Origin of the sequence: Micromonospora sp. NPDC048986, from assembly GCF_040649335.1 — a bacterium.
Classification (GTDB): domain Bacteria; phylum Actinomycetota; class Actinomycetes; order Mycobacteriales; family Micromonosporaceae; genus Micromonospora; species Micromonospora alfalfae.
Map to the genome: position 1 here is coordinate 1 of NZ_JBEZFJ010000024.1, position 54,537 is coordinate 54,537.

General features: G+C 70.1%; 45 protein-coding genes and 1 pseudogene. 28 read left to right on the plus strand and 18 right to left on the minus strand.

From position 1 onward, the window contains the following. Positions 1 to 556: 556 nt before the first annotated feature. Positions 557 to 940, minus strand: coding sequence for a WhiB family transcriptional regulator (locus tag AB0B94_RS32350; RefSeq protein WP_091406539.1), 384 nt, complete (start codon positions 938 to 940; stop codon positions 557 to 559). A gap of 253 nt (positions 941 to 1,193) precedes the next feature. On the opposite strand from AB0B94_RS32350, the gene AB0B94_RS32355 reads away from it, so the two are divergent. After that, on the plus strand, positions 1,194 to 2,009 hold the full coding sequence (locus AB0B94_RS32355) for a response regulator transcription factor (protein ID WP_357289526.1): 816 nt from the start codon (positions 1,194 to 1,196) through the stop codon (positions 2,007 to 2,009). 155 nt (positions 2,010 to 2,164) lie between these two features. Here AB0B94_RS32355 and AB0B94_RS32360 read toward each other — a convergent pair whose 3' ends face one another. Beyond that, positions 2,165 to 2,584, minus strand: a complete 420-nt coding sequence (locus tag AB0B94_RS32360; RefSeq protein ID WP_238667602.1) for a DUF5319 domain-containing protein — start codon at positions 2,582 to 2,584, stop codon at positions 2,165 to 2,167. Positions 2,585 to 2,770: 186 nt separating this feature from the next. Between AB0B94_RS32360 and guaB the strand changes: the two genes are divergently transcribed. Both guaB and AB0B94_RS32370 read left to right on the plus strand, forming a co-directional pair. Continuing rightward, positions 2,771 to 4,333, plus strand: coding sequence for an IMP dehydrogenase (gene guaB, locus AB0B94_RS32365; RefSeq protein WP_238667604.1), 1,563 nt, complete (start codon positions 2,771 to 2,773; stop codon positions 4,331 to 4,333). Between the two features lie 30 nt (positions 4,334 to 4,363). Then, on the plus strand, positions 4,364 to 5,482 hold the full coding sequence (locus AB0B94_RS32370) for a GuaB3 family IMP dehydrogenase-related protein (protein WP_112589254.1): 1,119 nt from the start codon (positions 4,364 to 4,366) through the stop codon (positions 5,480 to 5,482). Positions 5,483 to 5,552: 70 nt separating this feature from the next. Here the strand turns inward: AB0B94_RS32370 and AB0B94_RS32375 are convergent, their stop codons facing one another. Next, positions 5,553 to 6,668, minus strand: a complete 1,116-nt coding sequence (locus AB0B94_RS32375) for a sugar phosphate isomerase/epimerase (protein ID WP_357289533.1) — start codon at positions 6,666 to 6,668, stop codon at positions 5,553 to 5,555. A gap of 202 nt (positions 6,669 to 6,870) precedes the next feature. Here AB0B94_RS32375 and AB0B94_RS32380 point away from each other — a divergent pair, with 202 nt between their 5' ends. Both AB0B94_RS32380 and AB0B94_RS32385 read left to right on the plus strand, forming a co-directional pair. Then, positions 6,871 to 8,274, plus strand: a complete 1,404-nt coding sequence (locus AB0B94_RS32380) for a M1 family metallopeptidase (protein WP_357289536.1) — start codon at positions 6,871 to 6,873, stop codon at positions 8,272 to 8,274. Between the two features lie 110 nt (positions 8,275 to 8,384). After that, positions 8,385 to 9,842, plus strand: a complete 1,458-nt coding sequence (locus AB0B94_RS32385) for a M1 family metallopeptidase (RefSeq protein ID WP_357289540.1) — start codon at positions 8,385 to 8,387, stop codon at positions 9,840 to 9,842. Positions 9,843 to 9,849: 7 nt separating this feature from the next. Here AB0B94_RS32385 and AB0B94_RS32390 read toward each other — a convergent pair whose 3' ends face one another. Then, entirely contained in the window at positions 9,850 to 10,968 is a 1,119-nt protein-coding gene (locus tag AB0B94_RS32390) for an LCP family protein (RefSeq protein WP_357289543.1), read from the minus strand. A 145-nt stretch (positions 10,969 to 11,113) separates the two neighbouring features. On the opposite strand from AB0B94_RS32390, the gene AB0B94_RS32395 reads away from it, so the two are divergent. Beyond that, the gene (locus AB0B94_RS32395) at positions 11,114 to 12,811 is read left to right on the plus strand and encodes a GMC family oxidoreductase (protein WP_357289546.1); all 1,698 of its coding nucleotides are present in this window, start codon (positions 11,114 to 11,116) and stop codon (positions 12,809 to 12,811) included. Positions 12,812 to 12,960: 149 nt separating this feature from the next. Then, a complete protein-coding gene (guaA, locus tag AB0B94_RS32400; protein WP_357289549.1) occupies positions 12,961 to 14,517 on the plus strand; it encodes a glutamine-hydrolyzing GMP synthase in 1,557 nt (518 codons plus the stop codon). Positions 14,518 to 14,524: 7 nt separating this feature from the next. Here guaA and AB0B94_RS32405 read toward each other — a convergent pair whose 3' ends face one another. Further along, positions 14,525 to 14,893 (minus strand): PspC domain-containing protein, encoded by a 369-nt coding sequence (locus AB0B94_RS32405; protein ID WP_357289553.1) that lies wholly within the window; start codon positions 14,891 to 14,893, stop codon positions 14,525 to 14,527. Between the two features lie 143 nt (positions 14,894 to 15,036). On the opposite strand from AB0B94_RS32405, the gene AB0B94_RS32410 reads away from it, so the two are divergent. From AB0B94_RS32410 to AB0B94_RS32420, 3 genes are all read left to right on the plus strand, one after another. Beyond that, positions 15,037 to 15,987 (plus strand): NUDIX domain-containing protein, encoded by a 951-nt coding sequence (locus tag AB0B94_RS32410; RefSeq protein WP_210783350.1) that lies wholly within the window; start codon positions 15,037 to 15,039, stop codon positions 15,985 to 15,987. Between the two features lie 921 nt (positions 15,988 to 16,908). Continuing rightward, the gene (locus tag AB0B94_RS32415) at positions 16,909 to 17,934 is read left to right on the plus strand and encodes an NUDIX domain-containing protein (RefSeq protein ID WP_357289558.1); all 1,026 of its coding nucleotides are present in this window, start codon (positions 16,909 to 16,911) and stop codon (positions 17,932 to 17,934) included. Between the two features lie 345 nt (positions 17,935 to 18,279). Next, entirely contained in the window at positions 18,280 to 19,230 is a 951-nt protein-coding gene (locus tag AB0B94_RS32420; protein ID WP_357289562.1) for a CDP-alcohol phosphatidyltransferase family protein, read from the plus strand. A gap of 59 nt (positions 19,231 to 19,289) precedes the next feature. On the opposite strand, the gene AB0B94_RS32425 is transcribed toward AB0B94_RS32420, so the two are convergent. From AB0B94_RS32425 to AB0B94_RS32435, 3 genes and pseudogenes are all read right to left on the minus strand, one after another. Beyond that, the gene (locus AB0B94_RS32425; protein ID WP_357289565.1) at positions 19,290 to 20,543 is read right to left on the minus strand and encodes a phosphatidylserine decarboxylase; all 1,254 of its coding nucleotides are present in this window, start codon (positions 20,541 to 20,543) and stop codon (positions 19,290 to 19,292) included. A 649-nt stretch (positions 20,544 to 21,192) separates the two neighbouring features. Continuing rightward, positions 21,193 to 21,375: pseudogene (locus tag AB0B94_RS32430) on the minus strand (hypothetical protein); the annotation flags it as partial. Further along, positions 21,372 to 23,165: a PspC domain-containing protein gene (locus AB0B94_RS32435; RefSeq protein WP_357289568.1), complete on the minus strand. Its 1,794-nt coding sequence runs from the start codon at positions 23,163 to 23,165 to the stop codon at positions 21,372 to 21,374. The gene AB0B94_RS32435 and the pseudogene AB0B94_RS32430, both read right to left, overlap by 4 nt. 155 nt (positions 23,166 to 23,320) lie before the next feature. Here AB0B94_RS32435 and AB0B94_RS32440 point away from each other — a divergent pair, with 155 nt between their 5' ends. The 7 genes from AB0B94_RS32440 (at position 23,321) to AB0B94_RS32470 (ending at position 31,592) form a co-directional block, all read left to right on the plus strand. Then, positions 23,321 to 24,586, plus strand: a complete 1,266-nt coding sequence (locus AB0B94_RS32440) for an ATP-binding protein (RefSeq protein WP_238687763.1) — start codon at positions 23,321 to 23,323, stop codon at positions 24,584 to 24,586. Positions 24,587 to 24,588: 2 nt separating this feature from the next. Then, positions 24,589 to 25,275 (plus strand): response regulator transcription factor, encoded by a 687-nt coding sequence (locus AB0B94_RS32445; RefSeq protein ID WP_238668355.1) that lies wholly within the window; start codon positions 24,589 to 24,591, stop codon positions 25,273 to 25,275. Between the two features lie 579 nt (positions 25,276 to 25,854). Beyond that, the gene (locus AB0B94_RS32450; protein WP_357289572.1) at positions 25,855 to 27,495 is read left to right on the plus strand and encodes an ABC transporter substrate-binding protein; all 1,641 of its coding nucleotides are present in this window, start codon (positions 25,855 to 25,857) and stop codon (positions 27,493 to 27,495) included. Positions 27,496 to 27,643: 148 nt separating this feature from the next. Further along, positions 27,644 to 28,570 carry an ABC transporter permease gene (locus tag AB0B94_RS32455; RefSeq protein ID WP_091406376.1) on the plus strand — a complete coding sequence of 309 codons (927 nt, stop codon included), beginning with the start codon at positions 27,644 to 27,646 and terminating at the stop codon, positions 28,568 to 28,570. Beyond that, a complete protein-coding gene (locus AB0B94_RS32460) occupies positions 28,563 to 29,531 on the plus strand; it encodes an ABC transporter permease (protein WP_357289577.1) in 969 nt (322 codons plus the stop codon). The genes AB0B94_RS32455 and AB0B94_RS32460 overlap by 8 nt, the downstream gene beginning before the upstream one ends. A gap of 26 nt (positions 29,532 to 29,557) precedes the next feature. After that, a complete protein-coding gene (locus AB0B94_RS32465; protein WP_091406372.1) occupies positions 29,558 to 30,586 on the plus strand; it encodes an ABC transporter ATP-binding protein in 1,029 nt (342 codons plus the stop codon). After that, complete coding sequence (locus tag AB0B94_RS32470) at positions 30,579 to 31,592, plus strand: dipeptide ABC transporter ATP-binding protein (RefSeq protein WP_357289580.1); 1,014 nt, start codon at positions 30,579 to 30,581, stop codon at positions 31,590 to 31,592. Before AB0B94_RS32465 ends, AB0B94_RS32470 begins: the two co-directional genes overlap by 8 nt. A 178-nt stretch (positions 31,593 to 31,770) precedes the next feature. Here AB0B94_RS32470 and AB0B94_RS32475 read toward each other — a convergent pair whose 3' ends face one another. Beyond that, positions 31,771 to 32,157, minus strand: coding sequence for a chorismate mutase (locus AB0B94_RS32475; RefSeq protein ID WP_357289583.1), 387 nt, complete (start codon positions 32,155 to 32,157; stop codon positions 31,771 to 31,773). 327 nt (positions 32,158 to 32,484) lie between these two features. Here AB0B94_RS32475 and pcrA point away from each other — a divergent pair, with 327 nt between their 5' ends. Further along, positions 32,485 to 34,890 carry a DNA helicase PcrA gene (gene pcrA / locus AB0B94_RS32480; RefSeq protein ID WP_357289587.1) on the plus strand — a complete coding sequence of 802 codons (2,406 nt, stop codon included), beginning with the start codon at positions 32,485 to 32,487 and terminating at the stop codon, positions 34,888 to 34,890. 105 nt (positions 34,891 to 34,995) lie between these two features. On the opposite strand, the gene AB0B94_RS32485 is transcribed toward pcrA, so the two are convergent. Then, positions 34,996 to 35,766 (minus strand): M23 family metallopeptidase, encoded by a 771-nt coding sequence (locus tag AB0B94_RS32485; RefSeq protein WP_357289591.1) that lies wholly within the window; start codon positions 35,764 to 35,766, stop codon positions 34,996 to 34,998. 273 nt (positions 35,767 to 36,039) lie between these two features. Beyond that, positions 36,040 to 36,747 carry a M23 family metallopeptidase gene (locus tag AB0B94_RS32490; protein WP_238668334.1) on the minus strand — a complete coding sequence of 236 codons (708 nt, stop codon included), beginning with the start codon at positions 36,745 to 36,747 and terminating at the stop codon, positions 36,040 to 36,042. 486 nt (positions 36,748 to 37,233) lie between these two features. Between AB0B94_RS32490 and AB0B94_RS32495 the strand changes: the two genes are divergently transcribed. From AB0B94_RS32495 to AB0B94_RS32510, 4 genes are all read left to right on the plus strand, one after another. Further along, the gene (locus AB0B94_RS32495; protein WP_030491849.1) at positions 37,234 to 37,638 is read left to right on the plus strand and encodes a cobalamin B12-binding domain-containing protein; all 405 of its coding nucleotides are present in this window, start codon (positions 37,234 to 37,236) and stop codon (positions 37,636 to 37,638) included. A gap of 431 nt (positions 37,639 to 38,069) precedes the next feature. Further along, positions 38,070 to 39,248 carry an ADP-forming succinate--CoA ligase subunit beta gene (gene sucC / locus AB0B94_RS32500; protein WP_091406357.1) on the plus strand — a complete coding sequence of 393 codons (1,179 nt, stop codon included), beginning with the start codon at positions 38,070 to 38,072 and terminating at the stop codon, positions 39,246 to 39,248. A 2-nt stretch (positions 39,249 to 39,250) separates the two neighbouring features. Further along, the gene (sucD, locus tag AB0B94_RS32505; protein WP_357289596.1) at positions 39,251 to 40,138 is read left to right on the plus strand and encodes a succinate--CoA ligase subunit alpha; all 888 of its coding nucleotides are present in this window, start codon (positions 39,251 to 39,253) and stop codon (positions 40,136 to 40,138) included. A 392-nt stretch (positions 40,139 to 40,530) separates the two neighbouring features. Beyond that, entirely contained in the window at positions 40,531 to 40,983 is a 453-nt protein-coding gene (locus AB0B94_RS32510) for a hypothetical protein (protein WP_357289600.1), read from the plus strand. Between the two features lie 191 nt (positions 40,984 to 41,174). Here the strand turns inward: AB0B94_RS32510 and AB0B94_RS32515 are convergent, their stop codons facing one another. Then, positions 41,175 to 41,441: a DUF4190 domain-containing protein gene (locus tag AB0B94_RS32515; protein ID WP_196919730.1), complete on the minus strand. Its 267-nt coding sequence runs from the start codon at positions 41,439 to 41,441 to the stop codon at positions 41,175 to 41,177. Between the two features lie 200 nt (positions 41,442 to 41,641). Between AB0B94_RS32515 and AB0B94_RS32520 the strand changes: the two genes are divergently transcribed. Further along, a complete protein-coding gene (locus AB0B94_RS32520) occupies positions 41,642 to 42,931 on the plus strand; it encodes a DUF6350 family protein (RefSeq protein ID WP_238668330.1) in 1,290 nt (429 codons plus the stop codon). A 130-nt stretch (positions 42,932 to 43,061) separates the two neighbouring features. On the opposite strand, the gene AB0B94_RS32525 is transcribed toward AB0B94_RS32520, so the two are convergent. Continuing rightward, positions 43,062 to 43,616 carry a hypothetical protein gene (locus tag AB0B94_RS32525; protein ID WP_357289604.1) on the minus strand — a complete coding sequence of 185 codons (555 nt, stop codon included), beginning with the start codon at positions 43,614 to 43,616 and terminating at the stop codon, positions 43,062 to 43,064. A gap of 12 nt (positions 43,617 to 43,628) precedes the next feature. On the opposite strand from AB0B94_RS32525, the gene AB0B94_RS32530 reads away from it, so the two are divergent. The 3 genes from AB0B94_RS32530 to purH are packed head-to-tail and all read left to right on the plus strand — an operon-like array spanning position 43,629 to position 46,095. After that, positions 43,629 to 43,910, plus strand: a complete 282-nt coding sequence (locus AB0B94_RS32530; protein ID WP_357289607.1) for a hypothetical protein — start codon at positions 43,629 to 43,631, stop codon at positions 43,908 to 43,910. Continuing rightward, positions 43,907 to 44,527 (plus strand): phosphoribosylglycinamide formyltransferase, encoded by a 621-nt coding sequence (gene purN / locus AB0B94_RS32535; RefSeq protein WP_091406347.1) that lies wholly within the window; start codon positions 43,907 to 43,909, stop codon positions 44,525 to 44,527. Before AB0B94_RS32530 ends, purN begins: the two co-directional genes overlap by 4 nt. Then, complete coding sequence (purH, locus tag AB0B94_RS32540) at positions 44,524 to 46,095, plus strand: bifunctional phosphoribosylaminoimidazolecarboxamide formyltransferase/IMP cyclohydrolase (RefSeq protein ID WP_357289611.1); 1,572 nt, start codon at positions 44,524 to 44,526, stop codon at positions 46,093 to 46,095. The genes purN and purH overlap by 4 nt, the downstream gene beginning before the upstream one ends. A gap of 125 nt (positions 46,096 to 46,220) precedes the next feature. On the opposite strand, the gene AB0B94_RS32545 is transcribed toward purH, so the two are convergent. From AB0B94_RS32545 to AB0B94_RS32565, 5 genes are all read right to left on the minus strand, one after another. Further along, positions 46,221 to 47,258, minus strand: a complete 1,038-nt coding sequence (locus AB0B94_RS32545; protein WP_357289614.1) for a dipeptide ABC transporter ATP-binding protein — start codon at positions 47,256 to 47,258, stop codon at positions 46,221 to 46,223. Next, positions 47,239 to 48,270: an ABC transporter ATP-binding protein gene (locus tag AB0B94_RS32550; RefSeq protein ID WP_357289618.1), complete on the minus strand. Its 1,032-nt coding sequence runs from the start codon at positions 48,268 to 48,270 to the stop codon at positions 47,239 to 47,241. Before AB0B94_RS32550 ends, AB0B94_RS32545 begins: the two co-directional genes overlap by 20 nt. A gap of 7 nt (positions 48,271 to 48,277) precedes the next feature. Further along, positions 48,278 to 49,234, minus strand: coding sequence for an ABC transporter permease (locus AB0B94_RS32555; RefSeq protein WP_357289622.1), 957 nt, complete (start codon positions 49,232 to 49,234; stop codon positions 48,278 to 48,280). A 72-nt stretch (positions 49,235 to 49,306) separates the two neighbouring features. Then, positions 49,307 to 50,245, minus strand: a complete 939-nt coding sequence (locus tag AB0B94_RS32560; RefSeq protein ID WP_238658631.1) for an ABC transporter permease — start codon at positions 50,243 to 50,245, stop codon at positions 49,307 to 49,309. Between the two features lie 196 nt (positions 50,246 to 50,441). Continuing rightward, positions 50,442 to 52,043: an ABC transporter substrate-binding protein gene (locus tag AB0B94_RS32565; RefSeq protein ID WP_357289627.1), complete on the minus strand. Its 1,602-nt coding sequence runs from the start codon at positions 52,041 to 52,043 to the stop codon at positions 50,442 to 50,444. A gap of 482 nt (positions 52,044 to 52,525) precedes the next feature. On the opposite strand from AB0B94_RS32565, the gene AB0B94_RS32570 reads away from it, so the two are divergent. Both AB0B94_RS32570 and AB0B94_RS32575 read left to right on the plus strand, forming a co-directional pair. Then, positions 52,526 to 53,386, plus strand: a complete 861-nt coding sequence (locus AB0B94_RS32570; RefSeq protein ID WP_238668323.1) for a bifunctional methylenetetrahydrofolate dehydrogenase/methenyltetrahydrofolate cyclohydrolase — start codon at positions 52,526 to 52,528, stop codon at positions 53,384 to 53,386. Positions 53,387 to 53,524: 138 nt separating this feature from the next. After that, a complete protein-coding gene (locus AB0B94_RS32575; RefSeq protein ID WP_357289631.1) occupies positions 53,525 to 54,475 on the plus strand; it encodes a malate dehydrogenase in 951 nt (316 codons plus the stop codon). Positions 54,476 to 54,537: the final 62 nt, after the last annotated feature.

A 54,537-nucleotide genomic window follows, 5' to 3' on the forward strand; every position in this document is an offset into this window, starting at 1 on the left:
TGGCGCCGGGACCCTGTGTAACGACCCGGGGGCCGGGGTCATTCCGGGATCGGCCCACCCGTCGGCACCCTCATCGTGGCGGTGCCGGTTGGTCGGTCGTGGGGACTGTAACGACCGGGTGGAGGCTGGCATTCCAGCCTGCGCGACCAGCCCTCAAAAGCGGGGCGGCGGGTCGGTGGTGCTGCGATCGTCAGGGTATGTAACGACCCCGGCCCCGCCATGATTCCAGCCCACGAGTGCACCCGGTCACCGGACAAAGGCCGCGTACCTCGCAGCAGCCTAAGCTCTGCATCTGGCTCGAATACCCCATGCCGGACAAAGCTCCCCAGCGCGATGTCTCTGTACGCCCGCGAGACCTGACACTCGGCTTGATTCACTCGGGATCGTTGAAATCGGGGTGTACGGGCCGGCGGGATGCCCCGACATCAAGGAACCCGTGTTGATCAAGGCTGTATGGGAGGTGGCGCGGGTCATGGCCGTGGGGAACCGCCTGAACGGCACGAAACCGCGCCCTCGCTGGGAGGGCGCGGTTCGCGGATGTTGGGGACGTCGTTGGTCAGGCGACGTTGCGTTGGGCCGGGACGGTCGACTTGTGCGGGCGGCCCAGACGGGCCTCCAGCCGCGCGACGTCGACCCGGGCGTGCCGGCGGTCTGCCAGGTCCTCCCAGCCGACGGCGAGTAGTCGCAGGCGCTCCGACTCGCTGAAGCCGCCCCACACGCCGTAGGGCTCCCGTACCGACAGGGCGTGGGCGGCGCACTCGGCGCGAACCGGGCAGGCGCGGCAGACCGACTTGGCAGCGGACTCGCGGCGCAACCGGGAGGAACCACGCTCACCGTCGGGGTGGAAGAACTGGGCGCTGTCGCGCCCCCGGCAGGCACCGAGTCGCTGCCAGTCCCAGAGATCGACGATGGGTCCGGGCAGTCTACGTACGTTCGACATCAGCACCCCTCCTCCCGCGCGGCTCCGCGAGAATCCTTATGGCCGGCATCCGGGCGGCGGGCCGCGCAGGCGCACCGTTCCCGGCCTGGATCTCCCGGTACCCGGGCTGTCGCCAACTCACACGTCTGTGATCGAAAACGTCCGAGAAATTGCGGCTTTTGCCCTATCTGTCGGAAAAGTTCGAAGGATTGCCGGGAACCCCCTCCCCAGCCGACCTCGTCATGGTCTGCTCGTTGGCGGAGAGGAGACCACAGTGCGTACCGTTCTTGTGTGCGTTAGGACACCACTCGCGGCCCAGCACCTTACTTCTGCTGCCGCGCGGCTGGGGTTGTCCGCGATCGTTCGTACCGCCGTCTCTGATCCAGAGGTGATGCTGCGGCTGGCCGAGCGGCCGGCCGACGTGGTCCTGGCCGACACGGCCCTCACCCGGCCGGACAGCGCCGGTTTCGTCCGCCGGGTGTTGGCGCGTGCGCCCCAGGCGGCGGTGCTGCTGCTCGGCACCGAGGAGTCCGAGGCCGCGGCGGCCACCATCAGCGCCGGCGCGCGAGGGCTCATCCAGAATGTCGACCATGACCTGACCAGCGCGGTGGCGAAGGCGCTCCTGCTGCTCACCGCGCCTGGCCGAGCCTCCCGGCAGCGGATCACCGATCCGGCCCGCGACGCGGCGGCGGTGGGTGGTTCCGGCCGCTCCGGGCCGTCGCCGCGCGGTTCCGGTGAACCCGGCTGGGCGGCCACAGCAGCCGACGGGCCGGCCGGGGTGGCGTCGGTGCCGGTGCAGCGGGGCGACGACGAAGCGGAGGCGGGGACCGGCGACTCGCCGACCCAGACCGACCCGGGCCGTCCCGCACCGAACGCCCGACCCAGTCGGGCGTCGATCGGCCTCACCGAGCGTGAGCTTCAGGTGCTGCTCGGCATGGCCGAGGGCAAGAGCAACGCGGAGATCGGCCGGGAGCTGTTCGTCTCGGAGGACACCGTCAAGACGCACGCCCGCCGGTTGTTCCGCAAGCTTGGCGCCCGGGACCGGGCCCACGCGGTGGCAGCGGGTTTCCGCGCCGGTCTGGTGGCCTGACCTACGCACGCCGCGCGACCGCTGGGCGGCCGGGGCGCGCGACTGGGGCAGACAGCGCGGCTGCTGGGTTTTCGGGGCTCGCGGCAGCGGGACGCCGTGCGGCAGCGGAGCATCCGGGGCGCGGGGCAGCGGGGGTGCCCGCCGCCCGGCAAGCGTTACTTGGTGGCGGTCGGGGCGTCCGGCTCGTCCTCGGTGCCCTCGGACAGGGTGTCGTGCACCCCGTCCGCGTACCCCCGGGCGTAGTCCCAGGTCACGTAGTGGTCCGGGTCCGGGTCGTAGGCGGGTTCGTGCACCCGGGGCCGGCCCGAGTTGAGCAGGTGCCGTAGGTTGCCGCGGAGCAGGTCCCAGTCGAAGTAGTGCGGCTCGCGGCAGTCCTCGCATTCGATCACCAACCCGCGGACCCCGATCGGGGCCAGCAGAGCCTGGTAGATCTCCAGGTCAGCGAGGTCTTCCAGCACATCCTGCCGCTCGACGTCGGTCAGCGGATCCGGCGTCGCGTCATCGCCCGGGTCTTCCAGACCCGCTGTCGGATCGGCCGGGTCGCCATTGAACGGGTCGATGGGCTCGTCGTGCACCCCCTCACCGTAGACCCAACGCGGCGCGAACGTCCGCCCCCCGGCCTCCGCGCCGGCCCGGCCTGCCACGGACGGGTCGCCCAGCTCACTGGGTACGATGAGGCGACGTGCCGGCACCGTGGCGCGCTCCGGTGCCCGCCCGCGCCACCTCGCTGAAGCCCATCCGAGCAGCTCAGGGGAGCAATCGTGGAAAATTCGCCCAGCACCGATCTTCCGGCCGGCGTGGAGCACGCCGACCTGGGCGGCCACCTGCCCGAGCTGCCGGCCGGCTCCGCCCGGGTGGTTCCGCTCGGCCTCACCTTCGATGACGTGCTGCTTCAGCCGGGCGAGTCGGACGTGGTGCCCAGCCGGGTCAACACCCGGACCAAGCTCACCCGCAACATCGAGTTGTCCATTCCGCTGTTGTCCAGCGCGATGGACACGGTGACCGAGGCCCGGATGGCGATCGCCATGGCCCGCCAGGGCGGCATCGGCGTCCTGCACCGCAACCTCTCCCTGGAGGACCAGGCCCTTCAGGTCGATCTGGTGAAGCGCTCCGAGTCCGGCATGATCACCAACCCGGTGACCGCCAGCCCGGATGACACCCTGCGCGAGGTCGACGAGTTGTGCGGGCGTTACCGCATCTCCGGCGTTCCGGTGGTGGACGGCGACGGCCAGCTTGTCGGCATCGTCACCAACCGGGACATGCGTTTCGTCTCCGAGCCGGACACCCCGGTTCGGGAGATCATGACCCACACGCCGCTGGTCACCGCGCGGGTCGGGGTGAGCAAGGACGACGCCCTGGCGCTGCTGCGTCAGCACAAGGTCGAGAAGCTGCCGATCGTCGACGACTCGGGTCGGCTGCGTGGCCTGATCACCGTCAAGGACTTCACCAAGAGCGAGCAGTACCCGGACGCCAGCAAGGACGACGCCGGCCGGCTGCGGGTCGCCGCCGCCATCGGTGTGGGCGAGGACGCGTACAAGCGGGCCCGTGCCCTGGTCGACGCGGGTGTCGACGTGCTCATCGTGGACACCGCGCACGGTCACCAGCGGGCCGTGCTGGACATGGTCCGCCGGCTCAAGGCCGATGTGGCTGTCGACGTCATGGGCGGCAACGTGGCCACGTACGCCGGCGCGAAGGCGCTTGTCGACGCCGGCGCCGACGGCGTCAAGGTGGGCGTGGGGCCGGGCGCGATCTGCACCACCCGGATCGTCGCCGGGGTCGGCGTGCCGCAGGTGACCGCGATCATGGAGGCGGCTCGGGCCGCCCGCCCGGCCGGTGTGCCGGTGATCGGCGACGGCGGCATCCAATATTCTGGCGACATCGCCAAGGCCCTGGTGGCCGGCGCCGACACGGTGATGCTGGGCAGCCTGCTGGCCGGCTGCGAGGAGAGCCCCGGCGAGCTGATCTTCGTCAACGGCAAGCAGTTCAAGACGTACCGCGGGATGGGCTCGCTCGGCGCGATGCAGTCCCGGGGCCAGGCCAAGTCGTACAGCAAGGACCGTTACTTCCAGCAGGACGTGCTCAGCGACGACAAGCTGGTCCCCGAGGGCGTGGAGGGTCAGGTGCCCTACCGGGGGCCGCTGTCCCGGGTCGCCCACCAGCTGGTCGGCGGGCTGCGGCTGGCCATGGGGTACGCCGGTGCGGAGAACATCCCCGATCTGCACCGCCGGGGCCAGCTCATCCGGATCACCGCGGCTGGTCTGAAGGAGAGCCACCCGCACGACATCCAGATGACCGTCGAGGCGCCCAACTACCACACCCGCTGATCCAACACCCCCAACCACCTGGAGTCCCCCATGCGTGACGTGGTCGAGATCGGGCTGGGCAAGACCGCGCAGCGCGGCTACCACCTGGACGACATCGCCATCGTGCCGAGCCGCCGCACCCGCGACGTCGACGACGTCTCGACGTCGTGGCAGCTCGACGCGTACCCGTTCGGTATTCCGTGCGTCGGCCACCCCTCCGACGCCACCATGAGCCCGGCCTCGGCGGTGCGGCTCGGTCAGCTCGGCGGCCTCGGCGTGCTCAACGTCGAGGGGCTCTGGACCCGCTACGAGAACCCGACCAAGGTGCTGGACGAGCTGGCCGGCCTCGACGAGGAGGCCCGCGCCACCAAGCGGCTCCAGGAGGTGTACGCCGAGCCGATCCGCCCGGACCTGATCGCGGAGCGGGTGCGCGAGCTGCGCGCCGGTGGCAGCACGGTGGCGGTGCGGGTCTCTCCGCAGCACACCCTCGCGCTGGCGCCGGTGATCCTGGACGCCGGGGTGGACATCCTGGTTATCCAGGGCACCATCGTCTCGGCCGAGCACGTGTCGACCACCGATGAGCCGCTGAACCTCAAGGAGTTCATCGCCGACCTGGACCTGCCGGTGATCGTCGGCGGCTGCACTGACTACAAGACGGCGCTGCACCTGATGCGTACCGGCGCGGCCGGCGTGATCGTGGGTATCGGTGGCGACGAGTGGTCGACCACCGAGTCGGTGCTGGGCATCCGGGTGCCGATGGCCACCGCGATCGCCGACGCCGCGGCGGCCCGCCGTGACTACCTGGATGAGACCGGCGGTCGGTACGTGCACCTGATCGCCGACGGTGACATCCAGACCTCGGGCGACATCGCCAAGGCGCTCGGCTGCGGTGCGGATGCGGTGATGCTCGGTGAGCCGTTGTCGCTCTGCGACGAGGCCCCGGCCGGTGGTGCCTGGTGGCACTCGGCGGCGAGTCACCCGTCGCTGCCCCGGGGTGCGTTCGAGGTCTCCGGTGAGCCGCTCGGGTCGATGGAGCAGTTGCTCTTCGGGCCTGCGGACGAGGCCGACGGCCAGCTCAACCTGTTCGGTGGGCTGCGTCGGGCGATGGCCAAGTGCGGTTACCGCGACCTGAAGGAGTTCCAGAAGGTCGGACTGGTCCTCGACCGCTGACCGATCGTCAGACGCCGAAAGGCCGGCCCCGCCTGGTGCGGGGCCGGCCTTCGTCGCGTTCAGCGGGGAGTCACTTCTCCAGGTAGATGGTCAGGTCGGACATGTTGCGGTAGCTGGTCGCCGCGAAGTCGAGCGACTGGCCCCTGTTGTCCGCGCCGCCTGGGGCGGTGTCCATCTCCCAGTTGGCGTGGTGGAAGTTGCGCTCGCCGATGGTCTGGAAGAACTGCTGGAAGTTGAGGTCGCCGTCACCGAGCGGGGTCATCTGGTACCCGTTGGGCACGCTGGTGTCCCGGTCGCCGTCCTTGGCGTGGAAGAGCGGGAACCGGGTGGTCCGGTCGGCCACTGTGAGGATCGGGTCGAACAGGTCGGTCACTTCCTGACCGGCCGGGTTGACGTACTTCTGGTGCTTGTAGCGGGCCACGTAGGCCCAGTAGATGTCCAACTCGAAGAAGACGTACCGCGGGTCGGTGATCTCGAAGAAGTACTCCAGTCGGCGGATGCCCGAGGACCGGGTCTGCCGGCCCTGCGCGTCGCGCGGGCCCCGGTCGATCAGGAAGCTGTACGCGGCGTCGTGGTTGTGCGTGTAGAGCCGCATGCCCCGGGCCCTGGCCTGCCGGCCCAGCTCGTTCCAGATGTCCGCGGCGGCGTCCCACTCGGCCTTGTAGGCGCTGCTGGTCGGGTCGCTGCCGGTGCCGATGTTCTTCATGCCGAGTTCCTCGGCGATGTCCAGCTGTTGCTGGAAGGTGGCCGGCTGGATCGTGGCGTGGGTGCCGTTGGCCACCAGACCGTTGTCGTCGAGGATCTTGCGGATCTCGGCGGGGGTGATCTGCCGGCCCAGGATCTCGGTGCTCTGGGTGTAGCCGGCGAACTCGATCTCCTTGTAGCCGATCTCGGCGAGTCGGGCGAGGACGCGCTCGAAGCCGTACGGCACTCCGCTGTCGTCGGGCGCGGCGGTGATCCGGTCGCGGACGCTGTAGAGGATGATGCCGCGGTTGCGGGCCGGGATTAGCGGCTCCACCCGCAGCTTGCTCGCGTTGCCGGGATCGGCGAGCGCGGGGGTGCCGGTGGCGAGGACGGGTAGGCCCGCCGCGCCGATCGCTGCGGCGGCGCCGGCGGAGGCGGCGAGCAGGGATCGGCGGCTGAGCCGGCCGGTGGGGGTGGCGTCGGGGGCGGTGTGGTCTGGCATGGTTCCACCTTTCGCGACGGTGGTCGGAGACAGACACTAACGTCGGTCTAAGTCGAAAGAAAGGTTCGATCGACGGCAGCTTTTGTTGGATTCGACGAAAGTCACTGATGATCGTCGATACCGGCCGCGCGGCCCGCGATCCTGACTACGCTCGTCCTCACCGCAACGCCGCAGGAGGTCGGGCGCGGCAGGAGGGGTGGGCATGGTCCTGACCGGACGGAGATTGCGCGTCGCCGCGCTGACCTGCGCGATCGGGCTGGCCGCCACCGGTTGCACCGGCGACGACCACGACGGCTTCCGGCCCGGTGCCGCCGACGTCGGCGACCCGTACGTGCCGGGGCACGGCAACGGCGGTTACGACGTCGGGCACTACGGCCTCGACGTCCGCTACGACCCGTCGGCCGACCGGCTGACCGGTCGAGCCGTCATCACGGCCACCGCCACGCAGGACCTGTCCCGGTTCAACCTGGACCTGGTCGGCCTGAAGGTCAGCGCGGTCAGCGTGGGTGACGCGGCGGCCGAGCACCGGCGCGGCGACGGCGAGCTGGTGGTGACCCCCCGCGACGGACTGCCGCGCGGCCGGCAGTTCACAGTGACCGTCGAGTACGCGGGCGTCCCCACTGCTGTCGACGACGGGGTGTTGGGCAGCGGTGGTTTCCTGCACACCGCCGACGGCGCGGTGGCGCTCGGCCAACCCGATTCGGCAGCCACCTGGTTCCCGGTCAACGACCACCCGTCGGACAAGGCCACCTACGACCTGGCGGTGACCGTCCCGGACGGCCTGGCCGCGCTGGGCAACGGCGTACCCGGGCCGAAGAGCAGCGCCGACGGCTGGACCACCTGGCGCTGGTCGGAGCGCGCCCCGATGGCCAGCTACCTGAGCACGCTCGTGATCGGTGACTACCGGGTGGTGACCGGCACGCACGCCGGCCGACCGATGGTCACGGCGGTGGCCGCGAGCCTTCCGGCGACCGGCGGCGCGGCCGCCTCGCTGGCCCGCACCGGCGCGATCGTCGACTTCCTGGCCAGCCGCTTCGGCCCGTACCCGTTCGACTCCTACGGGGGGATCGTGATCGCCGACGAGCGGATCGGGTACGCGCTGGAGACCCAGTCCCGGCCGGTCTACGGGCCTGGCTTCTTCGCTGACGACCGGCCGAACCCGAGCGTCGTCGCGCACGAACTGGCGCACCAGTGGTTCGGCGACAGCGTGTCGCTGACCAGGTGGAGCGACATCTGGCTCAACGAGGGCTTCGCCAGCTACGCCGAGTGGTTGTGGGAGGAGCACGACGGCGGCCGGACCGCCCAGCGCAACTTCGAGATCCAGTACGCGGCGACCGACTGGACGCAGCCGTCGGTCGAGCCGGGCCGGGAGCAGATGTTCGGCAGTGCCGTCTACAAGCGCGGGGCGCTCGCCGTGCACGCGTTGCGCCGGACCGTCGGTGACGACCTCTTCTTCCGCATCCTGCGTGCCTGGACCACCGAGCGGGCGGCGGGCAACGCGACCACCGCGGACCTCGTCGCGCTGGCCGAGCGGGTCGCCGGGCGGCAACTGCGGCCGCTCTTCGACGCCTGGTTGGTGGGTGGTTCGGCCCCCACACTGCCGTGACCCGGCCCCGCTGCCCGGTCGATATGCTGCCGCCTGCGAACGGCGGGTAGGCGCCCGTTCGCGCGGGACGGCGGAGGCCGTGACCGGCCACCGTGCGGAAAGGGTGTGGGATGCGCGGGACGCGGCACAGACTGCGAGTGGCTGTCGGCCTGCTGGTGACCGGTGCGCTCGCACTGTCCGGATGTGGCTCGGCGGGCCCGGAGACGGCCCCAGCACCGAGCGCGTCCCCCACTCCGGCGCGGACGTTCGCCGCGGGCGCCGACGGGGTCGGCGACGCCTACTTCCCGACCTACGGCAACGGCGGCTACGACGTCGGGCGGTACACGGTGAAGGTGCGCTACGACCCGGCCAAGGACCAGTTGACGGGTACGACAACGGTGCGGGCCACCGCGACCACGGACCTGTCGACGTTCAACCTCGACCTGGCGGGCCTGACCGTCAGCGCGGTCACAGTGGACGGCGCGCCGGCGACCCACAGCCGCAAGCGGAACGAGCTGGTGATCAAGCCGGCTTCCGGCCTCATCAACGGCAACGGGTTCGTCGCCGAAGTCACCTACGCGGGCAAGCCGAAGCCGCTGAAGAACGAGACGCTCGGTGACGGTGGCTTCCGGCACACCGCCGACGGTGCCATCGCGCTGGGTCAACCCGAGTCGGCCAGCACCTGGTTCCCGGTCAACGACCACCCGTCGGACAAGGCTGCCTACGACTTCGAGGTCACCGTTCCGGACGGCCTGACCGCGATCAGCAACGGCGTTCCCGGCGGGAAGACCAGCACCGGCGGTTGGACCACCTGGAAGTGGTCGGAGAAGTCGCCAATGGCCAGCTATCTGAGCACGCTGGTGATCGGCAAGTTCCGGATCACCACCGGCGAGCACAAGGGCCGCCCGGTCTACAACGCGGTCACCACCACAGTGGCCAAGGGGAACGCCGACGCGTCCATCGCGCAGACCGTCGCGGTGGCCGACTACCTGGAGAGTGTGTTCGGGCCGTACCCGTTCGACGCGTACGGCGGGGTGGTGATCTCCGACAGCCGGATCTCCTATGCCCTGGAGACGCAGAGCCGACCGGTCTACGCGGCGAGTTTCTTCCGCCAGGGCGAGAACACCGAGGTCGTCGCCCACGAGTTGGCCCACCAGTGGTTCGGCGACAGTGTCGCGTTGGCCAAGTGGGAGGACATCTGGCTCAACGAGGGCTTCGCGACGTACGCGGAGTGGCTCTGGGCCGAGCACACCGAGGCGTACACCGCCAAGGAGGCGTTCGACACCCGGTACGCCGAGATGTCCGCGCAGGTGTGGAGGACGCCGCCGGGCAAGCCGGGCGTGGACAAGCTGTTCAGCGAGTCGGTCTACCAGCGCGGTGGGATGACACTGCACGCCCTGCGGGTGGCCGTCGGCGACAAGGCGTTCTTCGAGATCGTCAGGACGTGGGCGGCGGAGAAGCGCGACGGCACCGCCACCACCGCCGAGTTCGTGGCGCTGGCCGAGCGGATCTCCGGCAAGCGGCTCGACGCGATCTTCGACGCCTGGCTCTACGGCACCGAGAAGCCCGACCTGCCAAAGCGACTCTGATTGGCGGTCAATTCTTCACGACCAGGGCGGGATGGGCGGTCAGGTACGCGTCGGCGCGGCCGGCGCGGAGTTCGGTGAGGAACTTCCGGCCCTCGCTGGTCAGCTGTTCACCCCGGTAGGCGCTGCCCTTGCCGACACCGGAACCGGGCAGCCCGACCAGCGTGAAGCGGTTCTCCGGCAGGCCACCGAGGGTGTACGCGATGTCGACGATCCGGCGACCGCCCACGTAGACCAGCGTGTCGCCCAACGCGGAGACCACCTGGTCGACGCGCTCCGGTTGCCGGGCCAGGCCCTCGTCCAGGATCTTGCGGGTCATCGCCCGGATCAGTTGCTGCTGGTGGCGCTGCCGGGCGTAGTCACCGCCGGTGATGTAGCGCTGCCGCGCGTAGTCGAGGGCCTGCCAGCCGTTGAGGTGCCGGTCGCCCTTCTCGTAGACCTGCTGCGGCCCCTTGTAGCCGCCCGGCGCGCTCTCCCGGTACTTGCCGTCCGGTCGGCGGTGCAGCGACTCGACCCGCTGGTCGACGTAGATGTCCACCCCACCCAGGGCGTTGACCAGCCGATCGAACCCGGTGAAGGTGAGCACCGCGCCCGCGTCGATGCGCAGACCGGTGTAACCGCTGACGGTGCTGCGCAGCAGCTCGTACCCCTGGGCCGTGCTGGGTTGTTTGGGTTTGCCCGGCACCCGGCTGCCGAAGCTCATCGCGTGCGTGAGTTTGGTCTTGCCACCCTTGTAGCCGGCCTTCGGGAACGCCGGGATGTCCACCACCAGGTCGCGGGGGAGCGAGAAGAGGTACGCCCGATCCAACCCCTTGGGTACGTGCAGCACCAGCACGGCGTCCGAGTGCGGCTCCCACCCGGGCACGCTGACCCGGGTGTCCACACCGACCAGCAGCAGGTTGAGCGGGCCGGTGATGTCCGCGCCCGGCGGTGGGCCGCTGGGGCTCGGCGTCGGCGTGCCGATCGGCGACGGGGTCGGTGAGCCGGCCACCGGAGCGCCGCCCGGCTTGTCGTCGCCGGTCAGCCGGGTGATCACTACCGTGCCGGCCGCGATCAGCGCGACGACGGCGAGGGCCGCCAACCCCAGCAGCAGCCACCGTCGGCGCGGCGCCATCGACCCGAGAACCATGTTGGATTCCTTCCACCCGTCTGGTGAACAACGTTCCGACGGGTGCTCCGGGTTGCGGCCGGGAGACGCCGGGTCGGTCGGCCGGAGCATGATCGCGCGAAAAGTGCCGCTGGCGCGAGCGCTACTCGCGAGTAATGATGCGTGCATGCGGTACGACGTGGTCGTCATCGGGTCCGGCTTCGGTGGCAGCGTCACCGCGCTCCGACTGGCCGAGAAGGGCTACTCGGTGGCGGTGCTGGAGGCCGGCCGCCGCTTCGCCGACGACGAGTTCCCGCAGACGTCCTGGCGGGTCCGCCGGTTCCTCTGGGCCCCGAAGCTGGGCTGCTACGGCATCCAACGGCTCACCCTGCTCCGCCCGGCCGACAGACGATCCGGCGACGGAGTGCTGGTCCTCTCCGGCGCCGGGGTGGGCGGCGGTTCGCTGGTCTACGCCAACACCCTCTACGAACCGCTGCCGGCCTTCTTCAGCGACCCGCAGTGGCGCGACATCACCGACTGGCGCGACGAGTTGGCCCGCCACTACGACCAGGCGAAACGGATGCTCGGCGTCACCACGTACCCGGTGCACACCGGCGCGGACCGCGCCATGCGCGCGGTGGCCGACCGGATGGGGGTGGGGCACACCTTCCACGCCACCCCGGTGGGCGTGCACATCGGCCGGCCCGGCCAGCGGATCGCCGACCCGTACTTCGGCGGCGCCGGCCCGGACCGCACCGGCTGCCTGCACTGCGGCTCGTGTATGACCGGCTGCCGGCACGGCGCGAAGAACACACTGGTGAAGAACTACCTCTGGCTCGCCGAACAGCTCGGGGTCACGGTCCGTCAGCTGACCACTGTGACCGCCGTCCGGCCCGCCGACGGCGGCGGGTACGAGGTGCACACCGAACGCACCGGCGCCTGGCTGCGCAAGGGACGGCAGGTCATCCACGCCGACCAGGTGGTCTTCGCCGCCGGGGCGCTCGGCACCCAGCGGCTGCTGCACGGAATGCGGGCCGACGGTGCGCTACCCGGGCTCTCGCCCCGCCTCGGCGAGCTGACCCGGACCAACTCGGAGGCGATCCTCGGCGCCTCGGTGCCCCGTCGACGGGCCCGGGCCGAGCGGTTGGACTACACCGAGGGGGTGGCCATCACCAGTTCGTTCCACCCGGACCCGCAGACCCACATCGAGCCGGTCCGCTACGGGCGGGGCTCCAACGTGATGGGGCTGCTCCAGTCGCTGCTTGTCGACGGCGGCCCACACCGGGTACGCCGCTGGCTGGGCAGCATCGTGCGGCAGCCCCGGTTGGCCGCGCGGATGCTGTCGGTACGCGGCTGGTCGGAACGGACGGTGATCGCCCTGGTCATGCAGTCCGTGGACAACTCGCTGACCACCCGGTGGCGGCGCGGCCCACTCGGCAGCAGGTTGGTCACCGGTCCGGGCCACGGCACGCCGAGCCCCACCTGGATCCCGGCCGGCAACGCCGCCGCCCGAATGCTCGCCGACGAGATCGGTGGCACCCCCGGCGGTTCGCTCACCGAACCGTTCGACATCCCGATGACCGCGCACATCCTGGGCGGAGCGGTCATCGGGGCCACCCCGGCCGACGGGGTGATCGACCCCTGGCACCGGGTGTACGGGCACGTCGGACTGCACGTGGTCGACGGCGCGGCAGTCTCGGCCAACCTGGGCGTGAACCCGTCCCTGACGATCACCGCACAGGCGGAACGGGCGATGTCCTTCTGGCCCAACCGGGGCGATGAGGACCCCCGTCCGGCGCTCGGCTCCCCGTACCGCCGCCTCCCACCCGTACCCCCGAAAAACCCGGCAGTCCCGGCAGCCGCACCGGGAGCGTTGCGTCCCTGACCCCACCCTGCGGCGATCTTGCGGGTTCGGTCGTCGTTCTGCGGTGTCTGCGGCTTTTGTCGGGACAGGAAGTGCAAGATCGCGGGGAGAGTGGATTGCCGGCGAGCCGGTGCCGGGAACGGCCGTGACTGTCGGTAGGCTTCGTGCACATGAGCCTGCCTCGCCCCGTCCTCGTGGTGGACTTCGGAGCCCAGTACGCCCAGCTCATCGCGCGCCGGGTCCGTGAGGCGAAGGTCTACTCCGAGATCGTGCCGCACTCGATGCCGATCGCCGAGATGCTGGCGAAGAACCCCGCCGCGATCATCCTGTCCGGCGGCCCGTCCAGCGTCTACGCTCCGGACGCGCCGCAGATCGACGCGGGCGTGTTCAGCGCCGACGTGCCGGTCTTCGGCATCTGCTACGGCTTCCAGGCGATGGCCCAGGCGCTCGGCGGCACTGTCACCAGGACCGGCAACCGCGAGTACGGCGGCACCCCGCTGCGCCCCCGCCTCCTCGACCCCGGTGTGCTGCTGCGTGACCTCCCGGCGGACCTGCCGGTCTGGATGAGTCACGGCGACTGCGTCACCGAAGCGCCAGAGGGCTTCACAGTGACCGCCGAGTCGGCGGGCGCGCCGGTCGCCGCATTCGAGGACCTGGCCGGTCGCCGGGCCGGCGTGCAGTTCCACCCGGAGGTCGGGCACACCGCGCACGGCCAGGAGATGCTCACCCGCTTCCTCTACGACATCGCCGGCATCGAGCCGACCTGGACTCCCGAGAACATCATCGACGAGCAGGTCGCCCGGATCCGCGCCCAGATCGGCGACAAGGAGGTCATCTGTGGCCTCTCCGGCGGGGTGGACTCGGCGGTCGCCGCGGCGCTCGTGCACAAGGCCGTCGGTGACCAGCTCACCTGCGTCTTCGTCGATCACGGCCTGCTGCGCGCCGGCGAGGCCGAGCAGGTGGAGAAGGACTACGTCGCCGCCACCGGCATCAAGCTGAAGGTGGTCGACGCCGCCGACCGGTTCCTCGGCGCGCTCGCCGGGGTGATCGACCCGGAGCAGAAGCGCAAGATCATTGGTCGGGAGTTCATCAGGGTCTTCGAGGCCGCAGCCCGCGAGATCGCCGCACACGGCGACGTCGAGTTCCTCGTCCAGGGCACCCTCTACCCCGACGTGGTGGAGTCCGGCGGCGGCACCGGCACCGCCAACATCAAGAGTCACCACAACGTCGGCGGCCTCCCGGAAGACCTGAAGTTCGCGCTGGTCGAGCCGCTGCGCACCCTGTTCAAGGACGAGGTCCGGGCGCTCGGCCTCCAACTGGGCCTGCCCGAGGCGATGGTCTGGCGGCACCCGTTCCCCGGCCCCGGTCTGGCCATCCGGATCATCGGCGCGGTCGACCAGGAACGGCTCGACCTGCTCCGCCAGGCCGACCTGATCGCCCGCGAGGAACTGACCGCCGCCGGCCTCGACAGGGGTGTCTGGCAGTTCCCGGTGGTGCTGCTCGCCGACGTGCGCAGCGTCGGTGTGCAGGGAGACGGGCGCAGCTACGGGCACCCCGTGGTGCTGCGCCCGGTCTCCAGCGAAGACGCGATGACCGCCGACTGGTCCCGGCTGCCCTACGACGTGGTGGCCCGGATCTCCACCCGGATCACCAACGAGGTCGCCGAGGTCAACCGGGTCGTCCTGGACGTCACCAGCAAGCCGCCGGGCACCATCGAGTGGGAGTGAGCGCCGCTCAGGCCGCTGGCGGCGGGTCGGACGGGGTCGTCGGCGGGTAGGGCGGCGTCGGGGCGTACCCCTGCGGTGCCCCGCCGGGCGCGGGCCCGGCGGGGGGCGGCGGGCCGTTCTGCGGCGCGACGCCCGCGGCGTGCGGCCAGGCCGGCGCGCCGGTGGGCTCCTCCGGCATCAGGAACCACATGATCGGGTACGCGAACAGCGCGAGCCCGCCGGTGAGCAGGCCGGTGACCGCGAAGATCACCCGGACCAGTGTGGGATCGACGGCGAAGTAGCGGCCGACGCCGCTGGCGACCCCGGCGACCATGCGGTCGGTGGTGGGTCGCCGGAGCTGCTTGTACGGGGCACGGGGAGCGGTGGTCGATGTCATACCCCCACGGTCCGCGCTGGCGACCGGCCCGACCTCGGTGACCGCCCGGATCCTTACCCTGACCGATCCCTGACCGGGGCCAGATAGTCAGGAATCCGACTCTTTTCCGTTCCGGTAACCCGGCCCGGGGAGAATTTGCTTCCGTGACCACCTTGCTCAAGCCGCTCCGCAGGATCGCGGCATACGCAGTTTGTGCTGATTCAAGCGGCCGAGTCTTGCTGGTCCGCGCATCGGAGCGCTCCGGCACCCCCGGCGCGTGGTCGCTGCCCGGAGGGGCTGTCGACCACGGCGAGGACCCGAACCACACAGTCGTTCGCGAGACCGCCGCCGAAACCGGCCTCTCCGTCGCCGTCTCCGGCCTGGCCGACGTGCTCGCCGACATGCGGGCACTCCCGGACCGGGGCATCACCATCCACACCGACCGGCTCATCTACCGGGTCGCAGTGCGCGGTGGCACCCTCGCCGACCGGGTCGGCGAGCGCCCCACCGACCTGGCCCGGTGGTACACCCTCGACGAGGCGCGCGAGCTGCCGCTGCGCTCGTTCACCGCACGCGCCCTCGGGCTGCCCGCCTCCTCGGCCGACGTGGTGCCCGACGAGGCACCCGAATTCCCCTCCTTCTACGCCGTGCCCGGCCCCGACGGGCTGCACCGGGCCCAACGCTTCGCCGCGTACGCGGTCTGCACCGACCCCGCCGGTCGAGTGCTGCTCACCCGCATCTCCGACGGCTACCCCGGCGCCGGCTGCTGGCACCTGCCCGGCGGCGGCACCGACTACGGCGAACAGCCCGGCGCGGCACTCATCCGAGAGCTGATCGAGGAAACCGGCCAGGCCGGCCGCCTCGTCGAGCTGCTCGGCGTCGCCAGCCACCGCGACGCCGCCTCACTCGGCCCCGAGGGCTACCCGATCGACTGGCACGGCGTACGCGCCTTCTACCGGGTCGTCGTCGACCAGCCCAACCCGCTGACAGTGGCCGACGTGGGCGGCTCCACCTGCGAGGCCCGCTGGTTCGGCCGCGAGGAGTTGGGCGCCCTCCCCACCGACCGCCTCACCGAGGTGACCGCCGAAGCAGTCCAAGCCGCCCAACTCACCTGACCCTGCGTCGCGCCGCCGGCCCTCGGGTCTCGGGTCTCGGGTCTTGGGCCTCGGGTCTTGGGCCTCGGGTCTTGGGCCTTGGGTCTTGGGTCTTGGGTCTTGGGTCTTGGGTCTTGGGTGTAGGCCTTCGGGTGTCGGGCCAAGATCGTGCTCGAACCATGATGTAGTGGCTTCACTGGCGCGCCGATGCCACTACATCCTGGATGTTGCGCGATCTTGACTGCGGGACGCCTCGCCGAAGGGTGCCGCGCGGGCGTCGCGGGCAGGCAATCATCGGCGCGCCGCCACGCCCCTCGGTGATCCACTCGGATTCCTAGAAGGCGCGGTGTCCCAGGCGCTGGCATACCGCGCCTTCCGTGAACCCGAGTCGATCACCGTTCGTCTCGACTCTCGCGACGCGGATGGACGGCACAATGAGGGCCCAATAGGGTGAAGCGGATCGGTCGCAAAGCAGGCTGAACGGGTCTTGGTCGGGCGAACTGGCTGTCGTCATGGGGTGGTCGGGCTGCGACCTCCGGAACGCGCTGGAGGTTCGGACGCGCTGGGGGCCTCGGACGCGCTGGAGCCCTCGGGCGCGCTGGGGGCCTGGGACGCGCTGGAGCCCTCGGGCGCGCTGGGGGCCTGGGACGCGCTGGAGCCCTCGGGCGCGACGCTGCCCTCGGGCGCGCTGGAGGCGCCGGGCACGCTGGAGGCCTCGGACGCGCTGGACGGCCACGGACGCCTGCGACGCCTCGGCTTGCCAGGCTCTGCGGGTTCCCGTGCACTGCCTCGCGTTGATCATGAAGTTATTGTCGGAACGCGAGATGGACCGCGATAACTTCATGATCAACAGTTGTGGGTGCGAAGCGGGGGCGAGCGAAGGTGCAATTTGCGCGGCGAGTCGGGGCCTACGGGCTGGTGCGGGACTCGGGCCGGGTCTTGATGGTTCGGGATGGGGCGGAGGGTGAGTTTCCCGGGTTCTGGCGGTTGCCCGGCGGTGCCGTAGGGCATGCCGAGGACCCGCAGCACGCCGTGGTCCGCCAGGTCGCCGAGCAGGCCGGGCTGACGATCGCTGTGACGCGACTACTCGCGGTGGTCGCTGATGTGGCCACCTCTGTGGAGGGCGAGGCCGCGCTGCACACCGACCGGCTGTTGTTCGAACTCGACATGCCCCAAGGCGCACTGTCCGACGGCGCGGGGCGCGAGGGCGCACTGTCCGACGGCGCGGGGCGCGAGGGCGCGGGGCTTGAGGGCGCGGGGCTTGAGGGCGCGGGGCTTGAGGGCGCGGGGCTTGAGGGCGCGGGGCTTGAGGGCGCGGGGCTTGAGGGCGCGGGGCCTGAGAAAGGCCAGTCCCGGGGCGGGTTGAGGGACGGCGGGGCTGCTCTGGTTGATCAAGTTGGCTGGCTTTCGCTGGCGGAGGTGGCGCAGTTGCCGCTGACCCCGTTCACCGCCGAGGCGCTCGGCCTGCCGGTCACGCCACTGCCGCCGGCAGCACACCGTTCGCGGGACCTGTCGCCGCCGCAGCACCCTGATCGTCGGCTGCGCTTCGGGGCGTACGGGCTGGTCACCGACCCGGCCGGGCGGATTCTGCTCACCCAGATCGCGCAGGGCTACCCGGGGGCCGGTCTGTGGCATCTACCCGGTGGTGGCACCGATCACGGCGAGCAGCCGGCCACCGGGTTGCTGCGGGAGTTGGTCGAGGAGGGTGGGCAGGTGGGCAGGGTCGTGGAGCTTCTTGGCGTCAACAATCTGCACAATCCCGCCGCGCTGGGCCCGGAAGGCCGACCTCTGGACTGGCATGGCGTACGGGTGATCTATCGGGTGCTGGTGGACGTACCCACCGACGCGGTGGTCACCGAGTCCGCCGGGGGGTCGACGGCGCGGGCGGGGTGGTTCACCCGCGACGAGGCGACTGACCTGCCGTTGAGCGACATCGCCGCCGTGGCAATCGGACAGAGTGGCCGATAGCACCCCGCTCGGTGAGCCGACTTGGTGACCCTCCGGTACAGTCAAAGGCGGGAATGATGGAGGAAACGGGCGATGAAGCCCGGGATGGGAACAAGCGAGCGGTTCGAGCGGTTTAAGCCAGATATAAGTACCGCCGGCAGCTATCGCCAAGCCATGTTCCCCTATGCGATGGTGTACTCCGCAAAACGGCTGCCGGGCCATGCAAGGTCCGGCACGAGACAGCCGGACACCCGCCACTTGGCGGTCAGCAGATCCGGTGATGGAGGAAACGTGCCGAGAGCCCCATGGCGCCGGCGTCGTACTACTGACAGTCCGCGCCCCGCAGGGCGTCGCTGGGCGGGCCGGTTGCGCCGCAGCAGCACGTTCGCCCGCCAGGTGCTTTTGGTCCGGGTCGGCCGCCGCGACGGCGACCTGCACCCGACCGACCTGGCCCCGACCGAGCACCGGTACGCCGATCGGCAGCGCCGTCGCTACGGCCTGGACCGGCTCAGCCGGCCGACACTGGGCGTGGACCCGACACTGGGCCTGAATCGAGCCGATGTCGACGCGGTCATGCCGGTCAGCCCGGCGATGCCGCCGATGACGCAGACCGACGAGGCCCACTCGATCCCACTGCTCCCCGGCGAGCGCACCATCGCGCGTCGGATGAAGTTCGGCCTGGTCAACGCCTGCACGCTGGCCAGCCTGATGCTCGGCATGCTGGCCATTTTCCTGGCCATGCAGGGCGAGGTGCGGATGGCGGCGCTCTGCCTGATCGCGTGCGTCGGCTTCGACGGCCTGGACGGCGCTCTGGCCCGGCGGCTCGGGGTGGCAAGCCCGTTCGGCGCACAGATGGACTCACTGGCCGACATGTGCTCGTTCGGTCTCGCCGCGCCGGTGGTGGTCTACGCCTCGCTCGCCGGCTCCGTCTCCACGGCGGCGGCGGCGGTGGCGTGCGCCCTGGTCGCGGCGTGTGCCGCGATTCGACTGGCCCGGTTCAACGTCTCGCCCAAGGACGGCAGGTTCTTCTGCGGGGTGCCCACCACCATGGCGGCGGCAGTGCTCGCCGTGACGGTGGCGATCGGCCTGCCGGTGCCCGGTGCCGTGCTGGTCGCCGGGGTGGCGCTGCTGGCCTTCGCGATGGTGTCGAGCTTCCCGTACGCCAAGCTCGCCCGCCTGGTGAAGCTGCCGCCGTGGCTCTGGCTGGCCCCGGTGATCGGCGCGCTGGTCGACATCCGGCTCACCTTCGCCCTGATCGTGGTGGGCTACCTGGTCAGCGGACCGGTTCTCTGGCTGCGGCAACGTCGTACCGCCTGATCTGAGCAGAAAGAACGGGGCGCCGCGGACAGCGGCGCCCCGTTCTTTGCGTTTGTGGGTCAGCGCCAGCGGGCGATGACGGTGGACCCGCCGACCACCTTGTCGCCCGGCCCGACCAGCGGGTCCGCAGCGTCGGCGGGCAGGTAGACGTCGGTCCGGGAGCCGAACCGGATCAGTCCGAAGCGCTCGCCCTTGGCCAGCAGCGCGCCGATCGGCGCGCGCTGCACGATCCGGCGGGCGATCAGCCCGGTCCGCTGGGCGACCACCACGGTGCCGCGAGCGGTGTCCAGCACGGTGTACGCGGCGACGTTGTGCTCGGCGTCCGGCTTCATCGCGTTGACGAAGCCGCCGTCGGCGACGAAGTAGTCAACCACCTTGCCGGCGACCGGGGTGCGGTTGACGTGCACGTCCAGCACCGACAGGAACACGGCGATCCGCAACCACTCGCCGTCGCCGAAGCGCTCGTCGTGCAGCCGCTGCACCGACAGGACCTTGCCGTCCGCGCTGGCGACCACGGCGCTCGGGTCCTCCGGCACGTCCCGTTCGGGATCCCGGAAGAACGCGGCGACCGGCCCGGCGGCCAGGGCCGGCAGCAGCCACAGCTTGGACGACGGTCGCGCCACCCGGGCCAGTGCCGCGAGCCCCAGCGCGATGCCCGCCGCCGCCACGCCGTTGGAGTCGATGTGCATGCCCCGGGTCACCGGCACGCTCGATGGCCGGTAGGCGGGGGCCAGGCTGTCGGCCGCGGTCGGGCTGGCCGGGGTGAAGCGCAGTCGGTAGACCCGCACCGGTGGCGAGTTACGCAGCACCAGATCGGCGCCGACGCCGTAGAGGGCGTCCTGGCGGGCCAACTCGGCGGCGGCACCCTCGGTCCGGCCGGGGGCGGCGACGGTCGCCACGCTCAGCACCGCCCCGTCGGTCAGGTACTTGGTCAACCCTTCGACGCCGCTGCGGGTGGCCTCGGCGGTGCCGGTGAACACCTCGGCGGCGATGACGACCGCGGCGGCCTCGGCTTCGGCCAGCGAGTCGACGACGCTCACCCGGTCGGCGACCCAGCGGCCCTGGGCTGTGATGTGCTCGCGCAGCGCCGCAGCGCCGAACGGCTCGGCGGGCACCACGGTGAGCCGGTCACCGGGGAGCAACGCATCGACAGCGGCGGCCAGCACCGCGGAGTCCGGGGTCACCCCGACCAGCAGGGCAGCCTTGGGGTCGTTGATCCGGGCCAGCTCGGCGACGAGGGTACGGGCGGCTCGCTCGCCGATGCGGACCGGACCGGACCGGCCGGTGGTACGCACGGCGGGGGACTGGGTCATGTCGGGCGGGCTCCTGACGGGGGTAGAGACGGGAATCGCGGCGGGACCGCCATGGGCGGGACGGGCCGGCCGGCGGAGGCGAGATCTCCACCAGCCAGCATATGCGGCCGTCCGCGCCGGCCGCACCGCCGTGGGGATGCGGTGGACCGACGCGGACGGGTGCCCGATGTCAGGCTTGCCTGTGCGGACTCTCGCGCTCGTCACCCGGCTGGTCGCCGGTGGCCTCGACCGGTTGGTCGGAACGGGTCGGCTCGTCCCCCTCTGCCGAGGCCGGGCGGGCGGGGTTCCCGACTGTCGACTCGTCGTTGCCGGTGCCGGGGTGGCCGGGAATGGGCTCGGTGGGCGGCTCCGACGGCGGATGTGCCAGCCAGGCCGGGTGGATCACGTCGGTGGCCGGCACGTCCTGCGCCCGCACCTCGGTGGTCGGCGTCTCCAACGTCCGGTCCGAGCCGAGCGTCGGGTCCGAGACGAGCCTCGGATCCGTGGAAGGAGTGTCCCAGGTGGACCGTTCGGCTTCCCAGACCGGCAGGGCCGCGCCGGACGTCGACGTGGCGGCGCCGGAGACGGGTACGCCGGAGACGGACGTGCCGGAGACGGGAGCGACAGCTTCGGCGGCACCGGCCTCGGCAATCGGCTCGGGCTGGTTCGGTCGACCCGAGCGCAGCGCGCCGACCAGCCCGAAGACTCCGATCAGGATGAGTGCGCCGGCCAGGAACCAGCCGACCGGCGGCAGCGCGAGCCCGAGCAGTTGGGCGAGCAGCCACCAGGCGGACAGCGCCAGGAACACGAGCCCGAAGGCGAACGACACCAGATCCGTGCGGTGAGCCTTCACCGGGTCACCTCCAGGTTGCCGGCATTGACATGGATGTAGAGGCGCAGGGTCCCGCCGCCGGGCCCGTCCGCGCCGACGTCTGTGGATTCCCGCAGGCGGCCGTCCAGCCCGCCGGAGCGGTTGCCGAAAATGGTGGCGTCACCCGCGTTGACGTCGGCCACTGTGGTGACGTCGACGTTCGGCGGCACGACCACTGTCGCCTGGCCGAAGTTGACTGCCACTGTCACCTGGCTGTCCCGTTTCGCGAAGTCGATTCCGCGCAGGTCGAGCACTGCGTCACCGAAGCTGTTCTCGTACCGGTCCGCCAGGTCGCGGTAGTCGGTGGGCGCCCAGGTCACCGCGCCGTCGACCCCACGGATCCGGTCGTAGGACTCGGCGACTGTCGCAGTGCCCAGCGCCGCCGCGGTCACCAGACCGAGGGCGATGAGCCAGCGCGCCCGCCCGAACCACGTGCCGACCAGCAGGCCCAGCGCGATCGTGGCCAGCGCGGCCGCGAAGTACGCCGAGGCGCTGATGGCGAAGACGTCCAGCAGGTCGAGCAGGGCGACCAGACCGAGCACCAGGAAGATCAGCGAGAAGGTCACCGCGCCGAGCGGCGACCGCTCCTTGGGGCGCTTCGGCGGCTTCGGTGGCTTCGGCGAAGGAGGCGCGGCCGGTGTCGGCGAAGCGTACGGGCCGTGCGGCGCGAACGGAGGACGGTAACCGGAGGGTGGCGGGGCGGTCGGATAGCCGGTCGGGGCGGTGGGTGTGCTGCTCACCGGTGCCGACGGCCAGCCGGCGCTGGGCATGGCGGTGCTCGGCCAGCCGGGCTGGGCGGCCGTGGTGCCGGCCGGTTGCCCGGACACCGGGCCGACTGCCGACACAGGCTGCGTCGCGCTGGTCGGCTGCGCGTCGTACGCGGGGATGGTGACGGTGGGCGTCGCCCCGGTCGTCGCTGTGGCGTACTCCGGACCGGTGCTGAACATCGGCGGCGTCACCGCTGGGCCGGTCGACGGCGCCGCGCCGTACGACGGTGCGGGCCAGGTCACCGGTGGGACGACCGGACCAGCCGGGTTGCCGGCCGGCGCGGCGGGCGGCGGACCACCCGGGGTGCCGGGCCGTGGATTGCGGCCGTCCCGGTTGAGCAGGAGCGCGCCGGCGACCAGGATGGCCGCGCCGAGCAGCACCGCGCGGAAGGCATCGGTGACGATGTACGCGAAGCTGGCCGCGACCAGGATGCCCAGGACGATCACTGTCACCGGGGACATGCTGGAACGACCACGACCGAGCATGGACTCGACGGGGGACGCGGTGTCGCCCTCGTTCGGGATGATCAGCCAGGCGGCGACGTACACCAGGATGCCGATGCCCCCGAAGAACCCGAGCACCGCGAGCAGCACCCGCCAGAGCACCGGATCGGTGTTCGTGGCGCGCCCGATCGCCGCGCAGACACCGGCCAGATACCGCCCCTCGCGCGGCCGGACCAGCCCGTACCGCGAGGTGAAGCCGGTGCCGCCCAGCGGCGGTGGCGGCGCGGACGGACCGGGACCACCCGGCCCCGGTGGTGTGCCGCCCGGGCCGTAGCCGGTGCCCGCCGCGAACCCTGGGCCTGGGCCGTAACCCGCCGTGGGTGGCGCGTAGCCGGCGGTCGGCTCGCCGGGCGCGGTGCCGGCGGTCGGCTCGCTGCCAGCGTGCGGACCGAACGTGCTGGGCTCGGTCCATCCGGTGGGCGTGGTGGTGGGCGGGGGCGGTGCTGAACCGCCCGGCTGTGCCGACCCCGGTCGGGGCGGCGGGGCAGCTTCCTCGGTCATGCTTCGATCCTGCTGCCCGGTCCACCCGAACGACCTCAGGACCCGACCCTGACCCCACCCTGAGATCCTGCGGCCGGAATGTCGGGGGCGTCCCCGTGGTCGCGGACGCCGCAGCGTGTGACGATCGAGTCACCGACCTCGACCTGTCCGCCACTGTGACCAGGGAGCCTCCGATCAGCACCGTGACCTCGCCCCCGCGCCTGTACCGCGCCCCGGAGCACCGGATGGCCGCCGGCGTCGCCGCCGGTATCGCCGACCATCTCGGCATCTCGGTGCTGCGGGTGCGCGTCGCGTTCATGGTCCTGCTCGGGCTCAGCGGGCTGGGCCTGTTGCTCTACGCGGCCTTCTGGGCGGTGGTGCCGCTGCGTCCCGGTGACACGGCGGTGCCGCCCCGGCGGGACGTCGCCCAACTCCTGCCGTTCGTGGGGATCGGGCTCGGTGTCCTGTTGATCCAGGTGATGGTCTTCGACTCGGTCGGCGCGGCGGGCACCGCCGGTTGGTTGGTGGCCATCATCGCTGTCGGCGCCGGGGTCATCTGGCACCAGTCCGCGCCCGAGCGGCGGCGACAGTGGGGCGAGGCGATGCCGGTGCCCTGGCTCGGCGCGGTCGTCGAGGAGAGCGACCGGCGGGCCTTCGTGCTGCGGTTCATCGGCGGTGGAGTGCTGGTCGCGGTCGGCATCATCGGCGTCGCGGCCGTCTACTCGCCGGCACAGAACTTCGACGCGGTGATCAATGGCGTGATCTTCGCGTTGGTCGGGCTGGCGGGCGTCGGCGTGGTCGCCGCGCCGGTGCTCTGGCGGACGTACAGCCAGCTCCGCTCGGAGCGCGAGGGGCGCATCCGCGAGCAGGAGCGGGCCGAGCTGGCCGCGATGGTGCACGACCAGGTGCTGCACACGTTGGCGCTGATCCAGCGCAACGCCGGCGACGTCAAGACGGTGCAGCGGCTGGCCCGGGGGCAGGAGCGTTCGCTGCGCAACTGGCTCTACAAGCCGACCGCTTCGCCGAGCGAGCGCTTCGCCGCCGCGCTGGAGCAGGCCGCGGCTGAGGTCGAGGACACCTTCGCGATCAGCGTGGAGACGGTAGTGGTGGGGGACCGGGAGACCGACGAGAAGGTCGGGGCGCTGGTCGCGGCCGCCCGGGAGGCGTTGGTGAACGCGGCCCGGCACGCCGGCGTGCAGACCGTGTCGCTCTACGCCGAGGTGGAGCCGGATCAGGTCAGTGTCTTCGTCCGGGACCGGGGGAAGGGCTTCGATCCGGATACCGTGGAGGACCACCGGCACGGCGTACGCGGCTCGATCATCGGGCGGATGAAGCGGCACGGCGGACGGGCCGAAATACGGTCCGGCCCGGGGGAGGGGACCGAGGTCCGGTTGATCCTGCCGATCTCCCGGGACTCGTCCGCAGCGGAGAGGAACAGATGACCATGGCCGAGCAGCCGACCGAGCACCTCGACCCGGCGGAGGCCCGCCCCGAGCGGCTGCGGGTGTTCCTGGTGGACGACCACGCCATGTTCCGAGCCGGGGTGCGTGCGGAGTTGGGCGCCCACGTCGAGGTGGTGGGCGAGGCGAGCACGGTGGCCGAGGCGGTCACCCGGATCGCCGTCGTCGGCCCGGACGTGGTGCTGCTCGACGTGCACATGCCCGACGGCGGCGGTCGCGCGGTGCTGGAGGCGATGCGGCGTACGCACCCGCAGGTCAAGTTCCTCGCGTTGAGCGTCTCCGACGCGGCGGAGGACGTGATCGGGCTGATCCGTGCCGGTGCCCGCGGGTACGTCACCAAGACCATCTCCCCGGACGAGTTGGCTGCCGCGATCCGTCGCGTGGCCGACGGGGACGCGGTGTTCAGCCCACGGCTGGCCGGGTTCGTGCTGGACGCCTTCGCGGCCCGACCGGACGCGCCGGTGGCCGACCCGGAGCTGGACCAGCTCACCAACCGTGAGCGTGAGGTGCTGCGGCTGTTGGCCCGGGGGTACGCGTACAAGGAGATCGCCAAGGAGCTCTTCATCTCCATCAAGACTGTGGAGACGCACGTGTCGAACGTGCTGCGCAAGCTTCAGATGTCCAACCGCTACGAGCTCTCCCGCTGGGCGGCGGATCGCCGTCTCGTGTGACGGCGCGTCGCGCCGGCGAGGATCAGAGAAACGTCCGGCGCGCCCTCGTACACCCAGTCGGTGATCGTGTCCGGGTAGCCGTAGGGGCCCTCATCCGGACGGGTCGAAACGTGAGTGGTGACGGACGTCCCACCGGGCTCGGGTGACCTCGGGGCTCGCGCACGGGCCGAGGCCGGCTGTTCGGGCGGCGCAACGTATTTCCTGCTCAGTGCCGCCCGCGCCGGGCGTTTTATGATCATTTTTCAAGTATCGGCAACGTGGCGGGCAACTAACGGCTTGATAACGGCACCTTCACGGAAGAGGCCAGTGGGTGTCACAGTGGCAGCACCTCACCATCGGTGTGTGGCACTCCGTACGCCCCACGACCACGATTTCGCCGATCTCGGCGGCCCGTGGCTGTGTCGGTTGCGTCGTGTCAGGCCTCGTTGGTGGGGGAGCCCGGCGGATCGGAACATCAGGGGTGTCCCCAACTTCCCTGTGGTCCCGGCGACCCGCGCCCCGGGGTGGTCGGGCGGTGTCACCCCCAAACGTGCGTGAAACCCACGACGGAACCTGGTTAGAAAGAGGAGGCCCCTCGGAATGAGAGTCTCGAAGCGGGCGACGAGCGCTATCGCGCTCAGCGCGGCTGCCGCGCTTGTCGCGAGCGGTTGCTCGAGTGGCGGCGGCGACGAAACTGCCGCCAGCGCGGACGGCTCGATCGTTGTTCACGGCGTCCAGCCGGAGAACCCGCTGGTCCCGTCGAACACCACGGAGACCGGTGGCGGCAAGATCATCGACTGGATGTGGACCGGCCTGGTCGAGTACCCGAACGACGGTGGGGCCCCGCGTAACGCGCTGGCGGATTCCATCAAGACCACGGACTCCAAGGTCTTCACGATCAAGATCAAGGCCGGTACCAAGTTCCACGACGGTACCGAGGTCAAGGCGAAGAACTTCGTCGACGCCTGGAACTGGGCCGCCTACTCGCCGAACGGCGCGCAGAACGGCACCTTCTTCGCGGACATCGCGGGCTTCGACCAGACCTACACCACGGACCCGGATGGCGCGGACGGCCCGAAGAAGGCCCCGACCCCGACGGCCGACAAGATGTCCGGCCTGAAGGTCATCGACGACCAGACCTTCGAGGTCACCCTGTCGGCGCCGACCGCGGTCTTCCCGACCAAGCTCGGCTACAGCGCCTTCATGCCGCTGCCGGACGTGTTCTTCACCATGAAGCCGGAAGAGTTCGGCAAGACGAAGCCGATCGGCAACGGCCCGGTGAAGTTCGTGTCCTGGGAGGACAACTCCCTCATCAAGCTGACGCGCTTCGACGACTACAACCTTCGCGACAAGATGAAGGTCAAGGACGTCGACGTCAAGCTGTACCAGGACGACAACGCCGCCTACGCCGACCTGCTGGCCAACAACCTCGACTTCATGGAGGTTGTCCCCACCTCGGCGCTCGCCGGTGACAAGTGGAAGACCGACCTCGGTGACCGGGGCCGCTCGACCGTCACGCCGTCTACCGCGTTCATCGCGTTCCCGGTCTACGACAAGCGCTTCCAGAACCCGAAGCTGCGTCGTGCCGTGTCCCTCGCCGTCAACCGGCAGGAGATCTCGGACAAGATCTTCTTCGGTACCCGCAAGCCGGCCGACAGCTGGGCGAACCCGCTGACCCCGGGCGCCAAGCCGGGCAACTGCACCGCCTGCAAGTTCGACCCGGAGACGGCCAAGACGCTGCTCGCCGAGGCCGGTGGCTTCAGCGGGGAGATGGTCTTCTACTACAACGCGGACTCCGCCCACAAGGACTGGATGGACGCCGTCGCGCAGCAGATCAAGACCAACCTCAACATCAACGCGCGGGCCGAGGGTGTGCCGACCTTCGCGGTGTTCCGCCAGAACATCAACGCCCACAAGATGACCGGCCCGTACCGTGCTGCCTGGCAGCAGGACTACCCGGACGTCGAGAACTGGGTCAACCCGCTCTTCGTCACGAACGGCTCCTCGAACGACGGCCTCTACAGCAACCCCGAGGTCGACGCCCTTGCCAAGCAGGCCAGCGCCGCGCCGAGCCTGGAGGCTTCGCACGAGGCGTTCGCCAAGGCGGTCGAGAAGGTCGACCAGGACGTTCCGAGCATCCCGGTCTACTTCTACGGTCAGCAGTCCGGCCACTCGGAGAAGATCAAGAAGCTCGAGCTGAACAACGTCGGCGAGATCGACATCACCTCGGTCGAGCTCTGATCCGAACGGTCTGACCCCGGGTCGGGCTCGCCACATCCGGTGAGCCCGACCCGGGGCCGTTCCGCGATTGGGTGTTACAACACTCCACTCGCACGTTGTCACCACCGTGTCGGCCGTCCGACGCGCCCCCTGTCTGGAGGACCACCCCATGGGCCGTTATCTGTTGAGACGGCTGCTCCAACTCGTGCCGGTCTTCATCGGTACGACGTTCCTGATCTACTGGCTCGTCTGGGCCGTTCCGGGCGATCCGTTCGCCGGCAAGTGCGGTGAGCGTCGCTGCCCGGACCAGTACATCGCCTTCATGACCGAGAAGTACCACCTCGACCAGAACGTCTTCGTGCAGTACGCCAACTACATGAAGAACCTGCTCCAGGGCGACTTCGGTCAGACGTTCTCGCAGCGCGAGATCAGCGACATCATCCTGACTTCGTACCCGAACACCCTGAAGCTGGCCCTCGTGGCTCTCGCCATCGAGGCGATCATCGGCCTCGGCGCCGGCGTCCTCAGTGGTCTGCGGCGTAACGGCTTCCTGGACAACCTGGTCCTGGTCTCCACCCTGTTCCTGATCGCGCTGCCGGTCTTCGTGGTCGGCTTCGTGCTGCAGTGGCTGTTGGGTGTGCAGTGGGGCATCATCAAGCCGACCGTCTCCTCCGAGATGCGGTGGTCTGAGTTGATCGTGCCGGGCTTCGTGTTGGGCAGCGCGTCGGTGGCGTACATCGCCCGGGTGGCACGAACGAGCATCGCCGAGAACCGTCGCGCCGACTACGTGCGGACCGCCATCGCCAAGGGCCTGCCGATGCGCCGGGTGGTAGGCGTGCACCTGCTGCGCAACTCGCTCATCCCGGTGGTGACCCTGCTCGGCACCGACCTCGGCGCCCTGATGGGTGGCGCGATCGTCACCGAGGGAATCTTCGGCATCAACGGAATCGGCCGTCAGGTCTTCCGGGCGATCATCACCAAGGAAAGCGCCACGGTGGTAGGAATCGTGGTCGTCCTGGTGCTGGTCTATCTCGTGATGAACCTGCTGGTTGACCTGCTCTACGCCGCCCTGGACCCGAGGATCCGTTATGAGTGACCCGAGTACCGCATCGATCGTCAGCACCCCTGGCGCACACCCCACCGACTCCGCCGCTCCCGCCACCGCGGGCCAGCCGCAGAGCAACGAGAAGCCGCGCGGCCTGCTCGGCGACGCCTGGCGGGACCTGCGGCGCAAGCCGCTGTTCTGGATCTCGGCCACGCTGATCGTGATCTTCCTGTTGATGGCGGCCTTCCCGTCGCTGTTCGCCCCGGGCGACGCGGTCAACGGTTCGCTGTCCCGCAGCCTCGACAAGCCGTCCGCCAATGGCTGGTTCGGCTACGACGTGCAGGGCCGCGACGTCTACGCCCGGGTCATCTACGGCGCACGGGCCTCCATCGTGGTCGCCGTGCTCTCCGTGATGGGCACCCTGCTCATCGGCGGCACCATGGGCATCATCTCCGGCTACCGCGGTGGCTGGGTGGACGCGCTGCTCAGCCGGATCGCCGACGTCTTCTTCGGCCTGCCGTTCGTGCTCGGCGCGATCGTCATCCTGACCACCTTCAACGGGTCGGGCGCCGGCAACAGCAAGGCTCAGATCATGGGCCTGGTGATCGCGTCGCTGATCGTGCTGAGCTGGCCGGTCGTGATGCGGCTGATGCGCTCCTCGGTGCTCGCCACCAAGGAGGCCGACTACATCGTGGCGGCCCGCGCGCTGGGTGCCGGCACCGGCCGGATCATCCTCAAGCACCTGCTGCCGAACTGCCTGGCCCCGCTGCTGGTCTACGGCACGATCATGGTCGGCTCGTTCATCGGCGCCGAGGCCACCCTGTCGTTCCTGGGCGTCGGTCTGAAGTCGCCGGTGGTGTCCTGGGGCATCATGATCAGTGATGGGCAGCAGTTCGTCCGGGTCGCGCCGGGGCTGGTGTTCTTCCCCGCCGCGTTCCTCGTCACCGCAGTGCTGAGCTTCGTGATGCTCGGTGAGTCGGTCCGCGAGGCCCTCGATCCGAAACTCCGCTAGGGGAGATCCAGTTGTCCGACATTCTCGTGTCCGAGCAGTCAGCGCCGGGACCCGGCGGGTCCGGGCGTCCCTCCGGCCGCCTGCTCGAGGTCGACGACCTGCGGGTGGAGTTCCGCACCCGGGACGGCGTCGCAAAGGTCATCAACGGGGTCACGTACCACGTCGACGCGGGGGAGACCCTCGCCGTGCTCGGCGAGTCCGGCTCCGGTAAGAGCGTCACCGCGCAGACCATCATGGGCATCCTCGACACGCCGCCCGGCTTCGTCACCGGTGGGCAGGTCCGCTTCCACGGCAAGGACATGCTCCGGATGTCCGACGAGGAGCGACGCCGCATCCGCGGCGAGGGCATCGCGATGATCTTCCAGGACGCGCTCTCCGCGCTGAACCCGGTCTTCACCGTCGGGTTCCAGATCGCCGAGCAGTTCCGGGTCCGGCGGGGCATGGGCCGCGCGGAGGCCAAGAAGCGCGCGATCGACATGCTCGACCAGGTCAAGATCCCGAACGCCAAGGGCCGGTTCAACAACTACCCGCACCAGTTCTCCGGCGGTATGCGGCAGCGCGCGATGATCGCGATGTCGCTGGCGCTCGACCCCGAGGTGCTGATCGCTGACGAACCGACCACCGCACTCGACGTCACAGTGCAGGCCCAGATCATGGATCTGCTGGCCGAGCTTCAGCGCGAGCGGCAGATGGGCATGATCCTGATCACCCACGACCTCGGCGTGGTCGCCGACGTCGCGGACCGGATCGCTGTCATGTACGCGGGCCGGATCGTCGAGGAAGCCGACGTGTACGAGCTGTACGCCAAGCCGGCGCACCCGTACACGCTGGGTCTGATCGACTCCATCCCGCGCCTCGACGAGAAGGGGCAGCAGCTCCGGACGATCAAGGGCCTCCCGCCGAACCTGATGAACATCCCGCCGGGCTGCCCGTTCAACCCGCGGTGCCCGATGGCTCAGCCGGTGTGCCGGGAGAAGGTCCCGCCGCTGCTGCAGGTCGGCCCCGCCCGGGCCAGCGCCTGCCACTTCGCCGAGGAGCTGGTGAACCGTGTCTGAGAACATCCTCGAGGTCAATGACCTGGTCAAGCACTACCCCGTCACACAGGGTGTGGTGTTCAAGAAGACCGTCGGTCAGGTCAAGGCGGTCGACGGGGTCACGTTCGGGCTGCGCGCCGGTGAGACGCTCGGTGTGGTCGGCGAGTCCGGCTGCGGCAAGTCGACGCTCGCCCGGGTGCTGATGAACCTGGAGAAGCCGACCGCCGGCAACGTGGTCTACAAGGGCCAGGACATCTCCAAGCTGTCCGGTGGGGCGCTGCGGCGTCTGCGCCGGCAGATCCAGCTGGTCATGCAGGACCCGTACACCTCGCTGAACCCGCGGATGACCGTCGGCGACCTGCTTGGTGAGCCGTTCGAGATCCACCCGGAGGTGGCGCCGAAGGGCAGCCGCCGGGCCAAGGTCCGCGAGCTGCTCGACCTGGTCGGGCTCAACCCGGAGCACATCAACAGGTACCCGCACCAGTTCTCCGGCGGTCAGCGTCAGCGCATCGGCATCGCCCGCGCGCTCGCGCTGCGGCCCGAGATCATCGTCTGCGACGAGCCGGTGTCGGCGCTGGACGTCTCCATCCAGGCCCAGGTCATGAACCTGCTGGAGCAGTTGCAGGGCGAGTTCGGCCTGTCGTACGTCTTCATCGCGCACGACCTGTCGGTGGTCCGCCACCTCTCGGACCGGGTCGCGGTGATGTACCTCGGCAAGATCGTCGAGATCGGCACCGAGGACGAGATCTACGAGCGGCCGACCCACCCGTACACCCAGGCGCTGCTCTCCGCGGTGCCGGTGCCGGACCCGACCCAGCGGAACAACAAGACGATCATCCGGCTCACGGGGGACGTGCCGTCGCCGATCAGCCCGCCCTCGGGCTGCCGGTTCCGGACCCGCTGCTGGAAGGCGCAGGACGTCTGCGCCGAGCAGGTCCCGCTGCTGGAGATCCGACAGGGCTCGGACCACCCGAGCGCCTGCCACTTCGCGGAGAAGCGCGAGATCGTCGCCAGCCACGAGGTGTGAGTCACCGAAACCGCCTGCCGCCGTCACCACGACGACGGCAGGCGGTTTCGTCTGTCAGTGCCCGGATCGGCCGCGCGACCACCTGGCAACCCACGCGGTGTCAGCGGGCCGTGTGCGGCCAACTCGGGCGGTGTGGCTCACCAGGTCGGCTCACCGGAGACTGGACGGCCCGGACGGCTCACAGCGGCCCGCGGCCCGCACGGAGCAGCAGCAGGGCAAGTTGGGTGCCGTCGGCGCCGAGCGCGCCCCGGAAACGCTCCAGGATCTCCCGTTCCCGGGAGAGCACCAGGCGAGTCCCACCGGACGCCATCCGGGTCACCCCGACCTCCTGGGACAACGCGGCCCGCTCCTGCCAGAGCGTGATCAACGCGTGGTCGATCTCGTCGATCCGTTCCCTGATCTGCACGATCCGCGCCGAGGCGGACGGCTCCTGGGTGCCGGTCTGCTGCTCGGCCGGCTCGGCGTCCGCACCCGTCGGCGGTGTGACCACCGCCGGCTCAGCCCCCGCTGCGGGCTGCCCCGGTCGGATCGGGCTGCCGCTCTGCTCCATCACGTCTGTCATCATCGGGTACCTCTCGCACTGTGGTGCCCGGTGCCCGGAACCTGGGACGGAAAAAGCCCCGGACTCCAGGAGCCCGGGGCTTTAGCAGGTCTGAATCGATCAGGCGCGACCTACGGCTGCCGGACTCCCGGTGCCATAGTAAAAGTAGAAGCGCGCAGCGATCACGTCGTCGAGTATGCCCACGTCGTTGCCGGGTGCGCAAGCATTCCGCGTCGACGAAGGGCACCTTTCCCGCCGGTGGGCGTACGAGGTGGTGGTGCGCGCCGTCGGGCACGAGCTGCTGAGCGCCAGCGGCGCAGTGTCCGGGTGGCGGCATAGACTTGTCGGGCGATGCATCCTCTCTTCGACATCCCCGCGTCCCCGCCTGCGCCGGAGTCCGCGCCGGCCCGCCCGCACCGACCCGGGGCGGCCGCCGCGCGTCTCGATCCGCAGCAACTGCTCGCCGGGCTGAACGGGCCGCAGCGCGACGCCGTCAGCCATGCCGGCTCGCCGCTGCTGATCGTTGCCGGCGCCGGGTCCGGCAAGACCCGGGTGCTCACGCACCGGATCGCCTACCTGCTCGCCGCTCGGGACGTGCACCCCGGCGAGATCATCGCGATCACCTTCACCAACAAGGCCGCCGGTGAGATGAAGGAGCGCGTCGCCGCGCTGGTGGGCCCCCGGGCCCGCCTGATGTGGGTGTCGACGTTCCACTCGGCCTGCGTGCGGATCCTGCGTGCCGAGCACGAGCACGCCGGGCTGAAGTCGACGTTCTCGATCTACGACGCGGACGACTCCCGCCGGCTGATGCAGTTGGTCACCCGCGAGCTGGATCTCGACCCGAAGCGCTACCCGGCGCGTGGGCTGGCCGCCCAGGTCTCCAACCTCAAGAACGAGCTGGTCGACCCGGAGCAGTTCGCGGCGCGGGCCACCGGGCCCAACGAGCGGGCCCTCGCGGAGGCGTACACGCTCTACCAGCGTCGGCTGCGTGAGGCTCACGCCCTGGACTTCGACGACCTGATCATGACCACGGTGCACCTGCTCCAGTCCCACCCGCACGTCGCGGAGAGCTACCGCCGGCGGTTCCGGCACGTGCTGGTCGACGAGTACCAGGACACCAACCACGCCCAGTACGTCCTGATCAAGGAGCTGGTCTCCGGCACCGACGGGCTGGAGCCCGCCGAGCTGTGCGTGGTCGGCGACGCCGACCAGTCGATCTACGCGTTCCGGGGTGCGACGATCCGCAACATCCTGGAGTTCGAACGGGACTTCACCGACGCGCGGACGATCCTGCTGGAGCAGAACTACCGCTCCACCCAGACCATCCTCAACGCGGCCAACGCGGTGATCGACCGCAACACCTCCCGCAAGCCGAAGCGACTGTGGAGCGAGGCCGGCGCCGGCGAGCAGATCGTCGGCTACGTGGCCGACACCGAGCACGCCGAGGCCGACTGGGTGGCCCGGGAGATCGACCGGCTGGTCGACGCCGACGAGACCCGCCCCGGCGACGTCGCCGTCTTCTACCGCACCAACGCCCAGTCCCGCGTCTTCGAGGAGGTGTTCATCCGGGTCGGCCTGCCCTACAAGGTGGTCGGCGGGGTGCGCTTCTACGAGCGCAAGGAGGTCCGCGACGCCCTGGCGTACCTGCGATCGGTGGTCAACGACGACGACACGGTGAGCCTGCGGCGAGTGCTCAACACCCCGCGCCGGGGCATCGGCGACCGCGCCGAGGCGTGTGTCGAGGCGCTCTCCAGCCGCGACCGGATCTCCTTCGGCGCGGCGCTGCGCCGGGCCCGGGAGGCGCCGGGCATCTCCAGTCGGGCAGCCAACGGCATCGCGGACTTCGTGGCGCTGCTCGACGGCGCCCGCGAGCTGGCCGAGACCGGCACCCCGGAGGAGGTGCTGGAGGCGCTGCTGACCCGCTCCGGCTACCTCACCGAGCTGGAGGAGAGCCTGGACCCGCAGGACGCCGGCCGGGTGGACAACCTCCAGGAGCTGGTCAGCGTCGCCCGCGAGTACACCGAGCGGATCGAGGCGCTGGGCGAGGAGGGGGAGCGGGCCACCCTGGCCGGCTTCCTGGAGCAGGTGGCGCTGGTCGCCGACGCCGACCAGATCCCCTCCGACGACCCCGACCACCAGGGCGTGGTCACCCTGATGACGCTGCACACCGCCAAGGGGCTGGAATTCCCGGTGGTCTTCCTGACCGGGCTGGAGGACGGCGTCTTCCCGCACCTGCGCTCGCTGGGCGACACCCGCGAGTTGGAGGAGGAGCGCCGACTGGCCTACGTCGGCATCACCCGTGCCCGACAGCGGCTCAACCTGTCCCGGGCGGTGACCCGCTCGGCCTGGGGGCAGCCGTCCTACAACCCGCCGTCGCGCTTCCTGGAGGAGTTGCCGACCGAGTTGGTGCACTGGGAGCGCACCGAGGGGTCGTACACCTCGTGGGCTGGCGGGGGCGGGGGCGTCGGTGGCCGCGCGGACCGCGCGCCCGGCGCGCGTGGCAACTTCACCGGGGGTACGCCGAAGGCGGCGCAGCTGGCTCAGCGGCTCGGCGTGGACGCCAGCCGGCTGACCACGGCCAGCGAGCTGCCACAGGGGCCGAAGGTGTCAGCGGGCGACCGGGTCAGCCATCAGCGGTACGGGTTGGGGCGGGTGCTCGCCGTCGAGGGGCACGGCCCGGGTGCCCGCGCGCAGATCGACTTCGGCGACCAGACCATGTGGCTGGTGCTCCGGCACGCCCCGGTCGACAAACTCTGACCCCGGCACTCCAAGATCGCACCAAATCAAGGAAAGAGTGGCCTCAGCGGTACGCGAGGCCACTCTTCCTTGTTGTTGCGCCCGGACCGCGCGGGGAATGCGGCCTCAGCAGCCCAGGTCGACGCCGCGGGCCCGCATGAACGGGGCCGGATCGATCTGGTTCCACATGCCCTGGTGCACCTCGAAGTGCAGGTGCGGGCCGGTGGCATCGCCGGTGGCGCCCTCGTAGCCGATGACCTGGCCGGCCTTCACCTTCTGGCCGACGGTGACCGCGATGCGGCTCTGGTGGGCGTAGTGGGTCAGGTAGCCGTTGCCATGGTCGATGAAGACAGAGTTGCCGTACCCGTCGGAGGCGTCGCCGGCCTGGGTCACTGTGCCGGCGGCCGCCGCGTGGATCGGCGTACCGGAGGGCAGCGCCAGGTCGATACCGGCGTGCAGGGTGCCCCAGCGCTGCCCGTAGCAGGACGTGACGGCTGCGCCCGGCATCGGGTCGACCCAGGCGGATGTGGGCCTGGTGGTCTTCTTCGGCTTCGGCTTGGCCTTCGCGGCGGCAGTCTTCGTGGGGGCCGGGCTGGCGCTGACCGCCGACGGGCTGGGCGTCGGGCTGAGCGAGGGGACGACCGGGGTGCTCGACTCACGGACCGAACGGTCGGCCCGGCTCGCGGCCTCGGCCCGGGCCTGGGCGTCGAGGGAGACGGCGGCGGGTGCCGGGTGGTCGGTGCCGCTGGTGGCGACGGCGACACCGCCGAGGCCGAGGGCTACCAGGGCGGCGGCCCCGAGCACGATGAGGCGGTTCCGTCGGCCGGTGCGCTGCGGCGGCGCGGTGTGGCTGGTGTCGGGGGTGTTCTCGTTCTGGACGGGGCTGTCTTCCTGCACGGCGGACCTTCACAGTCGAGGGGCACTTGACCTCGAAATACTGGTGTCGGGCCGAGGTGGGGCAGGCGCGGGGACCGAACCCTCGGACGGAGGGCTGACGGTCGGGTGCCCGGATATGACCCGCTGTGCGGCGCTACATCCGGAAAAGTGATCATGTTGATGGGTGCCGTCGGTCACATTCGGCGCTGTGACCCGGGATACATCCGCCAGGATCGCAGAACGCAAAACCGCCCGGATCGACAGATCCGGGCGGTCAACGGTCATTACGCACCGTCAGCGGTCGGCTACCTCGCTGTAGATTGCCTCGACTTGCAGCTTGATGTCCACTCCGCGCTCCTGGAGGAACGGCACCGGGTCGGTCGGCTGCCCCTTGACATGGATCTCCAGGTGCAGGTGGGTGCCGTACGCGTGGCCGGTCTGACCCACGAGGCCGAGCTGGTCGCCCGCCTTGATCTGCTGGCCCTCCTTCACGCTCACGGCGGAGGAGTGGCCGTAGATGGCCTCGCTGCCGTCGGCGTGTTGGACGATCACCGCGTTGCCGTACCCGCCGAACCAGCCGGCCTTGGTGACCAGCCCGTCGTGGATCGCCACGTAGGGCGTGCCCTCGCCGGCGACCAGGTCCACGCCGGTGTGCATCTTGCCCCAGCGGACGCCGTAGGGGGAGTTGAAGTCGTAGCCCTGCAGCGGCAGCAGCCAGACCTCGGGCTCGGCGCTGTCAGTGCTGCGGCTGTCCCGGGAGGCGCGGTCGGCGTTGTCGGCACGGGCCGCGGCGTCCTGGCTGGTGACCGACGCCTGCTTGAGCTCGTCGAGAACCGTCGGGCTGACGTCCTTGGCGTCCGGCAGGGCGCTCGCGCCGAGAGCGACGATGCCGGCACCGACGAACGCGGTGGTGACGACAGCGGCGTAACGGCTGCGGGGTGGGGTGGGTACGCGGCGGCGACCGCGATATCGATCGGGCTCAGACGACAGGCGCTGGCGCACGCACACCCTCCGTTGTCGGGGTTCCGAAGCGGCCGGTGGGCGTCCCCTGAAGCTCCAGTGGAACGTCCGCTGACCGCGTCGTCACCCGTCCATGGACCTGATGACAACCGTGGACACGTTAGCCAACCGCCAGGCGAGTCACAAGCTAGACCGAAAAATTGGCGTGTCGATCTGTCCGTTTGCGTCCATGATTGTCATGCATCGCGACACCGAACGGTGCCCCCGTCGCTGCCCGTTCGTCGCCCAGCGTGACCGTTCCGGCGGAGTCGTCCGACTTGACTCCGAACCGCGCCGGGATGATGTCCCCGGCCCTGCCAGCGACGTGGCCGTGGCGAAGCCGGGACGCCGCCAGGCCGGACCTCTCCGGGTTGCGCGGTGGGCACGCCGGGTAACGGCCGGTGACGGAGCCCGGATTTCCCGGGCCCGGCCCGCCGGGTTACCGTTCGTTAAGGTGATGGCGGTCAAGCCGGTGAAAGGTGTGCGCTGATGAGCTCTCGGATTCGGGTCGTCGTCGCGAAGCCTGGCCTGGACGGCCATGACCGGGGCGCGAAGGTCGTCGCGCGGGCCCTGCGGGATGCCGGGATGGAGGTCGTCTACACCGGCCTGCACCAGACTCCTGAGCAGATCGTGGAGACCGCCATCCAGGAGGACGCCGACGCTGTCGGCCTGTCGGTGCTCTCCGGCGCGCACATGACGCTGTTCAGGCGGGTGCTGGAGCTGCTCGGGGAGCGGGACGCCCGCGACATCGTCGTGTTCGGCGGCGGCATCATTCCGAACGGCGACATTCCCGAGTTGGAGAAGCTGGGCGTCGCGAAGATCTTCACACCGGGCGCCACCACCCAGGCGATCGTCGAGTGGGTCCGACAGAACGTGGCCCAGCCGGTTTCCTGAGGCACGCCGATCTGCTGCGCCACCGGATCTGGGCACGGGGGAGGGGCCGGACGCACCCCTCACACGTCCGGCCCCTCTATGCACGATGCCCCGCCGCCACCCCTCGACCGACAGGGCATCGGCCGTATCCCGTCTTTGCGCTGTTCAGCGCTCCGACATCTGACTCAACGACGCCCCCACGGCGGGGTTACGCAAGCCGGACAACATCGCCCGGACGGTGGATGCCAACCGCATCGTGGCCGGAAACCGGCCACACCTGATGTCCGGTTGTGCATTACCGCACACCGCGCACCCGCTCGGTTGCCGGCGGTGCCGACCTCGCTAGGCTGCGGCCAATGGCCTGTTTCAACTGATGACAGGCGTCAAACTGTTTTCTGAACGCTGGTGGCGGCGCGACGGCGCGCCGCGGAGACGGGACGGGACGCGCAATCGTGGACCTGTACGAGTACCAGGGGCGGGACCTGTTCGAGCGGCACGGCTTGCCCGTGCTGGCCGGCGGCGTCGCCACTACCCCGGAAGAGGCCCGCGCGATCGCCGAACGTCTTGGCGGCCGTGTGGTCGTCAAGGCGCAGGTAAAGGTCGGCGGCCGAGGTAAGGCCGGCGGCGTCAAGCTGGCCGAGGGCCCGGATGAGGCGGTGGCTCGGGCCACCGACATCCTCGGCATGGACATCAAGGGTCACACCGTCCACAAGGTCATGATCACGGTGACCGCGGACGTGGCCGAGGAGTACTACTTCTCGTACCTGCTCGACCGGGCGAACCGCACCTTCCTCTGCATCGCCAGCGTCGCCGGCGGCATGGACATCGAGCAGGTCGCCGCCGAGACCCCGGACAAGGTCGTGAAGGCCCCGATCGACGCCGTGAAGGGCGTGGACGAGGCCAAGGCCCGCGAGATCGTGACCGCTGCCGGCTTCCCGGCCGAGGTCGCCGACCAGGTGGTCGAGATCGCCGTCGGCCTGTGGCAGGCGTTCGTCGCCGAGGACGCCACCCTGGTCGAGGTCAACCCGCTCGCCAAGAACGGCGACGGCCGGATGCTGCTGCTCGACGCCAAGATCAGCCTGGACGAGAACGCCGCGTTCCGGCACCCGGACCACGAGGCGCTTGTCGACCAGGCGGCTGTGGACCCGCTGGAGCAGGCCGCCAAGGCCAAGGACCTCAACTACGTCAAGCTCGACGGCGAGGTCGGCATCATCGGCAACGGCGCGGGTCTGGTCATGTCGACCCTCGACGTGGTCGCGTACGCCGGTGAGCGGCACGGCAACGTCAAGCCGGCCAACTTCCTCGACATCGGCGGTGGCGCGAGCGCCGCGGTGATGGCGAACGGGCTGGAGATCGTGCTCTCCGACCCGGCTGTGAAGAGCGTCTTCGTCAACGTCTTCGGCGGCATCACCGCCTGCGACGAGGTCGCCAACGGGATCATCCAGGCGCTGGCCCTGCTGGAGCAGCGCGGCGAGCAGGTCACCAAGCCGCTCGTCGTCCGTCTCGACGGCAACAACGCCGAGGCTGGCCGGGCGATCCTGGACAGCGCAAACAACCCGCTCGTGCAGCGGGTGGACACCATGGACGGTGCGGCCGAGCGGGCCGCCGAGCTGGCAGCTGCGGGGGTCTGATCATGGCTATCTGGCTGACCAAGGACTCGAAGGTCATCGTCCAGGGGATGACCGGTTCCGAGGGTTCCAAGCACACCCGACGGATGCTGGCCGCCGGCACCAACGTGGTGGGCGGCGTCAACCCGCGCAAGGCGGGTCAGACCGTCGACTTCGACGGCACCGAGCTGCCGGTCTTCGCGTCCGTCGCGGACGCGATGGCCGAGACCGGGGCCGACGTCACAGTCATCTTCGTGCCGCCGCAGTTCACCAAGGCCGCCGTGGTCGAGGCGATCGACGCCGCGATCGGCCTGGCCGTGGTGATCACCGAGGGCGTCCCGGTGCACGACACCGCGTCGTTCTGGGCGTACAACGTGGCGCAGGGCGAGCGGACCCGGATCATCGGGCCGAACTGCCCGGGCATCGCCTCGCCGGGCGCGTCCAACGCCGGCATCATCCCGGCCGACATCACCGGCTCCGGCCGGATCGGCCTGGTCAGCAAGAGCGGCACGCTGACCTACCAGATGATGTACGAGCTGCGCGACATCGGTTTCTCCACCTGCGTCGGCATCGGCGGTGACCCGATCATCGGGACCACCCACATCGACGCCCTCGCGGCGTTCGAGGCCGACCCGGAGACCGACGCCATCGTCATGATCGGTGAGATCGGTGGCGACGCCGAGGAGCGGGCCGCAGAGTTCATCAAGGCCAACGTCACCAAGCCGGTGGTCGGCTACATCGCCGGCTTCACCGCTCCCCCCGGCAAGACCATGGGTCACGCCGGTGCGATCATCTCCGGCTCGGCCGGCACCGCCGAGGCGAAGCAGGCGGCCCTGGAGGCCGTCGGCGTCAAGGTCGGCAAGACGCCTACCGAGACCGCGAAGCTGATGCGGGAGATCATGTCCGGCAGCTGAGCCGGTCAGGCAGTGCCGAAGGGGGTCGACCACACTTGGTCGGTCCCCTTCGGCGTATCAGTTGGCGGGTGAACCCTCGCCGCCCGATGGTCACCGCGCGGCGGGCTACGGCCGACGCGATGCCGGGCGAGCGTCACCGACCGGCACATCGCACCGCAGTTTGTTCGCCCAATATCTGAGTCGTTCGGACCGCCGGTCAAGCTTTCCCCCTCCGTGCACAATGCGCGCAGTCGTGGCGGCCGACGGTTTCTTCCCGATTCTGGTCGAGTGCGCGGAGCCCAGCTATGTCGCAGACTTCTTCCCGTCGTGCTGACCGATCCTGATCTTAGATGTTGCACATCGAAAGATGGGCATGTATGGTCCGGAAGTCAGCTATTCACGGGGAGGTCCACATGGTACGTAATCTGCTTGAACGTCGAAAGCTGAAGTCGCGGGGCGTATTTCGGCGCGCCACTGTTGTCGGTGCGGCATCAATTGGGCTGCTGCTCGCTTTTGCCGGGCCTGCTCAGGCTGGCAGTTCCAGTGTTAGTCACCAGGGTGGCGGCGATGCCTACGTCACTTATACCTTCAATGGCACCCGCTCGGTTTCCCTGACCGTGAGAGTGGTCGACTGGAAGTGCAACTCGCATTCCGCGTGGGGTGGCGTCGAGGTCATTGGAGGTGGTCTCGACACGACCACTCTCGATTTCTGGAACGGCTACGGCTGCAACACCGAAAAGACCATGACTCAGACGTACACATCTAGCACCAATATCATCAATATCAGGGTTGGTGCTGATGGCGATGGCCGACCTGGGGGATTGGCGACTGTGTTCGGGACCTATCAGGACAACCCCTACACCTGACCGGTCGGTGTCAGGGCAACACCTGACGCCACGGACCACGTTCGACCGCCAGCTCAGCACAGAACAGGCCGACCGCAGCCGGTCGGCCTGTTCTGTGCTGCCCACCGATCCTCATGCTGTGTGCCGAAGGCGAGCCTCTCCTGGATCGGTCGTGGCCGTGGGTCGTCCGAGCGACCCGTCCGCCAACTGGCTCAGTCGTTGTTCCAGAACGGGTAGTTGCCGGTCGACCGCAGGATCGCCCCGCCGATGATGTTGATCACGCCGAACGCGATGGCGAGGTAACCGAGCAGCGGCGACTGCCCGTACCGCCGGGCGTCGCGGATGGACAGGTAGCCGAAGACGATGCCGAAGATGCCGCAGCAGATCAGCCCCAGCACGATGCCCAGCACGCCCCAGAGGGTGGTGCGGTCGCGTCCCCGGGCCGGTGGTGGTGGGGGAGGCGGGTATGGCGTCGTCACAGCGTCCTCCGAGCGGTAATGGGCGACGTGCCGGCCCGGACCGCGACCGGCGGGCCCGTCCCGGGTGGCGGCGACTCGCGCCCCCTCAGGGCCGAGGCTAGACCGGCCCGGGTGGGCAGGACGTCGGTTCGGTGAACTCGCCGACCTTAGGAGGGGTTAACGGACTGCCACCGCCCGCGCGACGTGCCAGAGTAGAGCGGATGTCCCCCGTCACCCCTGACCGTCCCAGCCGTCCCGGCGGTGTGAGCGCCGACGACCGGCCGGTCGACCGTGCCGCACCGGCCCGGCGGGTGCCCGCGCCTCGCGCGGGCGGGTCGCCGCGCGGGCGGGCGCCGTTGCCAGTCGCCGCCGGGGTGGCCGCCTGCTGGGCCGCCCTCACCTCCTACCTGCCGGTCGCCATCGTGCTCGGCCTGGTGCAGCTCGGCGCGGATGGCACCACAGTGACCGGCACCCTGCGCACCGCGCTGGCCGGCTGGCTGCTCGGGCACGGCGTGCCGCTGCACACCGAGACCGGGCCGCTCGGGCTCGCCCCGCTGGCGCTGACAGTGCTCGCGCTCTGGCGGCTGACCCGCGCCGGCGTGCACGTCAGCCGCGCGATGGGTGCCCGCGACACCCGCTCACCGCGCCGGGCACTGCTCGCCGCGGTCGCGGTCGGTGTGGCGTACGCGCTGCTCGGCGCGCTCGCGGCGGTGCTGGTCGGCACGGGTGGGCCGAATGTGTCGCTGATCCGGGCGGGCGCCACGTTCGCGGCGGTCGGCACGCTCGCCGCGCTGGTCGGCGCGGTCCGGATCACCGCCGTGACCCGGCTGCTCGTCACTCGGCTTCCGGGCCCGGTGCGCGACGGCGTTCGCACCGGCCTGGTGGCCGGGCTGCTGCTGCTCGGTGCGGGCGCGGGCGCGGCCGGCCTGGCGGTGGCCACCGGCGGCGGCGACGCGGCCGACATGATCGGGGCGTACCGGACCGGGGTCGCCGGGCAGGCCGGCATCACACTGGTCAGCGTGGCGTACGCGCCCAACGCGGCGGTCTGGTCGACCAGTTACCTGCTCGGGCCGGGGTTCGCGGTGGGGACCGACACCGCGGTCCGTACCAGCGAGGTGTCGGTCGGCGCGCTGCCGGCCGTGCCTTTGCTCGCTGGCCTGCCGCGCGGCCCGGTGGACGGCTTCGGTGCGCTGCTGCTCGCGGTGCCGGTGCTGGCCGGGATGGTCGCCGGGTGGCTGCTCGCCCGGCGGGTGGCTCGCCTCGCGGTGCCGGAGCGGGCCGCGCAGCGTTGGGCCGAGCTGCTGGCGCCGGCGGTGCTGGCCGGGCCGGTGGCCGGGGTGGTGCTCGGCGCGGCCGCGGCGGTCTCCGGTGGGCCGCTCGGCGCCGGTCGGCTGGCCCAGGTCGGGCCGGTGGGTTGGCAGGTCGGGGCGGTCGCGGCCGGTGTCATAGCTGTCGGCGCGCTGCTCGGCGCCGCCGCCACCCGGGCACTGACCCGCGGTCCCGCGCAGTAGACCCGCCGTCACCCGGGCGCTGAGCCGCTGTCGCGCGTAATAGAGCCGCCGCCGTTCGGCGCTGACCCGCGGGTAGACGAGCGCGGGGCGCCCCGGGTGAACCCGGAGCGCCCCGTCGGATCCGAGCCCGTCAGGGCTGGGCGGGCAGATTGACGTTCAACACCACGCTCAGGATGATCGAGATGATGCCGAGCGCGACGCCGACCGCACCACAGATCAGGCCGGCCTTGGCCTGACCGGCGTTGCTGGCCTGCCCCTGGTCGGCCTTCTGCTTGCCCAGGTAGCCGGTCACCAGGGCCCCGATGCCGACCGGGATGCCCAGGATGGCGCAGCAGGCCAGCGGGATCGACGCGATACCGAGGATCAGCGCCACCAGGCCGAGGGTGTTGTTCTGCCCCTGTGCCTGCGGGTACCCGGCGTTCGGGTAGGTCGGGCTGGCGCCGTACGGGGGCTGCTGCTGCGCGTACGGGTCCTGGTGCGGCGGCTGCTGACCGTACGGCTGCCCCGGGGTGGGCTGCTGACCGTACGGGGCCTGCGGCGCGGCGTACGGGTCCTGCGGCTGCTGACCGTACGGCTGGCCGGAGGTGGGCTGCTGGCCGTACGGGGCGGCCGGCGGCTGGGGAGCGGTCGGGTCCTGGTTGGGCTGCTGGCCGTACGGGTCCTGACCGGGGTTACCGGGCTGCATTCGAGAAGCTCCTTGGACTGGTTCCGTCAGTTGGTGCTCTTTGTTTCCATCCATGATCGCGGTCAGTCCTCCCAAAGCCCAGTACAGCAACAGGAAGACATGTCTCCCAAAGCAGGCAAAAGGGTCCTTGTCGACCGCTTCGTGTGCCGGATCAGTGGCGGTGTGTGGGCCGGCGCGGCGTTCGGCCCGAGCGAGCGGCAGCGTACCGGGTCGACGCACGTCGGCACCGTCGAAGATCGGCGCACCGCCCGGTCGAAGGGCGTCCCTGACCTGCCCGATAGGGTGGCCCGGTGACCGAGCCCGCGCCTGTCGCCCGCATCGTCGTCCTCATCTCCGGCTCCGGGAGCAACCTTCAGTCGCTGCTGGATGCCGCCGCCGACCCCGCGTACGGCGCACAGGTGGTAGCGGTCGGCGCGGACCGCGATGGCATCGCGGGCCTGGACCGGGCCGACGCGGCGGGGGTGCCGACCTTCGTCGAACGGGTCCGCGACCACGACACCCGGGAGGACTGGGACCGCGCGCTCACCGCGCACGTCGCGAAGCACCAGCCCGACCTGGTCATCTCCGCCGGTTTCCTCAAGCTTGTCGGCCCGCACTTCCTGGCCGCCTTCGGTGACCGCTACCTGAACACCCACAACACGCTGCTGCCGGCGTTCCCCGGCATCCACGGCCCGCGTGACGCCCTCGCCTACGGCGTGAAGCTCACCGGAGCCACCCTCTTCTTCGTCGACGCCGGCATGGACACCGGGCCGATCGTCGCGCAGGTAGCGGTGCCGGTGCTGGACGACGACGACGTCGACACGCTCACCGAGCGCATCAAGGAAGCCGAGCGACGCCAGCTCGTCGAGCAGGTCGGTCGGCTGGTCCGCGAAGGCTGGACCATCACCGGAAGGAAGGTCACGGTTCCGTGAGTCCCACTCAGGACGGGCGCCGCCCGATCAGGCGGGCGCTGGTCAGCGTCTACGACAAGACCGGGCTGGTCGAGCTGGCTCAGGCCCTGCACGCGGCCGGTGTGGAGATCGTGTCCACCGGCAGCACGGCGGGCACCATCGCCGCCGCCGGGGTGCCGGTGACGCCGGTGGAGACGGTGACCGGGTTCCCCGAGGTGCTCGACGGCCGGGTGAAGACCCTGCACCCGAAGGTGCACGCGGGTCTGCTGGCGGATCTGCGCAAGGACTCCCACGTCACGCAGCTCGACGAACTGGGCGTGGCGGCGTTCGACCTGCTGGTCTCCAACCTCTACCCCTTCCAGGCGACGGTCGCCTCCGGCGCCGACGTCGAGGAGTGCGTGGAGCAGATCGACATCGGTGGCCCGGCCATGGTGCGGGCCGCCGCCAAGAACCACGCCTCGGTCGCCGTGCTCACCGACCCGGCCGGTTACCCGGCGCTGATCGGCGCGCTCAGCGAGGGTGGCTTCACACTGGCCCAGCGTCGCGCGCTGGCCGCTCGGGCGTTCGCCGACATCGCCGAGTACGACGTCGCGGTGGCCCAGTGGTGCGCCAAGGAGCTGGCACCCGCCGACGACTCGTGGCCGCAGTTCGCCGGGCTGGCGCTGCGCAAGTCGACAGCGCTGCGCTACGGCGAGAACCCGCACCAGCCCGCCGCGCTCTACACCGACCCGGACGCCCCGGCCGGTCTGGCCCAGGCCGAGCAGTTGCACGGCAAGGAAATGTCGTACAACAACTACGTCGACGCCGACGCCGCCTGGCGGGCCGCGAACGACTTCGCCGACCAGCCGGCGGTGGCGATCATCAAGCACGCCAACCCGTGCGGCATCGCTGTCGGCGCGGACGTCGCCGAGGCGCACCGCCTGGCGCACGCCTGCGACCCGGTGTCGGCGTACGGCGGCGTCATCGCTGTCAACCGGCCGGTCTCGGTCGAGCTGGCCCGGCAGGTCGCCGAGATCTTCACCGAGGTGCTGGTCGCCCCCGGCTTCGACGAGGGCGCTGTCGACGTGTTGCAGGGCAAGAAGAACATCCGGCTGCTGCGGGCACCGGCCTGGACACCGGCGCTGGTGGAGTTGCGGCAGGTGACCGGTGGCGTGCTGGCCCAGGTCGCCGACCGGGTGAGCGCCCCCGGCGACGACCCGGCCAACTGGCAGTTGGCGACCGGCGAGGCCGCCGACGAGGAACTGCTGCGGGACCTGGCGTTCGCCTGGCGGGCGGTCCGCGCGGTGAAGAGCAACGCGATCCTGCTCGCCAAGGACGGCGCCACCGTCGGCGTCGGCATGGGTCAGGTCAACCGGGTCGACTCGGCGCAGCTCGCGGTGGCCCGCGCCGGTGCCGATCGTGCGCGCGGCTCGGTCGCCGCCTCGGACGCGTTCTTCCCGTTCGCCGACGGCCCGCAGATCCTCATCGACGCCGGCGTCCGCGCGATCGTGCAGCCAGGTGGCTCCATCCGCGACGAGGAAGTCATCGAAGCGGCCAAAAAGGCCAACGTAACCATGTACCTGACCGGTACCCGCCACTTCTTCCACTAACCACCCCACCCCACCCCACCCCACCCCCAGCTCGACCCCGTCGATCATGAAGTTATTGCCCGGCACGTCGGCGTGTCAGGGCAATAACTTCATGATCAACCGCGGAGGGCTGGGGGGGGGTGGGGTTAGGCCGGGGTGGCTGGGCGGAGTTCGGCGAAGTGGCAGGCGGAGGGGTGGGGGTCCGCTGCCCTCGGGACCGTTTGGGGGTCCTCGGTGGCGCAGATGTCCTGGGCCTTCCAGCAGCGGGTCCGGAAATGGCACCCGCTCGGCGGGTCGGCCGGGCTGGGCACGTCGCCGACCAGCCGGATCATGTTGCGCTGGTCGCGGGCCTCCGGGTCCGGCACCGGCACCGCGGAGAGCAGAGCCTGGGTGTACGGGTGGGTGGCCCGCTCGTAGATCTCGTCCTCGGTGCCGATCTCGACGATCCGACCGAGGTACATCACCGCGACGCGGTCGGCGATGTGCCGCACCACCGACAGGTCGTGTGCGATGAAGATGTACGAGAGTCCCAGCTCGCCCTGTAGCTGCTTGAGCAGGTTGATCACCTGGGCCTGGATGGAGACGTCGAGCGCCGACACCGGCTCGTCACAGACGATCACCTCGGGCTTCAGCGCGAGGGCGCGGGCGATGCCGATGCGCTGACGCTGACCGCCGGAGAACTGGTGCGGGTACCGGTTGATGTGCTCCGGGTTGAGCCCGACCAGGTCCAACAGCTCCTGGACCCGCTTGGCCTTGCTGCCCTTCGGCGCGGCATCCGGGTGGATCTCGAACGGCTCGCCGATGATGTCGCCGACCGTCATCCGCGGGTTCAACGAGGTGTACGGGTCCTGCATCACCATCTGCATGTTGCGGCGCAGCCGGCGCAGCTCACCGCCGGAAGCCTTGAACAGGTCCTTGCCCTCCAGGGTGGCGCGTCCGGAGGTGGGCGTCTCCAACCGCATCAGCAGCCGGGCGAGGGTGGACTTGCCGCAGCCCGACTCGCCGACCACGCCGAGCGTCTCGCCCCGGCGCAGCTCGAAGCTCACCCCGTCGACGGCCTTCACCGCCCCGATCTGTCGCTGGAACAGCACGCCCTGAGTGATCGGGAAGTGCTTCACCAGGTTGTCGACGGAGAGGATGGTCTCGCCGCGGACCTTGGTGGGGTTAGCTGGCGACGCTGTCATCACGGACCTCCTGCGCGAAGTGGCAAGCGCTGGTCCGGCCGTCGCCGAGGACCAGGTCGTGCGGCACCTCGTCCAGGCAGACCTGCTGGACGTACGGGCACCGGGGGTGGAACGGGCAGCCGGACGGGATGCGCATCAGGTTCGGCGGCAACCCCTTGATCGTCGACAGTTCCTGACCGCGGACGTCCAGGCGCGGGATCGACTCCAACAACCCCTTGGTGTACGGGTGGGCGGGCGCCTTGTAGAGCGAGCGGACGTCGGCGTGTTCGACGATCCGGCCGGCGTACATGACAGCGATCCGGTCCGCGACACCGGCGACGACACCCAGGTCGTGGGTGATCAGGATCATCGCCATGTTGAGTTCCCGGCGCAGGTCGGCCAGCAGGTCCATGATCTGGGCCTGCACTGTCACGTCGAGGGCCGTGGTGGGCTCGTCGGCGATCAGCACCTTCGGGTCCAGCGCCAACGCCATGGCGATCATGACGCGTTGCCGCATACCGCCGGAGAACTGGTGCGGGTAGTCGCCGATCCGCTTGGCGGCACCCGGGATCTTGACCAGGTCCATCAGCTCGATGGCACGACGTCGAGCGTCGGCTCGGGACATGCCGGCGCGCTGGCGCAGCGTCTCACCGATCTGCCAGCCGACCGGGAACACCGGGTTGAGGGCGGAGAGCGCGTCCTGGAAGATCATCGCGATCTCCTTGCCACGTACCTGCCGGCGCTGCTCCTCGGAACGGGTCAGCAGGTCCTCACCCTGGTAGAGGATCTGGCCGGAGCGGACGAACGCGGGCGGCGTGTCCAGGATGCCCATGATCGCCTGGGCGGTGACCGACTTACCCGAGCCGGATTCGCCGAGCACGGCAAGGGTCTCGCCGGCGTCCAGGTGGTACGACACACCGTTGATCACCCGGGCGACACCCTCGTTGGTGCGGAACTCGACGTGCAGGTCCCGCAACTCCAGCAGGTGACCGCCCTCTGGTGTGGCAGAGGCGGGAGTTGGATTGACGGTCATGAGGTTCTCACCGCAGCTTCGGGTCGAAGGCGTCACGGATCGCGTCGCCGAGCATGATGAACGCCAGCACGGTCAGCGCCAGGAAGGCCGACGGGACGATCAACGGGGTGGCCGCCTCCCGCATGTGGATCCGGCCGGTGTCGATGTCCTGGCCCCAGGAGATGGTGGGTGCCTTCAGGCCGATGCCCAGGAAGGAGAGCGTGGCCTCGGCCGCGATGAACGAGCCGAGCGCGATGGTCAGCACGACGATCGCCGGGGCCAGCGAGTTCGGCAGGATGTGCCGCCACATGATCCGGCTGTTGCCGGCGCCGAGCATCCGGGCCGCCGCGACGTAGTCCTGCTCCTTCGCGGTGATCACCGAGGACCGGACCACGCGGGCGGCGGTGGTCCAGCCAAGGAGAGCCAACACGAAGACGACGGCGCCGATCCGAGCCCACTGGCTGTCGCTGGACACCCGCTTGAGCAGCACGATCGCGGCCAGCAGCAGCGGAATACCGAGCACCACGTCGATCACCCGGGAGAGCACCGCGTCGACCCAGCGGCCGAAGTAACCGGCCAACATGCCGATCACCAGCGCGATGATGCCGGTGCCGAGCGCGGCGAGCGCGCCGACCAGCAGCGACGCGCGGGTGCCGTAGACCGCCCGGGAGTACGTGTCGCAGCCCTGGAAGTCGTACCCGAAGATGGCCCCGCCGGACGGCCCGGCGTGCTGCCGGGAGAGCAGGCAGTCGCTCGGGCTGTTGGCGGTGAAGACCCCGGGGAACAGCGCCATCAGGCTGAAGATGACGACCAGCGCCAGCGAGATCCAGAAGATCGGGTTGCGGCGCAGGTCGCGCCAGGCGTCCCCGGCCAGGCTGCGGGGCTTCTGCGCGGCGCCGACCTGGTTGGGCGTGCCCGGCTCTCCGGAGGGGCCACGTCGCGCGGCCTGGTTCTCGGTGGCCGCCACAGTTTCAAAGTCGCTCATGCCCGCACCTCGCTGCGCTCGGCGCCGGCCTGAGAGCCCAAGCACGCTGCGCTGATGATTCGTTCGCTGCGCTCACTCATAGCGGATCCTCGGGTCGAGTACGGCGTACAGGACGTCCACCACCAGGTTCGAGACCAGGTAGACCACGACGAGCACGCTGACGATGCCCACCACCAGTGGGCCGTCCTCGGTGCGGATGCCGCGGAAGAGGTTGAAGCCCACGCCGGGGATGTTGAAGACGCCCTCGGTGATGATCGCGCCGCTCATCAGGTTGCCCAGTTCCACACCGAGGAAGGTGACCACCGGGATCAGCGAGTTGCGCAGCACGTGGACGACGACGATGCGCCGCTTGACCAGGCCCTTTGACCGGGCGGTCCGGACGTAGTCGGCGCGCAGGTTCTCCGCCACCGAGGCCCGGGTGAGTCGTAGGGCGGTGGCCAGCGACAGCGAGCCGAGCACGATGCCCGGCAGCAGGAGCGCGTAGAACGTCGGGTCCGAGCCGGCGGTGGGTGGGAAGAGCTGCCACTTGACGCCGAGGAAGTACTGCGCCAACGGCGCCAGCACGATGGTCGGGATGCCCAGCACCAGCAGGGTCAGCACCAGCGTCGAGTTGTCGAAGATGCTGGCCCGGCGGATGCCCGCGAGCACCCCGGCGGTGACGCCGAAGATGATCGCCACAGCGAGCGCGATGAGCGCGAGCCGCACGGTGACCGGCCAGGCCTGCTGAAGGATGTCTCCGATGTTCCGACCGGTGAGTGACTCGCCCAGGTTGCCCTGGAGCAGGTTCTTCACGTAGTCGAAGTAGCGGTAGAAGAAGCCGCCGACGCCAGTGGCATCCAGGTGGTACTTCTCGGTCAGGTAGGCCCGCTGCGCTGGCGTCACCGGCCGTTCGCCGGCGAGCGCCTGGATCGGGTCGCCCTGCCCGGCGAATGTCAGCGCGTAGACGATCAGGGTGGTCCCGAAGAACGCCAGGACCATCTGCAGTAGGCGCCGCAGGATGTAGCGGAACATGCTTAGCAGTCTCTCCGGAAATGTGCGAAAGGGTCGCAGGACGGCATCTCTGGTCGTACCCGAATATCCGAGACGTTCCGTCCGGCCCGGGGGAGCCGGCACCACCGACGCCGGGTCCGCTGCTGCGGCCCGGCCCCGGTGGTGCGGTCCGGGCCACCCGGGCTTCGTCGCCCGGGTGGCCCGCACCATGGTCAGCTCAGCTGGCTGCTTCGATCTTGACGAGGTTGACCCGCTGGAACAGGTCCATCTCCACGTTCTTGACCTTGGACGAGTGGCCGAACACGTTCTCGCCGAAGCGGAGCGGGATCACCGGCATCTCCTTGGCCAGGATGTCCTCCGCCTGCTGGTACTTGGCGATCGCCTCGTCCTGCGTCTTGGCGGCGGAACCCTCCTTGACCAGCTTGTCGAACTCCGGGTTGCTGTAGCCGTAGTAGTTCGACGAGCCGTTCGTGCTGTACAGCGGGCCGAGGTAGTCCTCCATGGTCGGGTAGTCCATGACCCAACCCATCCGGAACGCACCCACCGGCGTCTTCTTCTCGACCTTGGTCAGCAGGTCGGCGAACTTCGGCTCGACCGAGCCGACAGCGTCCACGCCCAGGTTGGTCTTGAGCTGGTTGACAGTGGCGTCGACCCAGTCCTTGTGCCCGCCGTCGCCGTTGTACGAGATGACGATCTTCGACGGACCGCCGGCGGCCTGGTAGAGCTTCTTGGCCTCGGTCGGGTTGAACTCGGCGGCCTTGCCCGCGGTGTCCTCCCGGTAGCCCGGCAGGACCGGCGCGACGAAGGAGCGCGCCGACGTCTGCGAACCCTTGAAGACCGACTTGGTGATCTCGTCACGGTCGATCGCCATCGAGATGGCCTTGCGCACGTCCGGGTTGCTGTAGTCCTTGTCGAACGTCGGGAACGCGAGGAACTGGAACGACGACATCGGGCTGGTCTTGTACCGGTCACCCAGATCGCTCGGCGCGGTGCTCAGGCTCTCGGTCGGGATCGTGGGCAGCACGTCCAGGTTGTCCGCCAGGACGTCCGCGTAGGCCGCGGTGAGCTGCTGGTAGATCCGGAACTCGATGTTCTTGACCTTCGGCTTCTCGCCCGGGTACGCGTCGTAGCGCTCGACGTCGATCTTGCTGTCGTGCTGCCAGGTGCCCTTCATCTTGAAGGGGCCCTGCCCGATCGGCGCCTGCTCGTAGGAGTCCTTGAGCACGCCCGGAGCCGAGAACGCGGCGTCCGGCATCGGGAAGAACGCGTTGTAGCCCAGCGTCGTCTTGAAGTCGATGTACGGCTCGGAGAGCGTCACTGTGAAGGTGAGGTCGTCGACCTTCTTCAGACCGGACATCTCCTTGGCCTTCGGCGCCTTGTCCTGCAGGTCGGCGTAACCAGCGATCTTCTCGAAGAACGGGTTGGTGTCCTGACCGTTCGGGGCGTACGCGCCGTAGTTCCAGGCGTTGATGTAGTTCTGGGACGTGACCTTCTCACCGTTGTGGAAGGTGAAGCCGTCCTTGATCTTGATCGTCCAGACCTTGTTGTCGGACGAGGTGATCGACTGCGCGGCGACCTCGTACGGCTTGTTCTGGGCGTCGTAGTCGACGAGCGGGCTGAACAGGCCGGCGATCACCTGCGATCCGGACGTCTCGGTGGTGTTTGTGGGAACCAGGTGCTTCGGCTCGGCGATCTGGATGCTGACCACCGAACTGTCGCTGCCACCGGATCCACCGTCTCCGCCGCTGCCGCAGGCCGCGAGGCCCAGCGTCACCGCGAGCGGGAGGGCGGTCCAGGCGGCGAGTCTACGAACTCGCATTGAGCCTCCTCATCTCCTCACGCTGCGCAGTCAGGCCCGACGCTGGGTTACGCTGCGCAACAAGCGGTAACGGTAGGTCGGCGATGGGGCTTCGACAACGACGCGGTTGCGGGTGGGTAACAGTCCGGGGTCACCTCAGTTGTCGGAGGCGAGCGAACCTGCTACCCCAAACCGGGCTTATTGACGTTGAGCTGCGAAAATCCCGGCGAATGACAGTGTGTTCCGCCCTGCCTGGCCGCCTCGATGTCGCCTGGGGTGGCCGTCCCATCTCCGCAGTTCCGCCCTGGCCTGTCTGGTTCGACCGTGATCGAATCCACAAACTGTCACCGAAAGTGACTAGCGACACCTCACACACGGTTACTCCGGCGGCAGCCACCCCGCCATGGCCCGGCCCGCCCGATGGCAACCCCGCAGCACTGGGCGGCGGACGGCCCGAGCGAGGTCGTCTGATCCGCGGGCGGTGGTCGTGAGACGATTCGGTCGTGACGGCGACGCTTCTGGACGGCAAGGCAACCGCAGCGGAGATCAAGGACGAGCTGCGCATCCGGGTGAAGGCACTCGCGGAACGCGGCATCACCCCCGGGCTCGGCACGGTCCTGGTCGGGGCGGACCCGGGCAGCCAGGCGTACGTCAACGGCAAACACCGCGACTGCGCCGAGGTGGGCATCGCCTCGATCCGCCGCGAACTGCCGGCCGACGCCACCCAACAGCAGGTCGACGACGTGCTGGCCGAGCTGAACGCCGACCCGGCGTGCCACGGCTACATCGTCCAACTGCCGCTGCCGGGCCACCTCGACACCCAGCGGGTGCTGGAGCTGATCGACCCGGACAAGGACGCCGACGGCCTGCACCCGGTCAACCTGGGTCGGCTCGTGCTCGGCTACGACGGTCCGCTGCCGTGCACGCCGCGCGGCATCGTCGAGCTGCTCCGCCGACACGACGTGGCGCTGCGCGGGGCCACCGTCGCTGTGGTAGGTCGCGGTAACACTGTTGGCCGGCCGCTCGGCCTGCTGCTCACCAGGCGCAGCGAGAACGCCACTGTCACCCTCTGCCACACCGGCACCCTCGATTTGGCCTCGCACACCCGGGCCGCCGACATCGTCATCGTCGCGGCCGGCGTACCGGGTCTGCTCACCGCCGACATGATCAACCCGGGCGCGGTGGTGGTGGACGTCGGCATCACCCGCGTGATCGGCGCGGACGGCAAGGGCCGCTACACCGGCGACGTGGACCCGGAGGTGGCCGAGACGGCTGGCGCGCTGGTCCCCATGCCCGGCGGCGTGGGCCCGATGACCCGGGCCATGCTGCTCACCAACGTCGTTGAGCGCGCCGAGCGCGGCTGACCCGCGCCCCGGCGACGCCGAACCAGACGGCGGTGACGTTCGCCCCATCCCGGCGATGGCCGCCGCCCCTGGCCTGATCGGTGCCAGGATGACTGATACGGTCCGGAAAACCGACTGGTATCAGGGAGTGGGACGACCATGGGTAAGAAGGTCACTGTCGTCGGGGCTGGCTTCTACGGCTCCACCACCGCACAGCGCCTGGCCGAGTACGACGTCTTCGACACCGTAGTGATCACTGACATCGTGGAGGGCAAGCCCGCGGGCCTCGCGCTCGACCTCAACCAGTCGCGGGCCATCGAGGGCTTCGAGACCAAGGTGGTCGGCGTGACCACCGGCCCCAACGGTGAGGGCTACGAGAGCATCGAGGGCTCCGACGTCGTCGTGATCACCGCTGGTCTGCCGCGCAAGCCCGGCATGAGCCGGATGGACCTGCTGGAGACCAACGCCAAGATCGTCCGCCAGGTCGCCGAGAACGTCGCCAAGTACGCCCCGAACGCCGTCGTCATCGTGGTCTCCAACCCGCTGGACGAGATGACCGCGCTGGCCCAGCTCGCCACCCAGTTCCCGAAGAACCGGGTGCTCGGCCAGGCCGGCATGCTCGACACCGCCCGGTTCAGCAACTTCGTCGCCGAGGCGCTGAACGTGCCGGTGGCCTCGGTACGCACGCTGACCCTGGGCTCGCACGGCGACACGATGGTCCCGGTGCCGTCGAAGAGCACAGTCAACGGCAAGCCGCTGCGCGACGCCATGCCGGCCGAGCAGATCGAGGAGCTGGTCGTCAAGACCCGCAACGGTGGCGCCGAGGTCGTCGCGCTGCTCAAGACCGGTTCGGCCTACTACGCCCCGTCCGCCGCCGCGGCCCGGATGGCGAAGGCCGTCGCGGAGGACTCCGGCGAGGTCATGCCGGTCTGCGCCTGGGTCGACGGCGAGTACGGCATCTCCGGCGTCTACCTGGGTGTCGAGGCGGAGATCGGCGCCGAGGGCGTCAAGCGGGTCGTCGAGACCGACCTGGACGCCGACGAGCGCGCCAGCCTCCTGGAGGCTGCCGAAGCCGTCCGCGCCAAGCAGGACGACATCTCCAGCATGTAGTTCCCCGAACCACAGCATCAGCGAAGGGGGGGGCCGGCCCCCCCGGGCCCCGGCCCCCGGGC

Bases quoted from the DNA above. Each gene is read 5' to 3' on its own strand.
- AB0B94_RS32350 (WP_091406539.1), bottom strand. From the start codon at position 940: ATGTCGAACGTACGTAGACTGCCCGGACCCATCGTCGATCTCTGGGAC.
- AB0B94_RS32370 (WP_112589254.1), top strand. From the start codon at position 4,364: ATGCGTGACGTGGTCGAGATCGGGCTGGGCAAGACCGCGCAGCGCGGC.
- AB0B94_RS32375 (WP_357289533.1), bottom strand. From the start codon at position 6,668: ATGCCAGACCACACCGCCCCCGACGCCACCCCCACCGGCCGGCTCAGC.
- AB0B94_RS32380 (WP_357289536.1), top strand. From the start codon at position 6,871: ATGGTCCTGACCGGACGGAGATTGCGCGTCGCCGCGCTGACCTGCGCG.
- AB0B94_RS32385 (WP_357289540.1), top strand. From the start codon at position 8,385: ATGCGCGGGACGCGGCACAGACTGCGAGTGGCTGTCGGCCTGCTGGTG.
- AB0B94_RS32390 (WP_357289543.1), bottom strand. From the start codon at position 10,968: ATGGTTCTCGGGTCGATGGCGCCGCGCCGACGGTGGCTGCTGCTGGGG.
- AB0B94_RS32395 (WP_357289546.1), top strand. From the start codon at position 11,114: ATGCGGTACGACGTGGTCGTCATCGGGTCCGGCTTCGGTGGCAGCGTC.
- guaA (WP_357289549.1), top strand. From the start codon at position 12,961: ATGAGCCTGCCTCGCCCCGTCCTCGTGGTGGACTTCGGAGCCCAGTAC.
- AB0B94_RS32405 (WP_357289553.1), bottom strand. From the start codon at position 14,893: ATGACATCGACCACCGCTCCCCGTGCCCCGTACAAGCAGCTCCGGCGA.
- AB0B94_RS32415 (WP_357289558.1), top strand. From the start codon at position 16,909: ATGGTTCGGGATGGGGCGGAGGGTGAGTTTCCCGGGTTCTGGCGGTTG.
- AB0B94_RS32425 (WP_357289565.1), bottom strand. From the start codon at position 20,543: ATGACCCAGTCCCCCGCCGTGCGTACCACCGGCCGGTCCGGTCCGGTC.
- AB0B94_RS32435 (WP_357289568.1), bottom strand. From the start codon at position 23,165: ATGACCGAGGAAGCTGCCCCGCCGCCCCGACCGGGGTCGGCACAGCCG.
- AB0B94_RS32445 (WP_238668355.1), top strand. From the start codon at position 24,589: ATGGCCGAGCAGCCGACCGAGCACCTCGACCCGGCGGAGGCCCGCCCC.
- AB0B94_RS32450 (WP_357289572.1), top strand. From the start codon at position 25,855: ATGAGAGTCTCGAAGCGGGCGACGAGCGCTATCGCGCTCAGCGCGGCT.
- AB0B94_RS32455 (WP_091406376.1), top strand. From the start codon at position 27,644: ATGGGCCGTTATCTGTTGAGACGGCTGCTCCAACTCGTGCCGGTCTTC.
- AB0B94_RS32460 (WP_357289577.1), top strand. From the start codon at position 28,563: ATGAGTGACCCGAGTACCGCATCGATCGTCAGCACCCCTGGCGCACAC.
- AB0B94_RS32475 (WP_357289583.1), bottom strand. From the start codon at position 32,157: ATGATGACAGACGTGATGGAGCAGAGCGGCAGCCCGATCCGACCGGGG.
- pcrA (WP_357289587.1), top strand. From the start codon at position 32,485: ATGCATCCTCTCTTCGACATCCCCGCGTCCCCGCCTGCGCCGGAGTCC.
- AB0B94_RS32495 (WP_030491849.1), top strand. From the start codon at position 37,234: ATGAGCTCTCGGATTCGGGTCGTCGTCGCGAAGCCTGGCCTGGACGGC.
- sucD (WP_357289596.1), top strand. From the start codon at position 39,251: ATGGCTATCTGGCTGACCAAGGACTCGAAGGTCATCGTCCAGGGGATG.
- AB0B94_RS32510 (WP_357289600.1), top strand. From the start codon at position 40,531: ATGGTACGTAATCTGCTTGAACGTCGAAAGCTGAAGTCGCGGGGCGTA.
- AB0B94_RS32520 (WP_238668330.1), top strand. From the start codon at position 41,642: ATGTCCCCCGTCACCCCTGACCGTCCCAGCCGTCCCGGCGGTGTGAGC.
- AB0B94_RS32525 (WP_357289604.1), bottom strand. From the start codon at position 43,616: ATGCAGCCCGGTAACCCCGGTCAGGACCCGTACGGCCAGCAGCCCAAC.
- AB0B94_RS32545 (WP_357289614.1), bottom strand. From the start codon at position 47,258: ATGACAGCGTCGCCAGCTAACCCCACCAAGGTCCGCGGCGAGACCATC.
- AB0B94_RS32550 (WP_357289618.1), bottom strand. From the start codon at position 48,270: ATGACCGTCAATCCAACTCCCGCCTCTGCCACACCAGAGGGCGGTCAC.
- AB0B94_RS32555 (WP_357289622.1), bottom strand. From the start codon at position 49,234: ATGAGCGACTTTGAAACTGTGGCGGCCACCGAGAACCAGGCCGCGCGA.
- AB0B94_RS32560 (WP_238658631.1), bottom strand. From the start codon at position 50,245: ATGTTCCGCTACATCCTGCGGCGCCTACTGCAGATGGTCCTGGCGTTC.
- AB0B94_RS32565 (WP_357289627.1), bottom strand. From the start codon at position 52,043: ATGCGAGTTCGTAGACTCGCCGCCTGGACCGCCCTCCCGCTCGCGGTG.
- AB0B94_RS32575 (WP_357289631.1), top strand. From the start codon at position 53,525: ATGGGTAAGAAGGTCACTGTCGTCGGGGCTGGCTTCTACGGCTCCACC.